Annotated in this window: 48 protein-coding genes and 1 pseudogene (2 of these 49 cut by a window edge); 26 read left to right on the forward strand and 23 right to left on the reverse strand. The window is 69.4% G+C overall.

Features of this window, described 5'->3' with window-relative positions; all coding sequences use genetic code 11:
* The 4 genes in view from JRI60_RS49545 to JRI60_RS49560 are tightly spaced (each overlapping or abutting the next) and all read left to right on the forward strand, a layout consistent with a single transcriptional unit that may run on beyond the window.
* A protein-coding gene (locus JRI60_RS49545) for an alpha/beta hydrolase (protein ID WP_204223130.1) crosses the window boundary here: on the forward strand, window positions 1-89 show its end. 985 nt of this gene lie to the left of the window's left edge; 89 of the gene's 1074 nt are visible here — the last part of the coding sequence; its start codon lies off the left edge, out of view; it ends in the stop codon at window positions 87-89.
* Window positions 86-937 carry an SDR family NAD(P)-dependent oxidoreductase gene (locus JRI60_RS49550; RefSeq protein WP_204223131.1) on the forward strand — a complete coding sequence of 284 codons (852 nt, stop codon included), beginning with the start codon at window positions 86-88 and terminating at the stop codon, window positions 935-937. The genes JRI60_RS49545 and JRI60_RS49550 overlap by 4 nt, the downstream gene beginning before the upstream one ends.
* Window positions 934-1581, forward strand: a complete 648-nt coding sequence (locus tag JRI60_RS49555; protein WP_204223132.1) for a QsdR family transcriptional regulator — start codon at window positions 934-936, stop codon at window positions 1579-1581. Before JRI60_RS49550 ends, JRI60_RS49555 begins: the two co-directional genes overlap by 4 nt.
* Entirely contained in the window at window positions 1578-2414 is an 837-nt protein-coding gene (locus JRI60_RS49560) for a metal-dependent hydrolase (protein ID WP_204223133.1), read from the forward strand. The genes JRI60_RS49555 and JRI60_RS49560 overlap by 4 nt, the downstream gene beginning before the upstream one ends.
* Here JRI60_RS49560 and JRI60_RS49565 read toward each other — a convergent pair.
* From JRI60_RS49565 to JRI60_RS49575, 3 genes are all read right to left on the reverse strand, one after another.
* Window positions 2406-3194 carry a DUF1571 domain-containing protein gene (locus tag JRI60_RS49565; protein WP_204223134.1) on the reverse strand — a complete coding sequence of 263 codons (789 nt, stop codon included), beginning with the start codon at window positions 3192-3194 and terminating at the stop codon, window positions 2406-2408. The two genes, JRI60_RS49560 and JRI60_RS49565, sit on opposite strands and share 9 nt — an antisense overlap.
* Window positions 3195-3258: 64 nt before the next feature.
* Complete coding sequence (locus JRI60_RS49570; RefSeq protein WP_204223135.1) at window positions 3259-4695, reverse strand: OmpP1/FadL family transporter; 1437 nt, start codon at window positions 4693-4695, stop codon at window positions 3259-3261.
* Window positions 4692-8534: a hypothetical protein gene (locus JRI60_RS49575; RefSeq protein ID WP_204223136.1), complete on the reverse strand. Its 3843-nt coding sequence runs from the start codon at window positions 8532-8534 to the stop codon at window positions 4692-4694. The genes JRI60_RS49570 and JRI60_RS49575 overlap by 4 nt, the downstream gene beginning before the upstream one ends.
* Before the next feature lie 241 nt (window positions 8535-8775).
* On the opposite strand from JRI60_RS49575, the gene JRI60_RS49580 reads away from it, so the two are divergent.
* Window positions 8776-9546, forward strand: coding sequence for a MerR family transcriptional regulator (locus tag JRI60_RS49580; RefSeq protein WP_204223137.1), 771 nt, complete (start codon window positions 8776-8778; stop codon window positions 9544-9546).
* A 216-nt stretch (window positions 9547-9762) separates the two neighbouring features.
* Window positions 9763-10827: a cysteine synthase A gene (locus JRI60_RS49585; RefSeq protein ID WP_204223138.1), complete on the forward strand. Its 1065-nt coding sequence runs from the start codon at window positions 9763-9765 to the stop codon at window positions 10825-10827.
* Between the two features lie 83 nt (window positions 10828-10910).
* Here the strand turns inward: JRI60_RS49585 and JRI60_RS54900 are convergent.
* From JRI60_RS54900 to JRI60_RS49600, 4 genes and pseudogenes are all read right to left on the reverse strand, one after another.
* Window positions 10911-10973, reverse strand: a pseudogene (locus JRI60_RS54900) (hypothetical protein); the annotation flags it as partial.
* 331 nt (window positions 10974-11304) lie between these two features.
* Complete coding sequence (locus JRI60_RS49590) at window positions 11305-11958, reverse strand: hypothetical protein (RefSeq protein ID WP_239470195.1); 654 nt, start codon at window positions 11956-11958, stop codon at window positions 11305-11307.
* 16 nt (window positions 11959-11974) lie between these two features.
* A complete protein-coding gene (gene sitA5, locus JRI60_RS49595) occupies window positions 11975-13222 on the reverse strand; it encodes a SitA5 family polymorphic toxin (RefSeq protein WP_239470926.1) in 1248 nt (415 codons plus the stop codon).
* A 414-nt stretch (window positions 13223-13636) separates the two neighbouring features.
* Window positions 13637-14269, reverse strand: a complete 633-nt coding sequence (locus JRI60_RS49600) for a glutathione S-transferase family protein (RefSeq protein WP_204223140.1) — start codon at window positions 14267-14269, stop codon at window positions 13637-13639.
* Window positions 14270-14439: 170 nt separating this feature from the next.
* Between JRI60_RS49600 and JRI60_RS49605 the strand changes: the two genes are divergently transcribed.
* Together JRI60_RS49605 and JRI60_RS49610 are read left to right on the forward strand one after the other, a co-directional pair.
* Window positions 14440-15315 (forward strand): methylated-DNA--[protein]-cysteine S-methyltransferase, encoded by an 876-nt coding sequence (locus JRI60_RS49605; protein ID WP_204223141.1) that lies wholly within the window; start codon window positions 14440-14442, stop codon window positions 15313-15315.
* Window positions 15316-15450: 135 nt separating this feature from the next.
* On the forward strand, window positions 15451-16569 hold the full coding sequence (locus tag JRI60_RS49610) for an aldo/keto reductase (RefSeq protein WP_204223142.1): 1119 nt from the start codon (window positions 15451-15453) through the stop codon (window positions 16567-16569).
* Window positions 16570-16697: 128 nt separating this feature from the next.
* Here the strand turns inward: JRI60_RS49610 and JRI60_RS49615 are convergent, their stop codons facing one another.
* The 5 genes from JRI60_RS49615 to JRI60_RS49635 all read right to left on the reverse strand — a co-directional run bounded on the left by JRI60_RS49615 (window position 16698) and on the right by JRI60_RS49635 (window position 19509).
* Window positions 16698-17126, reverse strand: coding sequence for a DUF1801 domain-containing protein (locus JRI60_RS49615; RefSeq protein WP_204223143.1), 429 nt, complete (start codon window positions 17124-17126; stop codon window positions 16698-16700).
* A 66-nt stretch (window positions 17127-17192) separates the two neighbouring features.
* Window positions 17193-17615: a DoxX family protein gene (locus tag JRI60_RS49620; RefSeq protein ID WP_204223144.1), complete on the reverse strand. Its 423-nt coding sequence runs from the start codon at window positions 17613-17615 to the stop codon at window positions 17193-17195.
* 43 nt (window positions 17616-17658) lie between these two features.
* Window positions 17659-18201, reverse strand: a complete 543-nt coding sequence (locus JRI60_RS49625) for an SRPBCC family protein (RefSeq protein ID WP_204223145.1) — start codon at window positions 18199-18201, stop codon at window positions 17659-17661.
* Window positions 18198-18530: an ArsR/SmtB family transcription factor gene (locus JRI60_RS49630; protein ID WP_204223146.1), complete on the reverse strand. Its 333-nt coding sequence runs from the start codon at window positions 18528-18530 to the stop codon at window positions 18198-18200. The genes JRI60_RS49625 and JRI60_RS49630 overlap by 4 nt, the downstream gene beginning before the upstream one ends.
* Before the next feature lie 340 nt (window positions 18531-18870).
* A complete protein-coding gene (locus tag JRI60_RS49635) occupies window positions 18871-19509 on the reverse strand; it encodes a glutathione binding-like protein (RefSeq protein WP_204223147.1) in 639 nt (212 codons plus the stop codon).
* 104 nt (window positions 19510-19613) lie between these two features.
* Between JRI60_RS49635 and JRI60_RS49640 the strand changes: the two genes are divergently transcribed.
* On the forward strand, window positions 19614-20543 hold the full coding sequence (locus JRI60_RS49640; protein ID WP_204223148.1) for a LysR family transcriptional regulator: 930 nt from the start codon (window positions 19614-19616) through the stop codon (window positions 20541-20543).
* 213 nt (window positions 20544-20756) lie between these two features.
* On the opposite strand, the gene JRI60_RS49650 is transcribed toward JRI60_RS49640, so the two are convergent.
* Entirely contained in the window at window positions 20757-21047 is a 291-nt protein-coding gene (locus JRI60_RS49650) for a hypothetical protein (RefSeq protein WP_204223149.1), read from the reverse strand.
* 103 nt (window positions 21048-21150) lie between these two features.
* Window positions 21151-21531: a hypothetical protein gene (locus tag JRI60_RS54165; protein ID WP_239470196.1), complete on the reverse strand. Its 381-nt coding sequence runs from the start codon at window positions 21529-21531 to the stop codon at window positions 21151-21153.
* A 265-nt stretch (window positions 21532-21796) separates the two neighbouring features.
* On the opposite strand from JRI60_RS54165, the gene sitA5 (JRI60_RS49660) reads away from it, so the two are divergent.
* The 7 genes from sitA5 (JRI60_RS49660) to JRI60_RS49690 all read left to right on the forward strand — a co-directional run bounded on the left by sitA5 (JRI60_RS49660) (window position 21797) and on the right by JRI60_RS49690 (window position 28700).
* A complete protein-coding gene (sitA5, locus tag JRI60_RS49660; protein ID WP_430384353.1) occupies window positions 21797-23224 on the forward strand; it encodes a SitA5 family polymorphic toxin in 1428 nt (475 codons plus the stop codon).
* Window positions 23224-23574: a DUF2019 domain-containing protein gene (locus JRI60_RS49665; protein WP_204223151.1), complete on the forward strand. Its 351-nt coding sequence runs from the start codon at window positions 23224-23226 to the stop codon at window positions 23572-23574. Before sitA5 (JRI60_RS49660) ends, JRI60_RS49665 begins: the two co-directional genes overlap by 1 nt.
* 512 nt (window positions 23575-24086) lie before the next feature.
* Window positions 24087-24623 (forward strand): hypothetical protein, encoded by a 537-nt coding sequence (locus JRI60_RS49670; RefSeq protein ID WP_430384354.1) that lies wholly within the window; start codon window positions 24087-24089, stop codon window positions 24621-24623.
* Between the two features lie 71 nt (window positions 24624-24694).
* Complete coding sequence (locus JRI60_RS49675) at window positions 24695-25564, forward strand: DUF2381 family protein (protein ID WP_239470928.1); 870 nt, start codon at window positions 24695-24697, stop codon at window positions 25562-25564.
* Window positions 25565-25575: 11 nt separating this feature from the next.
* Complete coding sequence (locus tag JRI60_RS49680; RefSeq protein ID WP_204223154.1) at window positions 25576-26070, forward strand: serine/threonine protein kinase; 495 nt, start codon at window positions 25576-25578, stop codon at window positions 26068-26070.
* A gap of 272 nt (window positions 26071-26342) precedes the next feature.
* Window positions 26343-27602, forward strand: coding sequence for a LirA/MavJ family T4SS effector (locus JRI60_RS49685; protein WP_204223155.1), 1260 nt, complete (start codon window positions 26343-26345; stop codon window positions 27600-27602).
* Entirely contained in the window at window positions 27603-28700 is a 1098-nt protein-coding gene (locus JRI60_RS49690; protein ID WP_204223156.1) for an MBL fold metallo-hydrolase, read from the forward strand. It abuts the gene before it with no gap.
* A 21-nt stretch (window positions 28701-28721) separates the two neighbouring features.
* Here the strand turns inward: JRI60_RS49690 and JRI60_RS49695 are convergent, their stop codons facing one another.
* Window positions 28722-31844, reverse strand: coding sequence for a sensor histidine kinase (locus JRI60_RS49695; protein ID WP_204223157.1), 3123 nt, complete (start codon window positions 31842-31844; stop codon window positions 28722-28724).
* A 206-nt stretch (window positions 31845-32050) separates the two neighbouring features.
* Here JRI60_RS49695 and JRI60_RS49700 point away from each other — a divergent pair, with 206 nt between their 5' ends.
* Window positions 32051-32734: a TetR/AcrR family transcriptional regulator gene (locus JRI60_RS49700; RefSeq protein ID WP_204223158.1), complete on the forward strand. Its 684-nt coding sequence runs from the start codon at window positions 32051-32053 to the stop codon at window positions 32732-32734.
* Here the strand turns inward: JRI60_RS49700 and JRI60_RS49705 are convergent.
* The 6 genes from JRI60_RS49705 to JRI60_RS49730 all read right to left on the reverse strand — a co-directional run bounded on the left by JRI60_RS49705 (window position 32722) and on the right by JRI60_RS49730 (window position 40091).
* Window positions 32722-33606 (reverse strand): hypothetical protein, encoded by an 885-nt coding sequence (locus tag JRI60_RS49705; RefSeq protein ID WP_204223159.1) that lies wholly within the window; start codon window positions 33604-33606, stop codon window positions 32722-32724. The two genes, JRI60_RS49700 and JRI60_RS49705, sit on opposite strands and share 13 nt — an antisense overlap.
* Window positions 33607-33755: 149 nt before the next feature.
* Window positions 33756-36887 carry a sensor histidine kinase gene (locus JRI60_RS49710; RefSeq protein WP_204223160.1) on the reverse strand — a complete coding sequence of 1044 codons (3132 nt, stop codon included), beginning with the start codon at window positions 36885-36887 and terminating at the stop codon, window positions 33756-33758.
* 24 nt (window positions 36888-36911) lie between these two features.
* The gene (locus JRI60_RS49715; protein ID WP_204223161.1) at window positions 36912-38024 is read right to left on the reverse strand and encodes an acyltransferase family protein; all 1113 of its coding nucleotides are present in this window, start codon (window positions 38022-38024) and stop codon (window positions 36912-36914) included.
* Window positions 38025-38052: 28 nt separating this feature from the next.
* Entirely contained in the window at window positions 38053-39159 is a 1107-nt protein-coding gene (dnaN, locus tag JRI60_RS49720) for a DNA polymerase III subunit beta (protein WP_204223162.1), read from the reverse strand.
* 111 nt (window positions 39160-39270) lie between these two features.
* Window positions 39271-39846 (reverse strand): hypothetical protein, encoded by a 576-nt coding sequence (locus JRI60_RS49725; RefSeq protein ID WP_204223163.1) that lies wholly within the window; start codon window positions 39844-39846, stop codon window positions 39271-39273.
* Window positions 39843-40091 carry a hypothetical protein gene (locus tag JRI60_RS49730; protein WP_204223164.1) on the reverse strand — a complete coding sequence of 83 codons (249 nt, stop codon included), beginning with the start codon at window positions 40089-40091 and terminating at the stop codon, window positions 39843-39845. The genes JRI60_RS49725 and JRI60_RS49730 overlap by 4 nt, the downstream gene beginning before the upstream one ends.
* A 167-nt stretch (window positions 40092-40258) precedes the next feature.
* Here JRI60_RS49730 and JRI60_RS49735 point away from each other — a divergent pair, with 167 nt between their 5' ends.
* From JRI60_RS49735 to JRI60_RS49750, 4 genes are all read left to right on the forward strand, one after another.
* Window positions 40259-40741, forward strand: a complete 483-nt coding sequence (locus tag JRI60_RS49735; RefSeq protein ID WP_204223165.1) for a DUF6748 domain-containing protein — start codon at window positions 40259-40261, stop codon at window positions 40739-40741.
* 75 nt (window positions 40742-40816) lie between these two features.
* Window positions 40817-43069 (forward strand): invasin domain 3-containing protein, encoded by a 2253-nt coding sequence (locus JRI60_RS49740; protein WP_204223166.1) that lies wholly within the window; start codon window positions 40817-40819, stop codon window positions 43067-43069.
* 15 nt (window positions 43070-43084) lie between these two features.
* Entirely contained in the window at window positions 43085-45382 is a 2298-nt protein-coding gene (locus tag JRI60_RS49745) for a hypothetical protein (protein ID WP_204223167.1), read from the forward strand.
* Window positions 45383-45392: 10 nt separating this feature from the next.
* Window positions 45393-47270: a sensor histidine kinase gene (locus JRI60_RS49750; RefSeq protein ID WP_204223168.1), complete on the forward strand. Its 1878-nt coding sequence runs from the start codon at window positions 45393-45395 to the stop codon at window positions 47268-47270.
* 51 nt (window positions 47271-47321) lie between these two features.
* Here the strand turns inward: JRI60_RS49750 and JRI60_RS49755 are convergent, their stop codons facing one another.
* Complete coding sequence (locus JRI60_RS49755) at window positions 47322-47717, reverse strand: hypothetical protein (RefSeq protein ID WP_204223169.1); 396 nt, start codon at window positions 47715-47717, stop codon at window positions 47322-47324.
* 178 nt (window positions 47718-47895) lie between these two features.
* Here JRI60_RS49755 and JRI60_RS49760 point away from each other — a divergent pair, with 178 nt between their 5' ends.
* Genes JRI60_RS49760 through JRI60_RS49780 form a run of 5 tightly spaced genes read left to right on the forward strand, consistent with a single transcriptional unit; the run spans window position 47896 to window position 56836 of the window.
* Window positions 47896-48567: a cobalamin B12-binding domain-containing protein gene (locus tag JRI60_RS49760; RefSeq protein ID WP_204223170.1), complete on the forward strand. Its 672-nt coding sequence runs from the start codon at window positions 47896-47898 to the stop codon at window positions 48565-48567.
* A 2-nt stretch (window positions 48568-48569) separates the two neighbouring features.
* On the forward strand, window positions 48570-49286 hold the full coding sequence (locus tag JRI60_RS49765) for a hypothetical protein (protein WP_204223171.1): 717 nt from the start codon (window positions 48570-48572) through the stop codon (window positions 49284-49286).
* On the forward strand, window positions 49283-51319 hold the full coding sequence (locus JRI60_RS49770) for a hybrid sensor histidine kinase/response regulator (RefSeq protein ID WP_204223172.1): 2037 nt from the start codon (window positions 49283-49285) through the stop codon (window positions 51317-51319). The genes JRI60_RS49765 and JRI60_RS49770 overlap by 4 nt, the downstream gene beginning before the upstream one ends.
* Before the next feature lies 1 nt (window position 51320).
* Window positions 51321-52850 (forward strand): response regulator, encoded by a 1530-nt coding sequence (locus JRI60_RS49775; RefSeq protein ID WP_204229441.1) that lies wholly within the window; start codon window positions 51321-51323, stop codon window positions 52848-52850.
* Between the two features lie 50 nt (window positions 52851-52900).
* Window positions 52901-56836, forward strand: coding sequence for a protein kinase domain-containing protein (locus tag JRI60_RS49780; protein WP_204223173.1), 3936 nt, complete (start codon window positions 52901-52903; stop codon window positions 56834-56836).
* Window positions 56837-56855: 19 nt separating this feature from the next.
* On the opposite strand, the gene JRI60_RS49785 is transcribed toward JRI60_RS49780, so the two are convergent.
* Window positions 56856-57307: the final stretch of a phospholipase D-like domain-containing protein gene (locus JRI60_RS49785; protein ID WP_204223174.1), read on the reverse strand. 1324 nt of this gene lie beyond the right edge of the window; 452 of the gene's 1776 nt are visible here — the last part of the coding sequence; its start codon lies off the right edge, out of view; its stop codon occupies window positions 56856-56858.

Here is a 57307-nt window from a genome sequence, read left to right on the forward strand (position 1 = left end):
ACATGACCGGGGTGAGCCAGGCCTGCCGCGACGCGGTGGTGGAAATCGCAGCCCTGCTGCGCACCCATTTCGACGGAGTCAGCCCATGAAGTCATTGAAGGGAAGGGTCGCGGCCATCACGGGTGCGGGTTCGGGGATCGGCCGCGAGACAGCGGTGCTGCTCGCCCAGCACGGCTGCCACGTGGCGCTCTCCGACGTGAATGAACAGGGCCTCGCGGAGACGGCGGAGCGATGCCGGAACCACGGCGTCCAGGTGCGCACGGCGCGCTTGGATGTCGCGCAACGTCAGGCGGTACATACCTGGGCCGATGACGTGGCACGCGACCTGGGCGCCGTCCACATCATCATCAACAACGCTGGCGTCGGCCTGGGCGCCACCCTCGAAGACACCCGGTACGAGGACTTCGAGTGGCTCATGAACATCAACTTCTGGGGCGTGGTGCACGGCACCAAGGCCTTCCTGCCGCACCTCAAGGCGGCGGGCGAGGGCCACATCGTCAACATCTCGAGCGTCTTCGGACTCATCGGCTTCCCGACCCAGTCGGCCTACAACGCCGCGAAGTTCGCGGTGAAGGGCTTCACGGAAGCGCTGCGCCAGGAGCTGGAGGTCGAGGACCTCCCCATCGGTGTCACGTGCGTCCACCCCGGTGGAATCCAGACCAACATCGCCCGGAGCGCCCGGATGATCCACCGTCAGGGTTGGGTGGACGAGCGCTCGGCCGCGGACTTCGAGAAGCTCTTCGCCACCACGCCAGCGCGTGCCGCCTCCCACATCGTCGCCGCCATCCTCAAGAACCGGCGGCGCCAGCTCATTGGCCTCGATGCCATCCTCATCGACCTGATGCAGCGGTTGATGCCCACCCTCTACCAGCGCATCCTGGTGGCGGGCGCTCGGCGGAGGCGGCAGAAGATGACGATGCCAGGCTCCACGGCATGAAACGCTCGCGCTCCAAACAGCGGAGTGCCCCCGAGACCCCGCTCACCCGGCGGCTCGAAGCGCCCGCGAAGGCCACGCCCCAGGCGCTGTTCGCCCTCGCGCTGGAGTGGTGGAACAAGGGCGAGCGCTTCGACATCGGGCGCATGGCCCAGGAGCTGGGCGTCAGCCGCGCCACGGTCTTCCGGTGGGTTGGCACCCGCGAGCTGCTCTATGGAGAGGTCATCTCCTCGCAGTTCGAGTTCGCGCTCAACACCGCCCGGAGCGAGGCCCGTGGCGAAGGGCCCGAGTTCATCGCCGACATCACGCAGCGGATGATCCACCTCATCGTGGAGAACGAGCCGCTCCGGCTGTTCGTGCAGCAGGACGCCGAGTACGCGATGCGCATCCTGATGTCGAAGAGCAGCACGGTGGAGCAGCGCAATACGGCATGTGTCCGGGCGGCGTTGGAGGACGGCGTACAGAAGGGCCACATCCGGCCAGCGATGGACCTGGATGCGCTGGCCTACGTCATCATCCGCATCGGCGAGTCGTTCCTGTACCGAGATGCCATCACCGGAGATCCGCCGGACGTCGAGTCCGCGATCACCGCGATCCGAATCCTGCTCACAGCGGAGAAGCGCAACGAAAGGTGGACGATTCCATGATGATGACCGGGGCTCCCAGGAGAGAAACGCCGGAAGTACGCGACTTCCGTTTCGACCTCACGGACGTGCCGAAGTACTGGCACGGCGGCAGGCGGTCGGTGACGCTCTTCTTCGACAACCTGTCGGTGTTCTTCCCAGCGGGCGAGCGCTTCTTCCTGGCCAGTGTGAAGGCGTTCCGGAACCAGGTACCGGACGAGCCGCTGAAGCGTGAGGTGGACGCCTTCTGCGCCCAGGAGGGTCATCACAGCCGGGAACACGTCCGGTACAACCAGATGCTCGTCAGGAATGGCTACCCGGTGGTGGCCATGGAGCAACGGGTGGAGCGGATCCTTCGGCGGGTCACGAAACACGCGCCTCGGCGGCGGCAGCTCGCGGTCACCTGCGCGCTGGAACACTTCACGGCCCTGCTGGCGACCCTCGTCCTGAGGGGTCCTCGGATGCTGGAGAACGCCGACTCACGCATGGCCGAGCTCTGGCGCTGGCATGCCGCCGAGGAGAACGAGCACAAGGCCGTGGCGTTCGACGTCTACCGCGCCATCGGCTCTCCCTGGCTGGAACGCTGTCTCATCATGCTCCTGACAACGGTGATCTTCTCGGCCAAGATCCTCGAGCATCAGGTCCGGCTGATGCACTCGGAGAAGATCCTCTTCTCAGTGCGCGAGTGGTTCGGCCTCGTGCGCTTCCTGTTCATCCAGCCCGGCGGGATGCTCGGGCTCATCGGCCCCTACCTGAGCTACTACCGGCCCGGCTTCCACCCGTGGGAGCACGACACGAGCGAGCTGCTCCAGCGATGGAAGGCCGGGCTCACCGCCCTGCCGGCCCGCTCAAAGTGACGACGGAGAGAAGTCGGCCTTGGAGAACGGCTGCACGTCACTGAAGTCGAAGCGCTCCAGTGGCCCGCGCGCGTCGTCGATCTCCAGCACCACCGGCAGGGCCAGCACCGGCTCCACGCAGATGCGCGCCCGCGTCGCATACAGGTGCTGCCCTCCGGCGGGGGCGTTGAAGGTGATGCAGTAGCGCCCCGCCGCGTCGAAGCCCTCGTCCTTCCGAGCGTATCCGCCCACCGACTCGCCCTTCGCGAAGCAGTCCTCCAGCATGCCGAGGATCGACGTGAAGGAGAAATCCGTGATGGGGTGGTTCGTGTCGCCCCGGGCGAGCCCACCGTTCATGTCGATCCACACCGCGCCAGCAATGCCCAGCACACCCGCCTCGCGGACCCGAAGCTCGTTCTTCTTCACCGAGGAGTCGTAGATGACCTTCCGTCCCTTGGCGGGTCCGGACAGCACCTCCAGCCGCAGGGCCCGAGGCGACTGCCGGACCGCCAGCTGGATGGTTTGCGGCTTGTGCAGCTCGCCGGAGACCCGCTCGCGCTTCACCACGCGCGTCTCATAGGTGCCCAGCTGAGCGGCGGAGGCCTTCCCCGCCTCCAGGAGCGTCCTGGCCGATGTCGCCGCGAACAGCTCCGCCAGCGCCTCGCGCGAGAGCGCCTTCACGTGGGCACGACGTTGCTCCAGCGGAAGTCGAGCGAGGGTCGGAAGGTCCGAGGACGAGGGAGTAGCGGGTGCGGTCATCAGGAGACCCGGCATCAAGAGGGTGAGAAGAACTGGGTTCATGGCGTGTGGACTGCGTATGTCCCCTCTCCCTCTGGGAGAGGGCCAGGGTGAGGGTATTGCCCTTCTAGAGCTGATACCGAAGACCGAAGCCGAGAATGCTCGACTGGACCTGATAGCTGCCCGCGTTCACGGGCGCCGTCGGGAAGTCCTCGCCAGCCATCGGGTTGATGCGTGGCACCGCGGCCTCCGTGGTCGTCACCTCGCGCTGCCCGCCGAACGCTCGCGAGTACACCGCATCCAGGTGCAAGCGCTCCCCCAACCTTAGACCCAGACCCACCGAACCCGTCACCTTGTCCGAGTCCACCGTCAGCGGGGCCAGGTAGGCCGAGGGGATCGCGCTCTGCTCGTAGCTGACGCCCGCCCGCACATCGAGCGCGAACGCGCTGCCCGCTGACAGGGTGTACTCGCCTCCCAGCCGGAACGACTGGCTGTCCTTGAACCGGCGTGGAATCGACATGGCCGGCACGTTGAACGGGCTCGGGATGCCCGCCACATCGTAGATGCGCACGTCCTCCGGCAGGATGTCGATGGACTCGTGCGAGGACCACAGCTCGCGCGCATAGCCCAGCTCCACCCTCAATGCCTCGAAAGGCCGCACCTCCACGCCCGCCCGGAGGATCGCCGGCAGCGTGAGCTTCAGCCGCGCCCCATCGCCCTCCTGCCGCGCCTGCGCGAACACCGCCGCGCTCGGCAATCGCACCCGCACCGTGGCCGGTGCATCCAGCGTGTACCCGAGCTGTCCGCTCAGCCCCACGCGCAGCCACTTCGCCGGACGCACGAGGATGCCGGCGTTGGCGCTCGGCGCCAGCAGGCCCGTGGCCCTCAGCTCCGCCAGCGCGTCGTAGGACGGATCCTCCGGTGCCGAGAGCAGCCGCTCTGGAGGGCTCGTGTTGAACACGGTCTGCGTCACGAAGCTGCCCGTGAGCACGTTCACGCCCGCGCCCACCTGGAGGAACTCGAAAGGCCGGTACGCCGCCGACACCCCGGGAATGACCAGCAGCGAGCCATCCAGCGTGACCAGTGAGTAGCGGGAGGGGGCAGGCGTTCCGTCCTCCAGCGCCAGCGGGTAGCTCATCACCGCCATCTGCGGCGCCAGCACGCCCGCGGCCACCACGAGCTGCTTGCGCTCACCGAAGACCCAGGAGCCCGCCACGGTGGGGATGGGCAGGAACTCGGACGAGCCCCGCACCGAGGGCAGCTCGCTCACCTGCGAGGCGCCCGCGCCGTTCGTCACCTCCACCCGTCGCGTGAAGTCCGTGGAGAAGCGCACCCAGGAGCCGTCGAACAGCACGCTCGAACCCGCGTCCACTAGGCCCGCCGGGTTGTACCAGAGCGCTCCCAGGTCATCCGCGCCCGCGACGAAAGCCCCTCCGCGCCCGAGTGGGCGCACACCACGGTCTCCCACGTACAGGCCGCTGGCGCTCGCGAGCGGCGCGACGAGGAGCGCCCCCAGGAGGACCGCTGGAACCGACAGAGAGGTCATGGACCCGAGCACCTTCACGGCGCACCTCCAGCCTTGTTCGCCACCGCATAGAACCGCTCCAGCCCGTGCTCCGGATCCACCAGGAACGACACCAACTCCCGAGCGATGCGCTGGTAGTCCTCCGCCGAGCGCGCCCCCGCCTGTCCGGGCACCACCCGCTGGACCTCCGACACCGCTTCCGTGAGCATCTCCAGAGGTGTCCGTGGCACCGACTCACCCGGTATCGCCGTGGGCGTCACCAGTCTGGCGAGCACCCCGGTCATCAACTCATGCGGGTCCATCTCCCTCGCGCACACCTGGGTCTTCCCGTCCTCCGCGTACACCTTGCCCGCCACCCGGCGGCCCAGCACCAGCGTCGCGTCCACCAGGTCCTCCGGCTTCAACGCCTTCGCCGCCAGGTGCGCCAGTGGCACGCGATTCTTCCCCTCCGAGGCCAGCAACTGCACCGCGTCCACCGCCGTCCCCAGCACCGCCGGCCAGGACTCCGGAGCGTCTGAATTCAACAGGTAGCCCGTCAGCCCCTCCACCTGCGCCCACAGCGCCGCGTCCCGCCGTGCCGCATCCAGGAAGTCCCACGTCGTCGCGAACACCGGGCCACCCAGCATGTCCTCGGCCTGCTGTGTCACCTCGTCCCGCATCCAGGTGCACCGCGCGTACGGCGGCGTCCACGTCTCCGGGCAGTGCGCGTACAGCTCCGAGCGCAGCAGGTCGATGGCCGGTGGCAGCAACCGCGACGTCAGCGGGTTCACGAACTGCGATGTCTCGCGCTCGCCCCGCACCGCGAGGAACTGGTCCGCCAGCCGCGACGCCGCGTCCTCGAATGCCTCGCGCCGGTCCGGCTCATCGGGGTGCTCGGCCGCGTCACGGTCGAATGCGTCATCCATCGCCGAGAGCGCATCGAGCGCCAGCGACAGCGGCGTCACCTGCTGCCGCGTCACCCCGTCCTGCCGCACGTGCATCGAGTCGCCGCGCCGGTTCGTCAGGCCCACCGCCTGGGCCCGGGCCGGGTCGATGGCCGTCCGCATCAGCTCCGACAGCACCTTCACCCCATCCCGCATCTCGGTGCGCGTGCAGTGCTTCGTCCGCGCATCCACCGCCGTGCAGTGCGGCACCTGGAGGGCCTGGAGCTTCGGCACCACCGACTGGAGGCTTCCGATGGCGTCCCCGCGCAGCAGCTCCGCCAGCAGCGGCTCGAGCCGCTCCGCGCCCGCTCGCGAGCAACGGGAGCGCGGGTCATCCGGATTGCTCGTCAGCTTGCAGTCCTTCGCCGGAGCCTGGTCACTCATCCAGTGCCGGTGCATCACCTCCATCATCTGGATGAATAGGTCCTCCCGGTCACGGCTCGTGAAGGCGAGTAACAGGGGACGAATTGCCTTGAAGAAGCCCTCCGTCTCCAACATCAGCAGCGTGTCCGGGTTACGGACGGGGAACCACTCATCCGCCGCGCAGGAACGCAGGCCCCGGACCTTTCCATCCGGCGCGGCGTCCTCCGCGTCCGGGTCCGGATCGTCGATGACCCGCTCCGGACACACCGAGCTGCCGATGTTCGTCCCCTGCAAATCCTTCAGGAAGCGGTTGGTGATGTAGTTCTTCCCACTGGAGGTGGGGCTGTCGTTCATCTGGTCGAACACGATCATCCGGCCGAGCCACTCGGTCTTTGGCCGGAGCGTCCTGCTGCTGCCCGCATCCCAGAAGCCGTTGATGCCACTGGACTGCTCCATCACGCTCACGGTCGTGGCACCGATGCCGAGGACGCCATCCCGGATGATGGACGGCCGCATGTACAGCCGGGCCTTGCCCACCATGGACTGCAGGTAGAACACCGCCATGTTGTCGACCTTGAAGACCTCGCACTCCTTGTAGGTCCCGCCGAACAACGGCAGATCGAGGTTGCCCGCGAGCGGCACCCCGCGCGCGTGCACCACCGCGCCGGCCTTGTTGCAGAACGTCACTCCGTTCGAGTCGTGCACGATGCGGAGGAAGCGCTGCAACAGGCTCTGGTTCAGCCCGACGTCCGGCTGCGTCCGGTCCACCAGGGTGCGCGGGTTGCCATTGTCCCCCGCGGTCTCGTTCCTCGGCGGTCCGTTGAGCGCGTTCCGGTCGTAGTCGATGCCGTCGCGGTGCTCCATGAAGCTCGCGAACGCCGACCCCAGCCCCTGGGAGTCGGGCTGCGCCAGCGCCTTCACGATGTCCTCCAGCAGCCCCGGCTCGCGGGAGATCTCCACCAGCACGTCCACCAGGTCATCCCGCAGCGTGTTGCCCTCCTTCAGCTCCGCCTCCGGGTGCGCGTCCACCGAGCGCAGGAGGGCCCGCAGCAGTCCCACCAGCCGCGCCAGGTCGCCGGGATGGTCCGTCACCAGCTTGCGCGTCATCACCAGCGTGTCATCCGCGGACGGGTGCCCCAGCAGCTGCGCCCCCGCATGCATCAGGTCCAGCACCGGCGCCTCGTCCGCGTGGAAGGCGTCATACGCCACCGTCACGGGCGGGTACTCGTGCGTGCTCGACTTCGCACCGTCGCGCCCCCCCAGCACCACCGGCAGACCGTCCAGCAACTGCATCACCGTGCTGCGCGGGTGCGTGTCGTCCGAGGTCATCATCGGCCGCACCTCGGAGAGCATCTGCCCCAGCAGCGTGCGCCGGGCATCGACGTAGGCATACAGCGGTGAGCCGCCCGGTCCGGAGAGCGCACGGCCCTCGGCGTCCCGCACCGCCGTGTCCCGCACGCCCGGCACGGGGAAGGGCGAGGGCACCGGCGCGGCGGAGCCCGGGACGAACCGGCCGAGCCCGTCCACATCCGGCAGGCCATCCGCATCCGCGTCCACGAAGGGCAACCCCACCGAGGTCACCGCCGCCACTCCACGCCGGTCACGCCGCGGGGCGAGCACCGGAGACCCGGAGGGCGCGGGTCCCGCCTCGGTGAGCATCAGCGTGGACAGCAACTCCGTCGCCGTGCGCGGGCGCGACAACACGTCCCGCCCCGTGACGTTGTCATGGGTCACCGACAGCGGCGCGCGAGCCTGCTCGGGCTCCACGGTCCGCAGCGCGTGGTGTGCCACCTCCAGCATCGACGTGAACGCGGTGCGCGCGGGCCCGGGAGCGGGGCTGGGAGCCACCACGCGCGTGCTGGCATCCAACAGGTCCCGCATCCCCGCGTATGCGAGCAGCGGCCGCAGGGCCCCGAGCGTCCGCTCCGGAGGCTGGTAGCCCTGGCGCGCCGCGAGCTCGGCCAACGCCTGGGTGGCCTCGGGCGAGCTCGCGAAGGACTCCAGCCACGCGCCCAGCGCCCGCGTCGTGCCCGGCAGCGTGCCGTCGCCATACATCGCCGTCATCCGCCCCAGGAGCGCCGCCAGCTCCGCGTGCAGCCGCGCCCGCTCCGGATTCGCCGGGCCGCACGTCAGCGCCACGTCCGGATTGGACACATCCCTCACCGGCACCTCCACGTCCGGGAAGAGCGCATCCAACGCTGCCACCACGCGCGGACGCTGCCGGGCCAGCTCCGCCAGCCGGGCCAGCGCCTCCGCCCGCTTCGCCTCCTGCGTGGCCAGGCTCACGGGCTCGCCGGCCGCGTTCACCGCGCCATCCACCAACGGTGGCAGCCGCGCCGTGTCCACGCTCGCCGCGTACTGGCCGTCCGGCCCGGGATGGCAGACGCCGTGGACGGCCGCTCCCGAGAGGTCCTCTGGCAGCAACAGCGCCCCCATGCGGTCGCACAGGACGCCGAAGAAGTCCTCACCCAGGGTGACGGGCGGCGGGGGGACGCGGGTGGTGTCGAATTCGCTCGGGCCGCACGCGCCGCACACCAGCAGCAGGGCGCACACGCCTACGGACCACGGCACTCCGGGAGAGAACGGACGCATGGATGTTCGCGAAGCGGAAGGGAAGAAGTCAGGGGTAGGAAGGACCGCGGGGGGCGGCATCAAGTGTCCAGTGACACTTGACGCTCCGTCAAGTTCACGAAGACACGCCGAGCGCACAGGACTCGCGGCGCCCACCGGCTCCGCCCCTCGCACTGTTGCCCGGTCAACGCTTCACCCGGGATGGGCAGGTGTTAGCGTGCGAGGTCCGGCGGTGGTGCCGGTCTCCCATGGAGGTACCGTGATGGCGGCGCGTGGCGAGCGGCGTCGGACCCCGGCGGCCGAGCGGCCAGGACGAACGGCGGTGGATCGCTCCGCCTTTCCGTACCGCATGAAGGACCTGTGCGAGCGCGCGGGCCTGTCGCGGCAGGTGGTGCATTTCTACATCCAGCAGGGCCTCTTGCCGGAGGGACAGAAGACGGGCCGCAACATGGCCTTCTACGGAGAGCAGCACCTGAAGCGGCTCCACCTCATCCGCCAGCTCCAGGAAGAGCGCTTCCTGCCGCTCAAGGCCATCCGCGCCATGCTGGGGGAGCGCGATGACGCCTTCACCCCGAAGCAGCGCGAGCTCATCACCGAGGTGCGCCAGCGATTGGGGCCCTCGATTGGCGTCGTCGGTCAGCCGGACACGGTGAGCGCGGCGGCACTGCTGAAGGAGGCGGGCGTGAGCCGGGCGGAGCTGGAGCGCATGGTGGAGCTGGGCCTGCTGGTCACACGCGAGAAGGGCGGGCGCACGGTGCTGGCGCGCGACGACGCCTTCCTCGTGGAGTTGTGGGGCCAGCTCAAGAAGGCGGGCTTCACCGAGGCCCAGGGCTTCCGGGTGGACGACCTGCTCCTCTACACGAAGGCCATGTACTCGCTGTTCGTGCGCGAGGCGCAGATGCTCAGCGACCGGCTCACCGGACTGCCTCCGGGACAGGCGGCGGAGATGGTGGAACGCGCCCTGCCTCTCATCAACACGCTCCTCGTCCGCTACCACACCGCCCAGGTCCGCAACTTCCTGGCGGCGAACTGACAGGTGCCCATTTCGCGCCCTTTCTATTCACCGAACTTTGCATCCGAACGAGAGACCCTTTGAATTATCGGGGGTTGGCGATCCAAAGCGCCCCTCTTTCTATTCAGCTTTCTATTCATCGCCGTGGCGTCGACCTCGCGGACTCGGAGCCATCCCCCGGTCCGTGGCACACCTTGAGCCCGTGGGGGCTCGGGCATTACGGTTCCGGCTGCCCCCATGCACATCCACGACGACGTCATCTCGGCCATCGGAAACACGCCCCTCATCAAGCTCGAGCGCGCCTCCGCGCTGACCGGCTGCACCATCCTCGGCAAGGCCGAGTTCCTCAACCCGGGCCAGTCCGTGAAGGACCGCGCCGCCCTCTTCATCATCCGCGATGCCGTCTCGCGCGGCCTGCTCCGCCCCGGCGGCACCATCGTCGAGGGCACCGCCGGCAATACCGGCATCGGCCTGGCGCTCGTGGGCAACGCGCTCGGCTACCGCACCGTCATCGTCATCCCCGACACCAACAGCCAGGAGAAGAAGGACACGCTCCGGCTCATGGGCTCCGAGCTCATCGAGGTCCCCGCCGTCCCCTACAAGGACCCCAACAACTACGTGAAGGTGTCCGGCCGCCTCGCCGAGGCCCTCAACGCCCGCGAGCCCCACGGCGCCATCTGGGCCAACCAGTTCGACAACGTCGCCAACCGCCAGGCCCATATCGAGACCACGGGCCCCGAAATCTGGCGGCAGACCGAGGGCCGCGTGGATGGTTTCATCTGCGCCGTGGGCTCCGGCGGCACGCTCGCTGGCGTCGGCATGGCCCTCAAGGAGCGCAATCCGAAGATCGTCATCGGACTCGCAGACCCCATGGGTGCCGCGCTCTACCACTGGTACACCCGTGGCGAGCTCAAGGCCGAGGGCTCCTCCATCACCGAGGGCATCGGTCAGGGCCGCATCACCGCCAACCTCGAGGGCGCCCCCATCGACGAGGCCTTCCAGGTCTCCGACGAAGAGGCCCTCCCCATCCTCTTCGACCTCATCGAGCACGAGGGCCTCTTCCTCGGGGGCTCCAGCGCCGTCAACGTCGCCGGTGCGATCCGCCTCGCCCGGAAGATGGGACCGGGGCACACCGTCGTCACCGTGCTGTGCGACTCCGGCAACCGCTACGCGAGCAAGCTCTTCAACGCGCCCTTCCTCCGCTCCAAGGGGCTGCCCGTCCCCCGCTGGCTGGAGCGTGACCCGGAGGCCCCGTCGGCGAGCGCGCTCCTGCGTGACGTGCTGCTCGCCAAGGCCTCTTGAGCCGTATGGAGCACGGCCTTTTCAAGCGGTGCCAGCCTCAAGGGGAGGAGTTCTGGAAAGCGCTCGTAGGTCCGCAGGAGCGCGTCGAGGTGGGAGGGGTTGTCGAGCTCGAGCGGGGCGTCCGTGCTCATAGAAGCGCCGGTCATCGTGCAAGGCACCCTCCCGCCGATCCTCCGTCTCGAGGGCCCAGGCGGCCACCTGTCCAACATCCAGCAGCGCGTGGTGGAAGTCATCGACTGCCCCTGGTAGCCGAGCCGATCGGCGAGCGGACCGAGGTCTGGCGGATCGGCTGCGCGCCCCCACTGCCCGAAGTTGATGGTGCTCGGCGAGTTCGCGCAGGCCGCCGCCGAGGGGAGGAGCGACGTCGGTCTCGATGAGGTGGGGACCCACATGCCTGCCCAGGCCGCCTCCCCAGAGGAACGTGGCAGGGGACCTGGGCTTATGGGCCACTGCTGCTGGGATAGCGGTTGTTCGGGCTCATGAGAGGTATTCGCCTTCGTAGAGACCCAGTGGATCCCAGACGTAATTCTCGATGGGCACCAGGGTCAGGTGACTCATGGCATGGCGCTCGGCGAAGCGCATGAATCGCTCGGAGACGATGAGCACTCCCCAGAGGCCGCGCGGCCGGAACACATCTTCCCCCTTCCAAGTGCCCTCCTCCAAGGTGAGACCAGCGATGGCGTCAGGAGTGATCTTGCGACACCAGGTGCACTGCTTCATGGGCTTGTTGCTCTTGAAGCGGCTCCGCTCCAAGTCCAATGCCGGGGAGCCGTAGACCGGGGTGACGAAGAGATAGCGAGGTGGTGGAGCCGGATGGGGAGCACGCCGCCCGCGGCGTACACGTACTACCTCGACAGGGTGAAAGCCGCTGAGCCCCGTCAAGCCCTCCGCCTTGAAATCTTCGGCGAAGCGCTCGGTGACCAGGAGATCGCCGCCAGGGCCTTCCATGAAATCTCCAAAATCCTTGCCGTGGAGTTCCAGCTCGACCCGATACGGAGGTAGCCAGCTCAACATCCCAACAGGACCCCCGCATTGAGGACAGCTCAGCGCGGGGCCGATATTCGGCTTGACCGTGCTGTACTCGGTGTCGTGCTGGCCTTTGTTCGACTTCTTCAAGACGAAGAAACGCATGGGAGACGAGGGAACGTCAGAAGCCATCGGGGAACCTCGCGCGCATCGCGGGCCGGTTATAGAGCTGACGCAAGAAGGCCTCGAACTCCTCGGGTGTTGCTTCGTCATACCTCTTGAGCCAGGCGATGACTTCGTCATCCACATCGCGATGCCACTGCTGATAGCCGTTGTGAGAAGCCTTGTCGGCAGCTCGTGTGACGAAGCGTGGATCCCTCGCGGTGTAATGGCCTCGGAGTGTGAGATGCCGCTCAAGCTCGTCAGCGATGCGCTTGGAGATGATGTGGTGGAGCTGCCCTCCCGCGCTGGCCGTCTGGCCTGCGCCCTGGCCCTGTACCGCCATAGCGACCGCCGTGGCGGGCAGGGAGATGACCACGGTGCTCCCGACGACAGCCACCTCGCTCACCTGTCCCACGTTCGCCAGGTGGATACCCACCCGTGAGGCTCCCACCACCGCTGCCTTTGGGAAGTGGGGTAGCATCGACAGCCGTGACGCCAGCCACGCGGCGCCCCCCGTCATGCCCTGGCTCACCGCCACCGTCACCGCGAGGACGAAGACGCGCGCCATCTGCGGTCCCACCCGTTGGGCGAATCGCCGGCCGGCCCGCTCCAACTCCAGGGTGGTGGTGGCCCTGTCGCTGGCCCGCTTCAGCTCCCGGCTCGCATCCACCACCTCCAGGAAGCTCTCCACTCCCAGGTATATCAACATCACCGCGGAGACGATGGCTGCGGCCTTGGTGAAGACGGGCTCGGGGTTGGCCGCCAGGACGGCCCAGGTGATGAGGCCCGTGGAGATGAGGGTGTAGAAGAGCTGGGGAGCCAGGGTGTCCTCCACCGCCCGGGAGATGCTCTCTTTCAAGGGGTCGAGCGACAGGCCCAGCGCCATCCCCAGCTTGTCCCACTCACTCAGGCCCACCACGTCGTCGAGCAGGGAGAGGCAGTCCGCCCTGCGTTGGCCCGCCGCGCAGAGGCCGCCGAAGCTCTTGCCCATCAGGTGCTGCCTTCCACTGTCCGTGTCGTCGCCGGGGTAGGAGGCACGCACCAGCCAGCCCTGCCGGGGCGAGCGAAGGGCCAGGGGCGTATTCAGCACCAACCGCGCCAGTGCGTCCTCGAACACTTCGGCGTCCACCTGCACGGACTTACTCGAGGGATGCGGCCTGTACTCCAGGGGCGCCCCTTCCCCCGTGTCCAGCCGCACCACATGCGGAGTGGCGCATCCGGTGGACAGCGCCAACAGCAAGACCGCGACGGTCAGACGAAGTGCCATGACGCGCCCTCCAGCGCGAGCAAGGCTCCAGTCTATGGAAAGGCCATCCCGGGAACCATATGACTGACCCGGAGAAGGAGTTGGAGCAGTTCCGGCTGGAGGTGGAAAGGCTGCGGGCTTGGCGCAAAGGAGGCCCAGGCCCATTTCCAAATCCGCCGCGCGCGTTCGCGGTGCGCTACCTGGCGTACGCGCAGCAGAAGGGCGAAACGGTGAAGGCGGTAGTGGAGAGGCTGGGGGTGTCGGAGCCGACGTTGCAGGCGTGGCGGCGGGGGCAGACGCCCGGCAGAAAGAAGACACTGAGCAGTGGGCGGGGGCCGCACCACTTTTGCCCGTGGTGGTACAGCCGCCGAAGGAGCACGCGCCCTCACCAGGGGCGACTACCTTCGCGGTAGTGTGGCGGGAAGACGGCGATCCTCAGGCGGCTGTCACGTGCGCGTTGGCGGAGTACGGCGCCAGCGCCCCGATGTGGCCGGGCAGGGCCTTCACGCGCTCCAGCCACGCGGACACGGCGGGGGAGCGCTCCAGGGAGAAACCGCCCTCGGGAGCCACGTGCGCGTACGCATACAGCGCGATGTCCGCGACCGTGGGTCGCTCGCCTACGAGGAACGTGCGCCCGCGAAGGTGCCGCTCCAGGGCCGCGAGCGCCTCATGGCCTCGCTCCACGCGCAGACGGAAGACTTCCGGGTAGCGGGACGCGCGGCCCGTCAGGTGCCAGAAGCGCACCGTGCCCACGTTGGGCTCGATACTGTTCTGCTCGAAGAAGAGCCACTGGTCGACCTGGGCGCGCTCGAAGGCATCCTCCGGCAGGAACCGCGTGCCCCGCGCGAGGTAGAGGAGGATGGCGTTGGACTCCGCCAGGAAGCGGCCCGGCTCGGGCTCGAGCACGGGGATGCGCCCGTCGGGATTCTTTCGCCGCAGGAAGTCCTCCGTGCGGCTCTCGCCGGCGAAGATGTCCACGGGCACCAGTTCATAGGGCCTGCCCAGCCAGGAGAGCAGGAGTCGGACCTTGTAGCCATTGGCGGAGGGGAGATAGTCGTAGAGACGCATCGAAGTTCCAGACGTGGGTAGAACGCGCGGCAGGATGGGGAGACCCGCACCGGGCGAGCCACCCGCTTCTTGCGGCATCTGGCGGCGCGAAGGAGCGCAAGAACCGGGTTGCTCCCGCGCGACCTGGCGGCCATACCGGGTACAGGAGCACCCATCCCAGGAGCCGGAGCATGGCGACCAGCGACTACGCCCGAATCGAGCAGGCCATCCTCTACCTCGACGCCCATGCGCGCGAGCAGCCCTCCCTGGACGACGTCGCCGCGCACGTGGGCCTGAGCCCCTTCCACTTCCAGCGCCTCTTCACCCGCTGGGCGGGCATCAGCCCCAAGCGCTTCCTCCAGGTGCACACGTTCGTTTCGGCCCGCCGCCTGCTGGCCGAGCGGCACAGCGTGCTCGACACCTCCTACGCCGTGGGCCTGTCCGGCGGCGGTCGGCTGCACGAGCTCTTCGTCACCCTCACCGCCATGACACCGGGCGAGTTCAAGCTGGGCGGCGAGGGACTCACCGTGCGCTACGGCATCCACCCGTCGCCTTTCGGGGACTGCCTCATCGCCGTCTGTGAGCGTGGCATCTGCGGCCTGCATTTTCTCTCCGACGAGTCCGCGGAGGAGGCCCTGGTGTCGCTGCGTGCGCAGTGGCCGCGTGCCACCTTCATGGAGTCCCGCGATGCGACCGCCACGTGGGCGGAGCGCATCTTCCCCTCGCGGCCCCCGCGCGAGCCCACGCCGCTGTCAGTGCTGGTGAAGGGCACGCCCTTTCAAGTGCAGGTGTGGCAGGCGCTGCTGCGCATCTCCCCGGGCCACGTGGCCACGTATGAGGACCTTGCCCAAGCCATCGGCAACCCGAAAGCGGTGCGAGCGGTGGGCTCGGCGGTGGGAGACAACCCCGTGGCGTTGCTCATCCCCTGCCACCGCGTGTTGCGCAAGACGGGCGTCTTTGGTGACTACCGCTGGGGCCCCGCGCGCAAGAAGGTGATGCTCGCGTGGGAGTCGCTGCGTTACGGCGCGGAGGTCGAGGCCAGCGAAGCGCCGGGAGTCGTGCCTTAGTTCCTGGCGTTCAGGGCAAGAAGCGGGTCGCCCTCAGGAGTGCTTCCCCCTATCTGTAGCGGCAAGACGGGCCCCTGAGAGGGCCTGTCGACACCGCGAAGGCAAGACACCTTGCCAGGGCTCGAGAGCACCCTCATGTCTACCCATCACATTGATTCCCTGACGCAGTACCACCTGCTTGGCCGCTCGGGGCTCCGGGTGAGCCCGCTGGCGCTGGGCACCATGACGTTCGGTACCGACTTCGGCTGGGGCAACCCGGAGAGCACCGCCCATCAAATCCTGGCGCGCTACCTGGAGGCGGGCGGCAACTTCATCGACACCGCGGATGCGTACACCGCCGGCTCGAGCGAGCGCATCATCGGCGATTTCTTCGCGAAGCATGGCAGGCGAGACCAGGCCGTCATCGCCACCAAGTTCACCATGGGCACCTCGCCGGGAGACCCCAACGCGGGCGGCAACGGGCGCAAGAACATCTACCGCGCGCTCGAAGGCTCGCTGCGCCGCCTCAAGACGGACTACGTGGACCTGTACTGGCTCCACGCCTGGGATGGCCTGACGCCCGTGGAAGAGGTGATGCGGACCCTGACCGACCTCGTGCGCGAGGGCAAGGTCCGGTACATCGGCCTCTCCGACGTGCCGGCCTGGTACTTCGCTCGGGCCCAGACGCTGGCCGAGCGCAACGGCTGGGAGCGGGTCTCGGCGCTGCAACTGGAGTATTCGCTCGCCGAGCGCAACATCGAGCGCGAGCACATTCCCGCGGCACTCGAGCTGGGTGCGGCCGTCGTTCCCTGGAGCCCGCTCGCCGGAGGGCTCCTGTCGGGCAAATACACGCGCGAGGGCTCGCGGTTGAAAGGAGAGGGGCGTGCCCACGCGCTCCTGGCCACCGGTCTGCCCATTGCCGACAAGTTCTTGAAGGACCGACCGTGGGCCATCGTCGAGCAGCTCGTCGCCGTGGCGAAGGAGGTGGGGCACCCGCCCGCGCAGGTGGCGCTCAACTGGGTGGCGACTCGCCCCGCGGTGGCCTCCACCATCATCGGCGCGAGCAGGCTGGAGCAGCTCGAGAGCAACCTGCGTGCACTCGACTTCACGCTGCCGCCGACGCTCTCGGCCAGGCTGGAGGCCGCGAGCCGGCCCGAGCTCGTGCATCCCTATGTGTTCTTCGAGGATCCGGTGTTCACCCGGGGCATGTTCACGGGCAACACCGTGGTGCGCGCGGAGCCGGGCTGGTTCCGCGCCAACACCCGCGGCCCGTGAGGCGCATGGCGTGAGATAGGGGCCCGTCGCCAACGCGAAGCACCGAAGCGCTGGACTCCGAGCAAGCCTTCATCGGCAGGGATTGAGCCTGCCCCACGCAACCGGGGCAAGCCCAATCTGCGATGTCGCTAGTCGGACCGCTTGCTGCTCGCTCGCCGGGGCTTCGGCTTGCTCTTGCCCTCGAGATTGAGCACCACTGCAGCGCGGATGAGATCCTTCAAGGCCGCCTCATCGACCTTGTCGCCTTCGTGGATGTCGATGGCGCGCCTGACATTCCCGTCGAGGCTGGAGTTGAATAGACCTGAAGGGTCCTTCAACGCAGCTCCCTTGGGAAAGGTCATCTTGACGACGTTCTTGTACGTCTCTCCCGTGCAGACGATGCCGCCGTGGGACCAGACGGGAGTCCCCATCCACTTCCACTCTTCGACGATCTCAGGGTCTGCCTCGTGTATGAGCTCGCGCACTTTCGCGAGCATCTTCCCGCGCCAGTCCCCAAGTTCCCTGATCTTCTCGTCAATCAATGCAGAGGCTGATTCCACCGGGACGGGCCTTTTCATGTATGGCTCCAACTCTCGCACCTATCTAGCTGCGCTCAGCGTGAAACGGGCTCAGCATCGCCGCGGTCAGGCGCTCGCCGGCGAGGCCTGCAGGCGGCGCCAGAAGAAGTACGAGAGCCCCCAGAGCACGCCGGTGGCCGCCGCCCAGCCCCACGCCTCCGGGCCATCGCCCACCGAGATGTGGGCGATGAGCGCCGAGGCGAGGTTGATGGCGAAGCCGGCGTAGGCCCACTCCTTGAGCCGCGCCGGCACCGGCGCAAGCATCAGCACCACGCCGAGGAGCTTGGCCCACGAGAGCTCCACCCGGAAGTAGTCGGGGAAGCCGAGGTGGGTGAACGCCTCCGCCACCTGCGGCAGGCTCAGTTGCGCGTAGGCGGTGAAGCCCATCTGCAGGCAGAAGAGCGCGGTGACGAGCCAATAGACGATGGTATTGGCTTTGGGGGTGATCTTGGCGGCGACGAGGGCCGGCTTCTGCAGGGTCGATTCCATGGGGTTCTTCCTCCACACTTCAACGATTCGGGGCGTTGGGCGGCTAACCGGGGGTCTCAGCGCCGAACTGCTTTGCGTACTCGGCGATCAATCGCTGCCAGCCGCCGAACTTCATGGCCTCGGCGCCGACGATGCGTCCAATCGGCTCACCCGTGAGGAGCCCATCAAGGACGTCGAAGCAGATGTGCCAGCCCGCGGCGCCCCACGAGATGAAGCGGCGATCGATGTTGTGCCAGAGCGTGAGGCGCGTGCCGCTGGCGAGCGGTTCGAGCTCCCACCGGAGGTCGTTGCCACCCCAGCTGTACTCGAGCAGCCTCGGCGCCTCGGCCCGCTTCACGGTGCTCTCAGCGACCTGCGGCGTCGGCGTCCCGACCGTCGAGAGCGTCACCGGCCCCACGGCGGCCAGGTTCCGATTGGCGTCGAACGGCGCCCATTCGGACAGGTGCGCAGGATCGGTCAGCGCCTGCCACACCATCGCCGGCGGATGACGGAGATCTCGGACGAGAATGAGCGTCCACTTCTCGCCGTCCTTCTTGACCCCGGCTCCGGCCGCGGGGCCGGGCACATACCTCTCACGGTTTCTCATGGGTTCTTTCCTTTCCCTGGTGCCTGCCCCATCCGATCCAGATGGCGTTCGAGCGCATCAACGTGGGCCGTCCAGAAGCGCCGGAACGGAGCGAGCCAGGCGTCGACCTCCATGAGCGGCTCGGGCCGGATCCGATAGACGCGCCGCTGGGCTTCGACGCGCGACTCCACGAAGCCGGCCTCGCGCAGCACGCGGAGGTGCTTGGACACCGAAGTTTGAGGCATCCGCAGCTGGCGCTCGATCTCGCCGACGGATCGCTCCGACGACGCCAGCAGGCTGAGGATGGCCCGGCGGTTCGGCTCCGCGATGATCGCGAACGAGGATTCCATGCCACGTATATACTCATCGGTTCATATTCCCGTCAAGTCATATTGCCCGCCACGTTGTCTGCGCCGAGCGAAGCCCGGGCATCCTCACGGCGCGCGCGGCGTGGTCCGTGGATGGCCCCGCGCAGCTCTTCGGGGCGCCTTGACCGTGATGTCGACCAGTCATCCATCCCACGAAGCAGCCGAGCTGACTGCCGCCGGAGAGCCCTGAGCAGCCGCTCGTGACCCAGGGCCTCCTCCGGGAGGAAGAGCCACAGCATGTTCACGGGCAACACCGTGGTGCGCGCGGAGCCGGGCTGGTTCCGCGCCAACACCCGCGGCCCGTGACTGGGGTGGCCCTCGTTCAAGCGGTGGCCTTGTGCCGTGCCCGCTCCTCCGCGTAGAGCGCCCGCTCCTCCGCGAACGCCTTCGCCACGCTCGGCCGGTCCCTCAGGCGCGCGGCGTATGCGCTGATCGCCGGCCACTTCTTCAGGTCGACCGGCGTCACCACGGACCAGTTCAGGACCGTGAACAGGTACGCGTCCGCGACGCTGAAGCGGTCGAGAAGGAACTCGCGACCGGTCAGGTGCTTCTCCAGATAGGAGAGGCGGGATGTACCCTTCTCCAGCGCGTAGGCCTTCGCGCCCTCGGGGGCCTTCGCGTCGAGGAGCGGCCCGAAGAGCGCCTTGTGTAGCTCGGTCCCGATGAAGCACAGCCACTCGTGCAACCGGGCGCGCGCCATGCGGTCCGTCGGCGCGAGCTTCGCCCTGGGGAAGAAGTCGGCCACGTACTGAAGGATCGCCGCGTTCTCCGTGAGGATGTCGCCATCATCGGTGCGGAGGGTCGGGACGAGGCCGAGCGGATGGATGTCCCGGAAGTCCTTCCCGTCGCGCGTGAGCTTCGTCTTCGGGTCGACCTCGATGAACGTGGCGTCCGCGCCGGCCTCGTAGAACGCGATTCGGGCCGCCATCGAACAGGCCAGGGGCGAATAATAGAGTTGCATGGCATTTCCTCCAGGGGTGGGTCTCGTTCCGTTCGCCGGAACGAGCGTCACTCTGCTCATCCCGGGGCAATGCGTCCAACGCATCCTTGGCATAGACTCGATGCATGAACGACATTGCTCCCCCTCCGAGCCCCCGCCTCGACGTGCGCGACCTGCGCGTCGTGCTCGCCCTGGCCTCCGCCGGCAGCACGGCGCAGGCCGCGTCCGTGCTGCACCTCACGCAGCCCGCGGTGAGCCGTGCGCTCCTCGCGGCGGAGGACAAGCTCGGCACGCGCCTCTTCGACCGTACGCCTCGCGGGCTCGTCCCCACCGCGGCGGGGCAGCGCCTCGTCACCGGCGCGACGCGCCTTCTGGTGGAGATGGGCGACCTCGAGCATCTCGTGCGCGCGCCGGTGGCTCCGCCCACGCGCCTCCGCCTCGTTTGCGAGTGCTACACCGTGTACCACTGGCTCCCGTCCACGCTCATGAGACTGCGCAAGAGCCTGCCGGAGCTCGAGGTCGCGCTGGCGGTGGAGCACACGTACGCTCCCGTCGCGGCGCTCGAGGCCGGGGAGATAGACGTCGCGCTCGTCACGACGTTGGTGGTCCCACGCGGCAGGCTCGAGGAGCGCCGGATCTTCTCCGATGAGGTCGTGTTCATCATGTCGGCGTCGCATCCGCTCGCGGCGCGCAAGACGCTCACGCCCGCGGACCTGTGCGAGAACACGCTCCTCATCGGGCAGGGCGCGCCGGCGGAGTCGCACTGGTTCATGGCGAGCGTGTTCGGCCGGGCGAGGCCGAGGCTTCGCTTCGAGCGGCTGCCGCTCACGGAGGCGATCCTCGACGTGACACGTGCGGGCATGGGCATCGCGGTGCTCTCCGAGTGGATCGCCAGCCCCCACCTCGGCAAGGGGGAGCTCGTCGCGAAGCGTCTCGCGTCGGGACCTCTTCTGCGGCCCTGGCGCCTCGCGTGGCGGCGGGAGGTCGATGACGCCGCGCTCCGCCTCCTGTCCGCGCTCGAGGCCACGGCGCCCCGAGGGCTTCTGGCTGGCTGAGGAGCAGTCTGGGTCATGGGCTGGAGGCGAGGTACTCGGAGGCTTCGATCAGATTGGCGTCCAGATCCCGAAAATACACCGAGAGGATCGGAAAGGAACTGCTGGTGACGGCCGGCGCGGGCGGTAGCAACAGCGCACGAGCCCGACTGTGGAAGGCGGAGTTACAGCGACTCGCCAATCATCCAAACTGAAAATTTATTTTTGCGCGCCTCCTTACGGCGAAGACAGAGGTAACTGACACACCAGGTCGATACCTCGATAAGAGGGGCTGTAGTAGCGCGACCCATCGGGAAAGGCGTGAGAGTACGACCATGAAACCCCGGGCGTGCAGTGCTCCACCAGGTAGGGAATCCGCCAGGTGATCGGATCATGAACGTTGGACCAGGCCATCCCTTGCTCCACCGCGCCACACCAGCTGCTGGCGCGCATCTCGGGGATGTCGCCCAGTCCCGACCAGGTGTTGGAGAAGTAGACCAGCCGTTGGCCGGAAGGACACTCCGTCAAACTGGTATCGGGATAGACGATTTCACAAATTGTGCCCCAGACCAATCCTGAGCAATGAGCACAGCGCCGCTACGCACAGGAACCGGCGTACATCTCGGTGCTGTCACTCCCCCTGCGTGAAGACGGTGGCGACAAGGTTGAGCAGTCCGAACAGGTCCGCGAGCCGGCCCAAGGCAGGTGCCTTCTCCACCACCAGCGCGACATAGGGCACGGGGTGCATCACGCTGGCACCCCAATCCGGCGAGAGCGGCGCCCTGGACCTGCGCGCCCTGTCCACGTTGCGAGAGGCGGCGGCTGGTACGCCGCCTCTCCAGCGCTCCACCAGCGACAGCCCGATGCCGAAGCCCTCCCTGCCGGACTCGACACGGCCGAAGCCGGCGCCGGTGTCCGAGAGGGTCCACGCCGTGGGCTCGATGTCGATGACGATGCGCCCTTCGCTCGTGTAGGCCAGGGCGTTCTTGACCGCGCAGCCCTCCCGTGCCAACCAGACTGCCCCTGCACCCTCAAGCTGTGGGAGGCAGAGGGGCCCCGCACCGTCCCCTCGGGAACGTCACGTTCCCGCCTGTAGAACAAGGAGGCGAGCGCGAGTGAGTAGTGCCGCCGCCCCGTGCGGCCCGAGGGAAGCGCAACCTAACCAATGGGTTTTCGGCACCTCACCAGACCCGACGGCTTGACCTGGCTATCAGCCGTTTTTTGTAATCGGCGGGTTTGGCTTTCAACTCGGGCGGCTCGCCCGGAGAGGTGCGGAAATGTCTAGGTGTTTTGTCGATACTCGCCCCGTGGGCACTCAGCGGCCCTTGCGCGTGGGGGCGCTGGCCCTGGCGGCGCTGATGCTGGTTACAGCGTGCGCCACAGGGGCCCCCATGGGCGCGGCGCACCGTTCCTCCCCGAGCGTGCCGCACGACCAGCCTGAATCGTGGGCGCTGGAGTCGGAAGCCGAGGGCGGGAGCCAGGAAGAGGCTATCTTTACCAAGCTGCCAACGGACTTCGTGCCGGTGCAGGTGAGCGACGCCGAGTTTTCGGTGGCCATGGCAAACCTTTGGCTTGACATGCCGCTTCGGGTGGCCGCGTCCCGCCCCCCTCTGTATGTCGGGCGTAGGCTGGCGTTGGCTTCCGCGCCCTTGAGCGGCGAAGCGTGGCAATCAGACCTGGCCCGGTCCTATGGGCAATTTTGCGAGCGGTGCGGCACTCCAGGGGATTGCCTGACATTGTTTGAGGACGGGTCGCGCCTCCAAGACGACGACAAGCGCAGCCTTGCGCTTGCCCTGGCGGTAAGGCCAGCCCTGGAAGGCGTAAACGCGGAAGTTCGAGCCATGCTCAACCCTACGCAAATGCTCGCAATGCTTAGCATTAGCATCACGGTTTATATGGCGCTGCTGGTGGCGCCAGTGCCCGAGCCGGTGACAAAGGGCGCGGCCCTGGTGTTTAGCGCCGCCTTGTGGGGTTATCTCGGTTATGAATTCTTCGACCTGCTGCGGGCGTATGCGCAACTTTACGAAAATGCACCCCGGGCCTCTACCTTTGCGGAGTTGCGCGAGATTGGCGAGCGTTTCGGACGTGTCATCGGTCCCAACAGTGTGCGGATTCTCGTAATCGTGGGGACGGCGGCGATAGGTGAAACGGCGGCGCTCGCTTCCAGGGCCCCAAAGCTCCCCGGATTTGCCCAAGCGTCGGAGAGAGTCGCGGCTAGTGCCGGCTTGGTCCTGCTGGAGACGGCAACCGGAGCCGAGCGCGTCATTGTCTCTGTGCCCGAGGGGACGATCCGCATGGTGTTGGCGCCTCATGCCGTGGCCATGGCTGCCCGGGGCGTTGGCGCTGGGAGTCCTGCGCCGAGTCGGGGTAAGTTGCTCCCCAACGGACACAGGGCATGGGGGTCGTACAGTGGTTTCAAGTCGGCCATGGGATCAGCGGGCCCGGGAAAGGAATGGCATCACATCGTGGAGCAGACTCCGGGAAACGTGAATCGATTCGGCGGCGAGGCCCTGCAAAATACCGAGAATGTCATTGCGCTAGACAAAGCGCTGCACGGAAAGGTAAGCGCGTTTTATTCGTCGGTCCAATGGGGTATTACCAAGTCGGGTCTGACGGTCAGGCAGTGGCTTAGTCTTCAATCCTATGAGGCGCAGCGGGAGTTTGGCCTACGTGCCATCGCGAATATCAGCAAGGGAGTTTGGTGATGGAATTGGAGAGCATCGCGGAGGAATTCGCCCGAAACGTGGCTGCGCAGACAGATGCGATCTGGCGTGGCGACCGTAAGGGCGGAAACAAGTATGCGAAGCGATACATTGCCGCTTACAAGAAGTTGCGCGACCACGGCGAGGCGGGGTGGGATGCGCTCGCGACGCTGTTGACGCACTCGCGCATGGATGTTCGAGTCAATGCGGCAATCTGCTTGCTCAGTGATAGACCTGCACAGGCCAAGCCCGTGCTAGAGGAGGCCGCGAAAGGGGAAGGCATGATCCCCTTTGTGGCATCGGAGGCATTGAAACATTGGAACGCGGGCACCTGGAGCTTGGATGTTGATTAGGATTTAAAGGGGCTTGGCCGGTGGAGGCCACTAGGACAGCGCGTCAGCCACGGCGGGCATCTCGGGCCTTGTGGGGGCCGCCAGGGGCCCGGTAGGTAACTTGGGCCGGTGGGGGCCCCCAGGGCTGGGCGGTAGCAGGCCAGGGCATCAGCGCCAGAAGCTGGATTCAGGGGCAGAGGGCTCGCCGCTCTCGCCCGGCGAGGGGCCCAAGGGGACCAACAAAAGGACCAAACCGAACGGACGCGCCTGGACTCGCCGGGACAGATGGGCGCCCCATTTTCAGAGGGAAAACGGGGATGTGCCTCCGGTCCTGAGGGAGGGCGGAGCCGCCCTTCGCGGCTTCGATTCCCGCCGCCTCCACTTCGCTGTAACGCGTCTCACACTACACATCCGGTGCGCTGCCTCGACAAGGTCCGCGGCGATCCACCCGGACGCACGCGCCGCAGGGGATTCTCGACATCCTACGGGAAAAGTAGCATCCTCACCTCGACTTCGGAGGTAACGTGATGGACTTGAGAGTGAGGCAAGAGTTGGAGCGGCTGGGGCTCGAGCTGGACCGGCCCGAGTTGCTCCAGGTGACCATCGAGTTCGGGCCCCAGGGGCAGCCGATACCGCTGGGCGAAGAGGTTCAGGTGATGGACGAGTCATGGACGACGGCCCATGTGAGGCTCGCGCCCATCACCCAGCTCTGGACGACCGCGGAGGTGTCGCCCTTCCTGCTAAGGACGGTCCCGCAGCATGAATCCTTCATGGTCCTGCTGCAGTCGACGGCGCTCATCTACTGCACGTCGATGGGCCAGCCCGAAACGGATGCCGAGTTCGAGCGGATCTACCGCAAGCTCCGCCGGTATCCGGACGCGGAGGACCACCACCCGCTCTTCTCGTACCTGCAAGGGGCGGCGCGCTTGTATCTGTCGCTGAGGGACGTGAGCCGGACCGAGTACGAGGCACTGACCCGCAGGCTCGGCAACCTGGCCGAGCGCTTCTGCTCACACACGGGCAGCACCAACTACCACCGCCAGGTGCTGCATTCCGTGGCCGGGACCTGAGAGCACCCATGCGAACCCCGCGCCCCACCCTGTCTTCTGTCCTGTTCCTGCTCTTCCTCGCCTCCGCGGCGATGGCCGGGGCTCCCGATGCAAGGCGCGAGGTCAGGACACTCCTGCTCACGGACCATCCCGCCGGGGCGACGCACAACATCTACGTGTCCGGTCAGGTGGCCACCGTCCTCCGCTTCGAACAGGACTGCGATCCGGCCAGGACGAAGCTCCTGGGCTGGGAGGGCCGGTTCGAGCCCCCGCTCGTGGGAGGCAGGAAGGTGGTGCTGGAACCGATCCGTGACCTCGGCAAGGACGAACGGATTCCCCTGCTCGTGACGCTCGTGGACGGAACCGAGATTCCGTTCCTCGTGAGCCCACCACGCAGTGAGGAGTGGGGGTGGACGGACCAACAGGTGAACGTGTTCAAGAACCGCGAGAGCTTCAACGCGGTGCTCTCCACCCTTCACGCCGCACTCAAGAGAGAAGAGAGGCTCAAAGAGGAGAACGAGCGGCTCAAGAAGGAAGAGAAGTCGGTCGACCACGCCTGGGCCACGCTCCTCATCAATGGAGAGCAAGAGAAGACGCCCTTCCGGAAGGAGCGAAAGATGGTCCTGAAGAACGAGGACATGGACATCACCATCGAGGCCTATTCGGGGCCAGGAAAGACCGCAGCCGTCATCCACCTGACCAACACGTACAACGAAAGGCCGTGGAAGTTCAGGGATGCTCGGCTGACCTCCCCTCGTACCGCCGACACGACCCGGCCCTTCGCGCTTCGCATGAACCGGACCATGATCGTCCAGGGTCAATCAGGAACAATCGCGGTGGTGGCGGACAAGAGCGCCTTCGAGTCGAAGGAGGGCCTCGTTGACTTGTTCTTGGAGATATACCGCGAGGACGGGATGCAGCAGGTGACCGTCACGCTGGATCATAAGCTCATTCGAAAGTAGGAGTACCCGACATGCCCACGACCCAAGCGTTCTTGTTCGGCACCATCGTCCTGCTCATGACGTCCTCTGGCTGCATCACGACCAGTGGCGGAGTGGCGTTGCGTCCGGATGGAACCCCGGGTCCACAGGAGTGCCCGGAGGAAGCCAAGAAGGCGATGCGCTATATGAAGCTGCACGTCGGGGACTCCGCGTGGGTGGAGCTCGACGCGAACCAGATCAAGTCGAGGCCCATCACGCTCTATGACGGGCCCATCGAGAGCATCCTCAAGGAGGATCTCGGCCCGCTCGAAACAACCACACGGCTGTATGGGCAGGTCTGGACCGCCGGGCCACAGGTCGTCATCCGGTACTACGAGGCCCACCCGCCGGAGAGCGAGAAGATCCCCATCTGCGCGGTGGCCCGGCTCAGCGAGAATCAGCTCCGCAAGCGGCCCGAGTCGAAGCCTGGGACAGCCATTCTCGACTTCTCCGTCGCGGGAGCCGACATCGTCAACGCCTTTCGGTAGTGAAGGTCGCGACCCGGAGGCCGCCGGAGGGGGAGCGACAGAATACGTCCCGGCCCAGGCCCGGCCTGCGGTGGTCGAGCAGCTGCACCTCGGTGCCATCCAGCGTCGCCGTTCCGCAATCCGGACCAAACACGGGTCAGACGAAATCCCCGCACGCGGTGTTCCCGGCCCATTTCATGGAATCCAGCAAAACCCGCCTTCATTGAAAGTCCAAGGAAGTTGCGGCAAACTCCTCCGCCGCCGCAGCGTCCGGCGCTTCGAGGAGAATCGGCATGGCCCAGGTCAAACTGGAAGCAGTGCGGAACCGCTACCCCAAGAAGAAGCGGCTGTTGGATGACTGCATCCAGATCCGGCACATCATGTCGGGTGGCTTCTACGCGGCGTTGAAACAACTCGAGGCCGAGGTCAGCCAGTTCATCCAGCAGAACGGGACGAAGAAGAAGGCCCTGACGACGGTGCTGAAGAACGCCGAGCAGTACTGCGGACTCAATCCCTGCGCGCCCATCTACATGCGGTTCCTGACCGCCGAGGAGTTCGGGCAGTACGGCGGCAAGGGAATGCTCTTCAAGGACGTGGGCGCGGGCTACCTGCACGGCGAGTACACGCACCGCATCCAGTGGTACGTCCTCTTCCACATCATGAGCAACGGCTTCACCCAGGACGTCAAGAACGTGGCGCCCAAAGGGTGGAACCACACGCCCCGCCAGCTGCTCATCGAGATCAACACGGGAGGCATCCAGCTCGTGGCTTCGGACTGGCCCATGAGCGCTCCCGAGGGCAACCAGGGCTTCTGGGATGCCCTGCTCGACCGGGGTCCCGGGCCCATCCCGACCTTCAACCCCTTCGAGGATGGCATCTCCAATCCGGAGATCTTCAGCACCATGCTGATGGACAAGGCCTGGCTCCAGGCCAACCACAACAATCTCCATCAGCAACTGGACGTGATCGACCAGATGCCGAACTACGCGGGGTGTTATGGATTCCTCTCCGCCCTCCACCCCAACCTCAGCAGCATCGTGACCGAGCGCTATGTGAAGCGAGAGACCAGCAATCTCTACGCGAACAGGGGCGCGTACATCACCAAGAAGGTCAGCCAGGCCGATCCGAAGACAGCCTATGTCCCCCTGGGTACGCCAGACGCGAGCCTCGGCGTGCTGAAGGTCCAGGCCGAGGACGTGATGCAGACGCGGCTCGAGGAGGAGCGGCGCAAGGGCCACTGCTTCCTGACCACCGCCTGCGTGCAGGCGCGCGGACTGCCCGATGACTGCGAGGAGCTCCAGGTGCTGCGCGGGTTCCGCGACGGGTATCTGCGCCAGCTCCCCGGGGGCCCCGGGCTCATCCAGGAGTACTACGCCCTCGCGCCCCGCATCGTGGAGCGGATCCACCACCGGGCCGACGCGCGCCACATCTGGGAGGACGTCTACGCGACCGTCCGCACGGCCGTCGAGCACGTCCAGCGCCGCGAGCCCGAGGCCGCCCTGCGCACCTACTCCGCCCTGGTGAAGGGATTGTCGGAGCGTTATCTGGGCTGAATGAAAACGGTCTCCCTGGCCAGACAGCTGCTGCGCCGTGGCCTCACGCTCCTGTCCGTGGTGCTCGTGCTCGCCCTGGGCGGAGTGGGCATCGGCGGCTGCATCTTCTCCGCGCCCACCTGGAAGGGCCCCCGGAGCGACCACTTCGACGGCGAGCGCTTCATCAACCTGGAGCCTCGCGAGCGGCAAAGCGTCTTGAAGTGGCAGCTGAACAAGAAGCAGGGCCCCTGGGCGGACTGGCACGAGGAGCTGCCCGGTCCGCCTCCGCCCCAGCGCGTGGGCCCCGGCGACCTGCGCGTGACGCTCATCAACCACGCCACGGTGCTGCTGCAGCTCGACGGGCTCAACATCCTCACCGACCCCATCTACAGCGAGCGCTGCAGTCCGGTGTCCTTCGCCGGCCCCAAGCGCGTGCGTCCTCCGGGCATCCGCTTCGAGGACCTGCCCCCCATCGACGTGGTGGTGCTCAGCCACAACCACTACGACCACATGGACGTGGCCACCCTGCGCCGGCTCCAGGAGAAGTTCCCCGACGTGCGCCTCTTCGCGGGCCTGGGCAACCGCGCCTTCCTCGAAGGCAAGGGTCTGCGCCACGTCACCGAGGTGGACTGGTGGCAGGAGTTCCCGCTGAGTCCCGAAGTCACCCTGGTGAGCGCGCGCACCCAGCACTTCTCCAACCGGGGCCTGTTCGACCGCGACGGGACGCTGTGGACGGGCTACGTCTTCCGCGGTCCGCACGGCACCACGTACTTCGCGGGAGACACCGGCTGGGGACGGCAGTTCGCCGAGGCCCGCGAGCGCTTCGGCCCCATGCGCCTGGCGGTGCTCCCCATCGGCGCCTACAAGCCCGAATGGTTCATGTCTCCCGTGCACGTGTCACCCCGCGAGGCCCTCCAGGCCAGCGTGGACCTGGGCGCGCGCTACAGCGTCCCCATGCACTTCGGCACCTTCATGCTCGCGGATGACGCGGAGACGGAGCCGGTGGAGGAGCTCAAGCGCGCGCTCGCGGAGCGTGGCCCACAGGCCCCCGAGTGGTGGGTGCTGGGCTTCGGCGAGGGACGCAACGTGCCCCCGGTGGAACGCGCCTCCACCCCTTGAGGGGCGCGAAGGCGCGTGCCCTCAGGCCGCCTTGTCCGCGGACTGGGCGAGCGGCAGCCTCACCCGGAAGCAGGCCCCTCGCGGCACGGAGTCGTCCAGTTCGAACGTGCCCCCGTGGTTCTCCGTGATGAGCTGCCGGCAGATGGCCAGCCCCAGCCCCGTCCCCACCTCCTTCGTGGTGAAGAAGGGCTCGAAGATGCGCGCCCGCAGCTCCGGAGGGATGCCGGGACCATCATCGGACACCACGAGCTCGGCCATGCCGTCCCGCACGCCCGTGCTCACCCGCGCCTCGCCCTGCACCCCCATGGCGTCCAGGGCGTTGCGCAGCAGGTTGAGCACCACCTGGCCCAGCTGCCCCCGGTGGAAGAAGAACCGGGGCACCTCGCCATAGTGGACCACCACCCTCGCGCCCCCTGGCTGTGAGCGCCGGACCAGCTCCACCGTCTCGTTCACCACCTCGTTGAGGTCCCCGGACTCCAGGCGCGGGCGCTCGCCTCGCAGGAAGGCCCGCAGGTCCGCCTGCGTGGAGCGGATGCGCTCGGTGGCGTACCTCATGGCATCCAACGCCTCGGGCGTGTCCTGGAGCGCGTAGTCCAGGTCCAGCTCCCGCCACATCCGATCGAGCTCCTCCACCTCCTCGGGGTGGGTCTCGAGCCGCGCGCGGCAGCGCCTCAGCGCCTCGGACAGCAGCTCGAAGTACTCGCGCACCGGCGGCAGGTTGTTGTGGATGGCCGTGAGCGGGTTGTTGATTTCATGGGACAGCCGGGCCAGCAGCTGCCCCATGGCCGACAGCTTCTCCGCCTGCACCACCTTCTCGCGTGCCTGGTCGAGCTCCGTGGTACGGGCCTCCACCAGCCGCACCAGCTCCGCGTTCCTGCGCTGCAGCCGCAGACCCCTCCAGCGCACCACGCCCGCCACGGCGGCCCCCAGCACCAGCACCCCCAGGCTCCTCGCCCACCAGGACGCCCACCACGGCGGGTGCACCAGGAGGGCCACCCCCGCCACCGGACCCCACTCGCCCCGGCCATTGCGCGCGCGCGCCTCGAAGCGGTAGCTGCCCGGCGCCAGCGCGCTGTAGCGCACCGAGTGGCCCCGGAAGGCGTGCCAGTCCTCCAGCCCCACTAGCCGCACCTGGTGCTCCACCTGGAATTCGTCGACGAAGCCCAGGTCCGCGAACCGGATCTCCAGCGTCGCCTCGTCGTGCCAGGCCTCGAGCCCCTTCACCGGCGGCCGGTCGAACACGCGCTGGCCCAGGGTCGTCTCCAGCAGCGCCACGCGCGGCGGCGCGGCCGGGCCCGTGTACCGCGCTCCCTCGAAGCGCCCGAGCCCGTTCGAGGTCCCCACCCACACCGTCCCGTCGGCTTCCGCCAGGAAGGAGTTGCCGTTGCAGTCATCCCCCGGCAGGCCCCCGCTCGCACTGTGGTGCTCGACCTTCCCACCGTCGTCCAGGACGTCCACCCCGGCGGCCGTCCCCACCCAGAGCCGGCCCGCCGCGTCCTCGCCAATCTGGTAGACGACGCCGTTGTTGAGCCCCATGCCCCGGCTCAGGTGGACCATGTCGGCCAGCTGCCCGTCCCGGTAGGTGAAGCAGCTCAGGCCCAGCGGCTGGAAATAGGACACACACACCCGTCCATCCCGCCGGGCCAGCAGGTAGCGCACATGGTTGTCCCGCAGGCCCTCGGCGGTGCCCAGCCGGCGGAACGCGCCTCCCTCGCGCACGTGCAGCCCGTCACCCGCGGCCCACAACCGGCCCGCCCCATCCCGTGTCACGCCGAAGAAGACGGTCCGCTCGTTGGCGGGCAGCACCGTCTCGAAGGACCACGTCTCGCCCGAGCGCTCCCCGCGCACCAGGCCGGAGGTGCCCACCGTCCACAGGGTGCCGTCGGGCTCCAGCGTCATCCCATAGGTGGAGCGCGCCGGAAAACCGCTCGCCGCGTCGAACGTCCGCAGCCTTCCGCTCCAGGGCTCGTAGCGGTGGAGCCCGCCCGGATTGCCCGAGGCCCACACCACGCCGTCGCCATCCACCGCCACGGCCTTGAGCGCATGGCCGCTCAGCTCCGGGATGGGCACCCACCCCTCGGGCGTGCCGCGCACCAGCCCGCTGTCGGTCCCCACCCACAACGTCCCGTCGGAACCCCGGGCCATTCCCCAGATGAGATTCGAGGGCAGCCCGGTGGTGGTGTCGTGCACCGTCCACAGGCCCCGGCCCAGGGCGCGGTGCATGCCCTGACTGGCGAGCCAGAGCACGCCCGCCTCATCCTCCAGGACGTCCCGCGTCCGCGCGCCCAGCTCCGACAGGTCCAACCGCAGGTAGCCCGCGCGCTCGCCCTCCACTTCGAGGACGCCGCGATAGGTGGGCACCAGCAGCTGCCCCCGGCGCCCCACCCGCAGGCGGCGTCCCGAGCCCCGCGCGCCCTCGAGCAGCGCGGAGCGATCCTCGAAAGGCGCGCCGTCCCGGGGCTGCATGACCAGCCACCTGTCACCGCTCACCCACAGGCGACCGCCCCCATCGCGCGCGAGGGCGAGGATGGGACTGCCACGCCCCACCGCTTCCCGGACCAGCCAGCGCGCCTGCGGGCCACGGCTCAGCAGGCGCGAGCCCGAGGCCACCTGGAGCGCACCCGAGGCATCCACCCAGAGCTGGTGGGCTGGCCCCCCCGGCCACCCGGGCTCCGGGAGGAAGCGGCCCGGCTCAACTTCCATGTACAGCCCCTGCCCGGTCCCCACCCACATGCGCTCGCGGGAGTCCAGGCGGACGCACCACACCGGCAAGGGGACGCCCCGCATCGGCAGGGAGACGAAGCGGCCCGCCTCCCAGCGAACCACGCCGCCCTGCGTCACCAGGAGCAGCCGCCCCTCGGCATCGAGCGTCGCGTCCTCCACCGGCCCCGACGGCAGACCGGCCTCCAGCCCGAAGCGGTCGAACCGCGTGCCGTCGAAGCGGTACACCGCGTCCAGCGCACCGGCCCAGACGAACCCTTCCCCATCCTGGAGGATCCACAGCAGGTCGGGGTTCTCGATGCCCGCCTCCGCGCCGTAGCTCCTGAACCCGACACGCCCCGGAGGCTCCGCGCCTCTCGCACCACTGCCCACCAGGGCCATGAGGCCCACGGCCAGGAGCGCGGTGATCCGATACGACGACATGACTTCCGTACTCCCCGAGACGCGGAACGACGCCGCGTCCCCAGGAGACCAACCTACCATGTGAGTTGGCCACGGGCCCAGGTGGCGGGGAGAATGGCGCCCCTCTGGCCCCTTGCCTGGAAGATGAGGGCTGGGAGAAGAACGAGAGCATGGGATAGTGACCGGTGGCTCCATCCATGCGGCACAAAGACATGAGCGGGGACAGAGTGAAGGCAAGCAAGCCGCGCGCGGGCGGGGCTCCCACGACGGAGCTGCGCGAGCGGATCCGCCGGGAGGCCACCCGCCTCATCGCCCAACGGGGCTTCGGCGCCATCTCCGTCAATGACGTGGCGCAGGCGGTGGGCATCAGCAAGCAGGCGCTCCTCTACCATTACCCCTCGCGCGAGGCCCTGCACGAGGCCATCGTCTCCTCCATCGTCGAGCGCTCCAACCAGCACCTGTTGCTGCTGCTCGGCGCCTTCTCCGGCCACGGGGAGGAGCGGCTGACGCTGGCCATGGGGCAGCTGCGCGAGTTCTTCGACGCCGAGCCGGACGCCGCGCGCGTCATCCTGCGCGAGGTCCTCGACGGAGACCCCACGCAGGTGTCACGCCTGCATCGGAGCATGGAGCCGTGGCTGCGCCTCGTGGTGGACGCGCTGCGCCAGGGGCAGCGGGAGGGGCGCGTCCGCCCGGAGTTGGACCCCGAGGCCGCGGTGGCGCACGTGGGCACGCTGTTGCTCACCTCGTTCGCGCTGCGCAAGGTGGGCTCCTGGCCCGAGGCGGACGACGCGGAGTGGAGAGACCGGTGGCTGAGCGAGGTCGTGCTCATCATCCAGCGCTACCTCTTCACCGAGCCGGGTCCCGAGCGTCCCAAAGCGGGGCGTCCGGCCTCGCGCCGTCAGACGAAGTAGGCGCGGCGCAGCACCTCCGCGGGCAGGTGATGCAGCTCGAAGGTGTCCAGCTTGCGCATCTCGTGCTCGTCCATCCCGAGCGCCCCGTACTCCGGGGTGCTGCCCACCACCCCGCGCAGCACTCCGCCCGTCATGCGGCGCGCCACGGCCAGCCCCTTGGGGCCCACCGCCATCCGGTTGAAGGCGACGTGGCCCACCTCGTCCACCAGGATTTCGATGAGGCGCCGCTCCATGGACTCGCGCACGGCGGGCTGGTCCCGGAAGATCTCCCCCACCCGCTTGAGCATCCACTGGAAGGCGAAGACGCCGACGACCTCCGAGGCCAGCAGCACGGGGTGGAAGAGGACGCCCGGCGCGTAGGCCAGGGTGCCGATCAACATCTTCAGTTGCAGCGGTGGCCGCCACGCGCCCTTCACCTCCACGCCGAAGTGCCGCGTGGCGCCGATGAGGATGCGCGTGTGGTACGTCTCCTCGTAGCCCAGTGTCCGCTCCAGCTGGTGGAAGGTGTCCGGCGAGTCCTGATGGCGCTTGCCGCGCACGCGGTTGACCACCTCCACGCCGTAGGCCTCGCCCGCGTTCGCCTTCACGAACGTCAGCAGCGCCACCAGCGGCGGGGACAGCTCCTTGACCGCGTCGAAGCTCTCGTAGGCCCGGTTGAAGGCCTCGCCATCCACCGGCCCCTCGTACCGCGCATCCCAGGTGGCCGCCTCGCGCATCCACTCCTCGCGCCGGGAGAAGCCCCGGGTGAAGTCCATGGTGCCGTTGCGGCGCTCGAGGAACTCCCGGTAGGAGAGCAGGAGGTCCTCTCGCGGGAAGTCGGCCACCAGGCCATACAAACCAGGGCGTGCGGAAGGAATCAGCGCATCGGTCATGACGCGTCCTCGGAGCGGAAGGGGAAAGGTTACTGACCGGTAGGTAAGTACCCCATTTACGCGTGGCAAGTGACGAATTCATGACTTCGCGGGATTGACCTGGAAATCAATCAACCCAAGGAGTGGGGAGAGGTCGGCCGGTGTACCCGTCAGGCGGCCTCGCGCCCGTCCTGGACGAGCGGCAGCCGTACCCGGAAGCAGGCGCCCCGCGCCACGGAGGCATCCAGCTCGAGCGTGCCCCCGTGGTTCTCCGTGACGAGCTGCCGGCAGATGGCCAGCCCCAACCCCGAGCCCTTCCCCACGTCCTTCGTGGTGAAGAAGGGCTCGAAGATGCGCGCCCGCAGCTCCGGAGGGATGCCCGGGCCATCATCGGACACCACGAGCTCGGCCATGCCATCCCGCACGCCCGTGCTCACCCACACCTCGCCCTGCTCCCCCACGGCATCCAGGGCATTGCGCAGCAGGTTGAGCACCACCTGGCCCAGCTGGCCCTTGTGAAGGAGGAACCGGGGCAGCTCGCCGCACCGCACCTCCAGCCGCGCGCCGGGCGGCAGGGAGCGCCGGAGCAGCTCCACCGTCTCGTTCACCACCTCGTTGAGGTCGCCGGACTCCAGGCGCGGGCGCTCGCCGCGCAGGAAGGCCCCCAGGTCCGCCTGCGTGGAGCGGATGCGCTCGGTGGCGTACCGCATCGCCTCCAGCGCCTCGGGCGTGTCCTGGAGCACGAAGTCGAGCTCCTTCTCCAGCCACAGCCGCTCGAGCTCCCGGGCCCCCTCGGGGTGGGCGGCGAGCAGCTCGCGGCAACACCGCAGCACCTCGGACAGCTGCTCGAAGTACTCGCGCACCGGCGGCAGGTTGTTGTGGATGGCCGTGAGCGGGTTGTTGATTTCGTGCGAGAGCCGCGCCAGCAGCTGCCCCATGGCCGACAGCTTCTCCGCCTGCACCATCTTCTCGCGCGCCCGGTCGAGCTCGGCGGTGCGGGCCTCCACCAGACGCACCAGCTCGGCGTTCCTGCGCTGCAGCCGCAGGCCCCTCCAGCGCACCACGCCCGCAACGACGGCCCCCAGCAGCAGCACCCCCAGGCTCCTCGCCCACCAGGACGCCCACCACGGCGCGTGCACCACCAGGGAGAGCCCGGCCAGGGGCCCCCATTCTCCCCCGCCGCTACGTGCGCGCACCTCCAGGCGGTAGCCGCCCGGTGACAACGCGCTGTAGCGCACCGAGCGCCCCGGGGCGACGTGCCAGTCGTCCAGCCCCACCAGGCGCACCTCGTGCTCCACGTTGCTCTCGTCGATGGAGCCCAGGTCGGCGAACCGGACCTCCAGCGTCGCCTCGTCGTGAGCGGTCTCGAGCCCCTCCGCCGGAGGCCGGGCGAAGGTGCGCGAGCCCAGGGTGGTGTCCAGCAGCACCACGCGCGGGGGCGTGGCGGGGCCCGTGTAGCGGGCCCCCTCGAAACGGCCGAGCCCATTCGAGGTCCCCACCCACACCGTCCCGTCGGCGTCGGCCAGGAAGGAGTTGCCGCTGAAGTCGTCGCCCGGAGCCCCCCCGCTCGCACCGAAGTGCTCGACGCCTCCATCCTCCGCCACGACGTGGATGCCCGCCCCCGTCCCCGCCCAGAGCCGGCCCGCCGCGTCCTCGCCAATCTGGTAGACGACCCCCGTGTGCAGCCCCGTGCTCCGGTCCAGATGGAAGCCCTCCACCAAGCGCCCGTCCTGGTAGCCGAAGCAGCTCAGGCCCAGCGGCTCCGCGTAGGACACGCACACCCGGCCGTCGCGCCGCACCAGGAGGAAGCGCAGGCGGTCATCCCGCAGCCCCTCGGCGGTGCCCAGCCGCCGGAACACACCGCCCTCGCGCACGTGGAGCCCATCCCCCGAGGTCCACACCCGCCCGGCCCCATCCCGATCCACGCCCCAGAAGGCCGGCTGCCGGGTGGAGGTCAGCACCGTCGAGAAGGTCCACGTCTCGCCGGTGCGCACCCCTCTCACCAGACCCATGGAGGTGGCCACCCATAGGGAGCCATCCGCATCCCAGACCAGGTCGAAGGTGTAGTTGGCCCGGAAGCCGTCGGCCTCGCCGAACGTCCGCAGCCGTCCGCTCCAGGGCTCGTAGCGGTGGAGCCCGGCCGGGTTGCCCGCGGTCCACACCGCGCCCTCCCGGTCCACGCTCACCGCCTTGAGGGAGTAGCCCTCCAGCCCGGGGATGGACTTCCACTCTCCCCCCATTCCACGCGCGAGCCCCTTGTCGGTGCCCACCCACAGCGTCCCATCGGGACCGCGGGTCAGTCCCCAGATCATGCTCGACGGGAGCCCGGTGTTGGCGTCGTGCACGGACCACAGGCCACGGCCCAGGGAGCGGGACACGCCCAGGCTGGCGACCCAGAGCGTTCCCTCCTGGTCCTCCAGGACGTCCTGCATCCGCGCCGCCCGCTCCGTGAGGCTCAACCGGAGGAGCCCCGCCTGCTCACCCTCCACCACGAGCAGGCCGCGATAGTTCGGCACCAGGAGCTGTCCCCGATGCCCCACGCGCAGCCTGCGTCCCGCGCCCATCATCCCCCGGATGAGCGAGGAGCGGTCCTCGAAGGGTGCGCCCTCCCGGGGCTGCATGGCCAGCCACCCGTCACCGCCCAGCCACAGGCGGCCCAGCCCATCGCGCACGAGCGCGGAACCGGAGCGCATGAACCCGGGGAGGTCGCGGATCCACCACCGCGCCTGCGCATCGAGCCCCAGCACGCGACCTTCCGAGGCCACCTGGAGCGTGCCCGAGGCATCCATCCAGAGGACACGGGCCGGTCCGCCGGGCCACCCGGGCGCCGGGAGGAAGCGCCCCGGCCCCGCCTCCACATACAGGCCCTGTTCGGTCCCCACCCACATCCGCTTCCCGGGGTCCAGGCGGAGACTCAGGGCCGGAGAGGGGACACCCGGCAGCGGCACGGCGGCGAAGCGGCCCCCGTCCCAGTGGACGACGCCCTCTACCGTCACCAGGAGCAGCCGGCCCTCGGCGTCGAGGGTCATGTCCCTCACGCTCGTCGACGGCAGGCCGGCCTGCAGCCCGAAGCGCTCGAAGCGCGCGCCGTCGAAGCGGTACACGGCGTCCGAGGCACAGGCCCACACGAAGCCTTCGCGATCCTGGACGACCCAGGAGATGTCGTGGTTCTCGAGGCCGGCATCCGTGCCGTAGTTGCGGAACCCGATGCGCCCCGGCGGCTCTCCGCCATGCGCCTCGCGTCCCGCCCACAAGGCGACGAGGCCCGCGGTCACGAACATGGCGATGCGATACGAAGTCATGTCAGCCGTGCGGCCAGCCTACCATCATCCCGAGACGGGCGGCTCCGGCAGAACCGCCGCCGAGGCAACCGCGCGGGCGGCCAGCTCCGGCGTGCCGCCCTTGCGGCGCCAGCGGCCGTAGAGCCTCTTCGCCGGCAGTGCGATGAACAACGACACCGCCAGCACCGACAGCGCCAGGCCCAGCGCGGGCAGCACGTCCTGCGAATGCCCCAACCGGCTGGCGAGGCCCTGGAAGGTGGACCAGCCGTAGGCGATGGGCAGGTGCACGACGTAGACCCAGAGGGAGGCGCGCCCCACCGGGCCCATCATCCCGTCGAGCCGCGAGGGCAGCAGCATGGCCAGCCCGGCCACCACGGACAGCAACCCCACGCGCCATAGCACCAGCGTCGGGTCGCTCACCTTGGGATCTCCCCCCCACAGCGCCATCAGCGCGAGCATCGCCGTGCCCGTGCCCATCAGGCACAGCCAGTGGGGGACGCGCTTCACCCCCGCGAGCGCCAGGCCGGTGAGGCCGCCCACGAAGAAGTAGGAGGCCCACGGGAAGAGCGGGAAGTTGGACGTCCTGGCCACCAGCGCCTGCTCCAGCGCCAGCGGCCACCCGCCCGCCGCCACCGCCGCGCGCAACCCCGGGCTCACCAGGGGGAAGAGCACCGCGAGCCCCAGCAGCGTCACCATCCGCGCCGTCCGGCCGGGCAGCAGCGCCAGCACTCCGGCGCCCAGCAGCAACGCCCCCGCCACCCCGTGCAACGCATCGAAGGCGAGGAAGTGCCTCCACACCCCGGGGTCCCCGGCGAACAGCGCCGGCAATCCCCACCCGGGCCAACGCAACAGGTAGCCCCAGCCAAGCAGCAGCGCCACGCGGGGCACGTACCGGCGCAGCACGCTCGCGCCGTGCGCGCCCGTGCGCTGCACGGTGGTGGCGAAGGCCCACCCCGCCACGAAGAGGAACAGGGGCGCCGTCACGGCCCGCATGGACCAGTAGGCGATCACCCCCACGCCGTCGCGCGCCTGCTCCGAGAGCACCGCGTCCAGCGTGTGGCCCATCACCATGGCGATGACGGCCACGGCGCGCGCACGGTCCAGGCCCGTGTTCCGGGGGCTCGGCGCCGGCGCGCTGGGAGTCTGGGAGGACGACATGACTCGACTACGGGAGAGACCGCCGGGCTCAGACGCGCATCGGCATGACCACGGCCGTGAAGCTGCGATCACCCGGGGCGTGCAGCACGCCGGGGCTGTGCTCGTCACCCAGCTCGAAGGCGACCTCTTCCGTGTCCGTCACGGTCAGCACGTCGATCAGGTAGCGCGCGTTGAAGCCGATGGTGATGGCCGCGCCCCGGTACGCGATGTCCAGCGCGTCCTTGGCCTCGCCCAGGTCCGGGTTGTTGGCGGTGATGAGCAGCTGGTTCTCCGCCAGGCCGATGCGCACCGCGTAGCTCTTGTCGGCGCTCAGCAGCGCGATGCGCTTGAGGCCCTCGAGCAGCCGCGTCTTGGGCACCAGCACCGCCTTCTCCCCCTCCTTGGGGATGACGCGCTGGTACTCGGGGAACTGGCCGTCGATGAGCCGCATCACCATCGTCAGGCCCGTCTTCTTGAAGAGCGCCGAGTTCTCCGCGAACCCCAGGTGGCACTCCGCATCCGGCGCCTCGTCCAGCAGCCGCTTGAGCTCCAGCAAACCCTTGCGCGGGATGATGACGCCGCCCTTGAGCTTGAAGTCGCCCTGCAGCTCGCGCTCGATGAGCGAGAGGCGGTGGCCGTCCGTGGCCACCATGCGCACCTTGCCGCCCGCCTGCGGCTCGAAGTAGACGCCGTTGAGGATGTAGCGCGTCTCGTCCGTGGAGATGGCGAACTGCGTCTTCTTGATCATCTCCAGCAGGGTGTTGCCCGTCACCTGCACCAGCGGCGCGTTCTCCTCGCGCGGCAGCTTCGGGTACTCCTCGGGGGCGGTGCCGACGATCTTGAAGTGCGCCGAGCCGGAGGAGATCTCCACGTAGTTGTTGGCCAGCTTCTTGAGCGTGACCTGGGCGTCCGGCAGGTTCTGGACGATGTCGAAGACGTACTTGGCGCTGAGCGTGACGGCGCCCGTCTTCATGACCTCGGCCGGGTGCTCCGAGACGATGCCGATCTCCAGATCGAACGCCGTGACGGTCACCCCCGACTTGCTCGCGGAGACGAGCACGTTGGCCAGGATGGGCATCGTCGTCTTGCGCTCCACGACGCCCTGGGCGCGGTTGAGGGCTCTCTTCAGCTCGTCAGCGGCGATGCGGAATTCCATCTCGGGGTCCTTGAAGAACCAGGGGGAACAGGAAAGAACGGCGGCCCTCTGGCCGCCCGAGGCGGATGTAGCCCGGGAACCCCAGGTCGTCAACGAACCTGACTTCTCCGGTCATGCCGACTCGTTCAGCGCTCGGGCGAGCAACCCCTCCAGCCCCAGACTCTTCGTCCAGGAATGGATGTAGGACATATCCAGACCTCCCGCCGCCAGGCGAAGGATCTGGATGATGTCCCGCCACTGGGTGCTAGAGGACTCACCACCCTCGCGGAACCAGAGCAGCTTGCGCACCACGGAGTCCTCTGGACTCTTGATGAAGAGCCCCCCGCCCTCCGCCGTGAGCACCACCCGGCGGCGGCGCGAGAACTCGCTCACGTCGAACGCGCCCGTCCCCAGCAGGAAGAGGTCCACCTTGGTCACCGAGGGCAGGTGGAAGATGTTCCAGGAGCCACGCCGGACAATCGCCTCCCGCAGCGACTCCGCATCGACGTCGAAGTCCTCACCCAGGGCCCGCACCAGGGGCTCCAACTGCGGCAGCCGGAGATCCACCACGAAGTCGATGTCGTTGGTCGCCCGGGGCTCTCCTTGAAGCGAGCTCGCCAGGCTCCCCCCCAGGAAGTAGCCCACCTGGGCCTTCTCGAAGGCCTCCGCACACGCCAGGGCGACGCGGATGACGTCGGGGTCGCTCACGGGAGCAGCGCCGGATGGGAGCCAAAGAGACGGCGTGCGACCTCCCGGCCATACAGGCGCACGGTCAGCCGTACCTTCACCTCGGTGGAGTCCGCCTGGGGAAAGCTCTGCCGGATGCCCGCCTCCGCCAATTGCCGCACCGCCTGCGTCAACATCCCCGCCTTGCGCAACCGGTCCGCCGGCGACTGCGCGCGTAGCAACTCGAAATAGCGCTCGCGCCGCCGACGATCCGTATCCCGGTCCATGCCATCCAGAATAGCGATCCCCCCGCGGGCCGCCATGTCGCGCCAACCGCCTACATCCCCGTACCCTGAGCCCACCCACGAATAACCCGGGCTCCGGCTTCGTCGGGAAATGGTATCCATCCCGGGAGGCGGCGAGACTGCCGCGTCCCTTCCTGGAGCCTCGAATCATGACCCTGCGTCAGCCCCTCGTCGCCGCCGCCCTCGCCTTCAGCCTGCTCGTCGGCTGCAGCCGCAACACCCCCGAGTCCCGCCCCGCCGAGTCCGGTGGCACCCCCACCGAGAGGGCCACCCCCTCCACCAACCCCACGGGAGAGCCGCCCCCGAGTGAGCCGCCCTCGGGCGGCACCGCCGCCGCCGCCAACGCGGGCACCCCCGTCGTCTACATCGTGAAGGACAGCGGCGTGCGCTGCATGGCCGCGCCCTGCCCCACCTTCATCGCCACCCGGGCGGACCGGCCCAACGAGGACGGGCTCCAGATCACCGACGTCGACCTCGCCGCGCTCGGCTTCAACGCGGAGCGGAGCGCCAGCCTCATGGAGGCCACCCACACGCCCACCGGCCTCAAGGTCGAGGCCACGGTGGTCACCGTCCCCAAGGCGGGCCCCGCCGGCGACGCCACCGTGCTGCGCGTCACCCGGGTCATCGAGTAAGTAGGCCCTCCCTCCCCACCCGGAAGCGAGTATCCTGACCACCTGTCGTCACCAAGGTCAGAGGATGTTTCCGGGATGACGTGGCGAGTGGACGTCACACCCCAGGTCGATCGCGGGAACCGGTGGCTCCTCGGGCCACTGGTCCTGCTGTGCCTCCTGGGAGCCAACACCTCCCGAGCCGCCCACGCCCCGCGCCTGTCGGCCTCGCCCCGTCAGCTCCTCTCCGGACGCGATACCCGCTCCACCCTCGTCGTGTCCGGCCCCGGGCTGCCCTCCGACATGCGCCTCGCGTGCAGCGCGGGCCGCGTCACCCCGGCGCGGCGCTCCGCCCCGGACTCGCTCCAGGCCTCCTTCGTCCCGCCCCGCGCCGACACCCTCGCCACCTTCCTCTGCGCCGCCGTGTCCCCCTCCTCGGGCGCCCACGCCACCGTGGTGCTCGAGGTGCAGCGCCGCCAGGTGCTCCCGCTCACCGGACTGCCTCCACTCGGCCGCGTGGAGGTGCGCATCGGCGACACCCTCCATGGTCCCGTCCGCGCCAACGCCGCCGGACAGGCCGAGGTGCCCGTCCTCCTCACCCCCACGCACTCGCAGGCCACCGTCTCGACCACCGCGCCCGGCCAGCCCGAGCAGCAGCGCCTCCTGCCCCTCCCCGTCTCCTCCAGGCCCGTGGTGCTCCTCGTCGCCGAGGAGTCCTCCGTCGAGGCGGATGGGGCGCGGGGCGTGCGCGTGTGGGCCTTCTCCATCGACGGGCGCGGGGAGCCGCTGGACACGCCTCCGTCCTTCTCGCGCATCGAGGGCTCGTTCGAGCCGCGGCGCGTGGCCCCGGGCGTCCACGTGGGCACGTTCATTCCCCACCCCCGGGCCACTCCGGGCGAGGCGGTACTGACGGCCCAGGCCGGCAACGGAGAGCCCGCCTCCGTGCGCGTGGAGCTGCGGGCGGGCGTGAAGCCCTCGCTCACCCTGGAGGCCGCGTCACGCGAGCTGCTGGCGGATGGGGCCTCGGGCACCGACATCACCGTGCGCGTCCAGGACGGGCAGGGACGAGGGTTGCCCGGTCAGCCCCTCCGGCTCCAGGCCACGCGCGGAGAGGTGGCGCCCCTGCAGGACCGTGGAGATGGCACCTACCTCGCGCGCTACCGCGCTCCCGTCGGCGGGGGAGAGGAGCAGCTCGTCGCGCGGCTGGACGGCGTGCCTCCGGCCACCCTCGCCCTGACGCTGCGCCCTCCCCCGCGCCTCACCCTGGAGACGAACGCCCGCGAGCTGCCCGCGGACGGCGTGACGCGGCTCGTGCTCCAGCTCACCGCCCGCGACACCAGGGGCGCCCTGGCTCCGGATGGGACGGTGGTCTCCCTCTCCACCACGCTCGGCCTGGTGCCCTCCTCCGTGAGGACGCGCGAGGGCCGGGCCACCGTGGAGCTCGTCTCCGGCCACCAGTCCGGCGAGGCCCTCGTCCAGGCCCGGTGGGAGAACGCGAGCGCCAGCACCTCCGTGCGCCTCGTCCCCGGCGCCCCCGCCCGCCTGCGCGTGCGCACCGAGGAGCGCGAGGTGCGCTGCGATGGCCTCGACAGCGCGCAGGTGCACCTGCTCGTCCAGGACTCCCACGGCAACCCGCTGGACGGCGTGCCCATCACCCTGAGCGCCGCGGGCACCCAGGCCGAGCACGGGTACTTCGAGCGCGTGGCCTCCCTCGGGGGCGGCGAGTTCGTCTCCCGCTTCCACGCGCCCACCCGGTGCGAGGGCGGCCTGGCCACCGTCCTCGCCGCGGCGGGGGAGGCGCGAGGCGATGCCCGGCTCACCCTCGCTTCGCGCACGCCCCGGGCCCTCACCGTGCGACTCGGCGCGCAGAGCAACTTCGCCCGGCTCGTCCAGCCCTCGCTGGAGCTGGAGGGCGACCTGCGCCCCTACGCGCTCGGCGAGCGGCTCGCCGCCAGTGCCTCCCTGCAGGTGGCCTGGGGACGCTTCTCCCTTCAGGGAGAGACCCCACTGCACGAGCCCTTCGACCTGGACGCGAGCGCCCTCACCACCACCGTGTCCGTCGGCGCGCGCTGGCTCCAGCCCCTCACCCATACCCTGTCCGCCTACGCCGGCGCCGGGCTCGACGCGCACTTCGTGCAGATCAACTGGACCCTCTCCCTGGAGGAGGGCAGCCAGCGCCAGCTCTCCGCGGTGCTGGGGGGCCACCTGCGGCTCGGACTGACACACTCGCTCGGCCCTGGAGAGCTCGTGCTCCAGGCCCGCTATGGACTGGCCCGGCTCCCCGAGGAAGGTGCCTTCCGCGGCCCCATCGGAGGACTCTCCGCCTCGCTCGGCTACCGCTACCCCCTCTGAAGAAAGGAGGCTCGCATGCGCTCCCCCGCCCTCTGCCTCATGCTGGTCTGCGTGCTGTCCTGCGCCTCCCGCCAGGACGCGCCCCGCCTCGACAAGGTGTCCCCGGACCAGACGCTGTTCGGCTCGCCCGAGCGCCTGCTGCTCTCCGGCTCGTTCACGACGGACCTCGCGGTGGACCTGGGCTCCGACGCACCGCCCTCGGTGGAGAACCGCTTCGAGGTGCGCATCGGCCCCGAGCTCGCCTACGCCGTGCGCCTGCGCTCCCGCGACACGCTGGAGGCCACCGCGCCCGCCACCCTGCCCCCGGGCCGCCACGACATCACCGTCACCGACGCCCAGGGCCGCTCCTTCACCCTGCCCGAGGCCCTCGAGGTCATCGACCGGGACGTGCACCGCCTCGTCTTCGTCACGTCGATGCGCTCGGCGCACCCCGGCGAGTGGACGGAGCCCATCCGCCTCGAGCTGAGGGACCCCGCGGGCCAGCCCGCCCCCACCTCCACTCAGCGCACGCTGCGCATCTCGAGCGACTCCTACACCGGCCGCTTCGCCCGGCTCGGCGGGGAGGAGGAGGCCCAGCCGGAGCTGGAGGTGACGCTCGCGCCGGGCGAGTGGGGGCTGGATCTCTACTACCAGGACTCCACGCCCGGCTATCACACGCTGGAGTCCAGCAGTCAGGGCCTGCCCTCCATCGCCCAGACGGTGGCGGTGGGGCGGCTGGGCCCGCCAACGGCGGTGCGCTACACCCGCGTGCCCTCCTGGCCGCTGAGGGCCGGAGAGCCGGCGGTGCTCGCCGTGGATGTGCTGGACGACAGCGGTGGCCCGGCCTCGCTCCCGGCCACGGGCATCCTGCTGGAGCTGAGCACCTCCTCGCCCGCGGGAGGCCTGGCCGTCAACCAGGGGGACCCGTACCACCCCGCGCTCTCCTTCATCCTCCAGGGCTCGCGGGGCCGGCTGCCCATCCTCTACCTCGACACGCACAGCTCGGCCGAGGTGTGGCTGACGGCCAAGGCGCTCAACCGCGACACGCTCACCCCGCTCGAGTCGGACCGGGTGAACCTCCGGGTGGAGCCCGGGCCCACCCGCCACTTCGAGGTGCTGCGCGCCGGCACCGGGCCCCTGCAGGCGGGCATCCCCGAGCGCTTCACCGTCCAGGCCCAGGACGACTGGGGCAATCCCACGTCCTTCCAGGGCACGGTGCTGCTGGAGGCCTTCCCCGCCGACCCGGACTTCCATCCCAACAGCGTCGGGCTCGAGGCGGGCAGGGCCTCCTTCACCGCCAGCTTCACCCGGGTGCAGATGGTGTCCGTGATGGCGACGGACCCCAACGCGCCCACCGTGCGTGGCGCCTCCGCGGAGCTCTCCATCCGCCCCGGCATGCCCGTGCGCCTGGCGGTGTCCACCGTGGAGGGCCCCCAGCAGGCCGGCAGGCCCTTCTCCCTCCTGCTCGAGGCGCTGGACCGCTATGGCAACCGCGCGGAGACGCCCCTGTCCGTGACGCTCTCCGCCTCGGGTGTCCCCGAGGGCGCGCTGAGCCCCACCACCAGCGGCGACTTCAGGGGAGCCATCACCCTGCCGGTGACGATCACCTCCGCCCTGGACGAGACCCGCCTCACCCTCACCGAGGGCACGCCCGACGCACCCGGAGCGCTGAGCGCCACCACCGGGAACTTCGCCGTGCTCCCGGGCCCCACGCAGCGCTTCGTGGTGGAGGACACGACCAGTCCCCAGAGGGCGGACAAAGCCTTCGCGGTGCGCATCCGCGCGGTGGACACCTACGGCAACCTCACCCGGGACGTGCACGACCTGCAGCTCGGCGCCGATGGTGTCCACGCGCACCTCTTCTCGCCCACCTCCTTGTCCGGCTTCCAGGGCAGGGCCGACGTGATGGTCACCCTCTGGCAGGCCACTCCCAGCACGCGGGTGCTCGTCAGCAACATCACGAACACCCTCAAGGGACAGCAGGTCGGCGGCTTCGCCGTGTCGCCGAGTGACTTCGCCGGCTACCTGTTCCAGAAACCCGTCTGCATCGCCGACGGGGACCGGTGGAGGCTCACCCTGACCGCCGTGGACAAGTGGAACAACTTCGTCCCCGACTACACGGGAACGGCCCGGCTCACGCTGGCGCCGTTCGGCACCATCAACCCCACCACCACGCGCGCCTTCAGCGCGGGCACCCTCACCGAGTCCAACGTGGTGCTCGAGGGAGTGACGGGCCGCGCGCCCAACTCCTGCCTGCAGCTCACCGCCACCGACACCGTGGACGCCAACAAGTCGACGACGACGTGCCTCAACCTGCAGACGAGCTGCCCATGAGCCCGCGCCCATGAGAATCCGCTCCCGGCTGCTGCTGCTGCTCATCGCCACCGCCGCGGTGCCCACGCTCGCCATGGGACTGCTGGCCTGGCGCGACGCGGAGCGGGCACTCGGGGAGGCCGTCGCCGAACAGTACCGGCGCAGCGCGCGGGCCGAGGCCGAGCACGCCTCCACCTATGTCCTCTCGCTCGCCACGGAGCTCGGGAGCGCCCTGCTGCATCTGGACCCGGAGAAGCTCGGGCCCGCCGAGGCCCAGGAGTTCCTCGCCCGCGTCTTCCTGCGGCGGGACGGCATCGCCCTGGTGGGGCTCTTCGATGGACAGGGGCGGATGACGGCCTCCGTCTTCGTGGACGACCTGGAGGCCTTCGCGCGGCAGGAGCCGCAGTTCCGCCGCCATGACACCGTGGCCGCCGAGGAGGTGGAGGACTTCCGGCGCCGGGCCGCGGAGCTGCTCTCCCGGGTGCCCGCGGGCCGCGCGTACGCCATCTCCGCGCCCTACCTCACCGCCGTGCGCCAGCGGCCCGCGGTGGTGGTGGTGGCGCTCGGACCCCGGGGAGGCGCGGGAGGGCTGGCCGCCGAGCTGGGCCTGAAGGAGCTCGCCCAACGGCTCACCGCCAGTGGGGAGGGGAGCGAGCGCGTCTTCCTGTTGGATGGAGAGGGCCGGCTGCTGCTGAGCGGAGACCCGGAGCGCGAGCGCCGCCGCGAGGCGTTCGCCGCGAGGCTGCCGGGAGCACCGGGCGCCCAGCGGACGGGGCAGGCGGATTACGAGGAGGAGGGCCGCACGTGGCTGGCGGCCTACAGCCCGGTGCCCGAGCTGGACTGGGTGGCGGTGGTGGCCCGTCCGCGCGAGGCGGCGCTCGCGCCGTTGCATGCACTGGCGCGCAACACCTTCGGGGTGCTCGGACTGACGCTGGTGGGCGTGCTGGTGCTGGCCTTGCTGCTGGCCCGGGCCATGGCACGCCCCATCGCCCGGCTGGCCGGGGGCGCGCGGGAGCTCGCCCGGGGCAACCTCGGCCACCGCATCTCCCTGTCGCGCCGGGACGAGCTGGGAGACCTGGCCCGCACCTTCAATGACATGGGCCATGCGCTGGAGGTGGCGCACCGCGAGCTGCTGGGCTTCAACGAGCAACTGCAGAACCAGGTGGAGGAGCGCACCCGGGAGCTGCAGAAGACGCAGGCACAGCTCTCGCGCAGCCAGCGCCTGGCGGCCATGGGAGACCTGGCGGCCGGCATGGCGCACGAGATGAACAACCCGCTCGCCGCCATCCTGGGCAACGTGCAGTTGCTGTTGATGGACCTGCCGGAGGAGGACCCCTCGCGGAGGATGCTCTCCGCCGTGCTCCAGCAGGCCCAGCGCATCGCCAACATCGTCCGCGAGCTGCAATTGCTGGTGGAGCGGCAGCACTTCGGACGCACGCCGCTGGACCTGCACAAGATGCTGCAACGCGTCCTGGATGCGCGGGGCGCGGACCTGTCGGCGGCGGGCGTGCGGGTGACGTGCGAGTTCTACCCCGGGGAGGTGAAGGTGCTCGGAGACCAGCAGGCGCTGAGCGACGTCTTCGGCCGGCTGCTGGGCAATGCGCTCAATGCCTTGAAGGACAGGCCGGAGCGAAACCTCACGCTGGTCACGCAGCGGGTGGACGCGCAGATGGTGAAGGTGGAGATACGGGACACGGGCCGGGGCATTCCCCGCGAGCACCTGGAGCGCATCTTCAATCCCTTCTTCACCACCAAGCAGCAATGGAGCGGAAAGGGCCTGTCGCTGGCGGTGTGCCATCGGGTCATCGAGGACCACGGAGGCACCATCACCCTGCAAAGCGACCAGGGAGTGGGGACGACCGTGACGTTGATGCTCCCCACGGCCCCCATCCCCCCGCCGCTCGTCTGAGCAAGCTCCCTCTCCCTCTGGGAGAGGGCTGGGGTGAGGGTCTACCCGCCGTCACTCCCCGCGCGCCTGTCGCTCGTGAAGCACCTCCACGTAGTCGCGCAACACGCGGAAGGAATCGCTGTCATAGACGAGGGGGCTGGCGGAAGAGACGTGCTCCTCCAGGGCGAACAGGGAGGAGGTCAGGGCGCGCCAGCCCTCGAGCATCTCCGCGTAGCGGTGCTGTTCGAGCAGGGTGCGGAACGCCTTCACGGAGGGGATGTCCGCGTGACGGTTGAAGGAGCCCCAGCTCCAGGCGCGGGAGAAGAGCTCCTCGGTACTGACCAGACGCAGCTGCTCCTTGTGACGCTGGCTGGCCTCCTTCTCCCTGCGCCAGAAGAAGACGGCCAGGGCAATCCACCCGACGAGGAACAACCCTCCCAGCACTCCGAGCAGCGTGCAGACGCGCATGACCTACCGTTCCCCTCCCTTCACGTACATTCCAAACCTCCTCGCCTGGAGTACGAGCGAGCAAGCGAATCACCCTCCCCCACCCCCTGTGTGGATTTGTTCACTTCCCATGAGTCGTCGACTGGATGGCACTACTCAGGAGTCCATGGACCCGAGTACCTTGCCGCGCTCCCCTCTCATGTCCGCGCCCTCATCCCTGATTCACGACACCATCGCCGCGCTCCGGGAGTCCTACCTTTCCGCCCAGCTCAAGGGAAACCGCCGCGAGGCCCTCCGCCTCCTGGTGGATGAAGGCATCCTCCGGGGCATCCCCCTGCCCACGCTGCACCTGGAGATCATCCAGGAGGCCCAACGGGAGATCGGCCGGCTCTGGCAGGAGAACCACATCTCCGTGGCCCAGGAGCACCTGGCCACCGCCATCTCCCAGCTCGCCCTGTCACACCTCTACCGACACCTGCCGAGGGACCCGGCCAATGGGCGCACGGTGATGATCTCCTGCGTGGAGGGAGAGCTGCACGAGCTGGGCGCCCGCGTGGCGAGCGACTTCCTGGAAATGGCGGGCTTCGATGTACGCTTCCTGGGGGCGAATGTCCCCACGGAGCACGTGGTGCGCGAGGTGCGTGCGCAGAAACCCGATTTGCTGGCGCTCTCGGTCACCATGACGTACCACATCCCGGCATTGCGTCAGGCGGTGGCGGCGGTACGCGAGGTAGCGCCGTTGTTGCCTCTGGCCGTAGGGGGGTTGGCCTTCACCTGGGTACCCGGGCTGGAAGCGGAATTGGGAGTCCCCTTCTTCGGTAAGGACGCGCGCGAGCTGGTGGCGGCGGCCTGCAGGATGTTCGAGGTCTAGGCATGCAGTCACTCGCCCGGCAGGTAGAGGCACGAGCCCAGGGGCTCGCCGAGGCATCCGTGTCGGGGCTCTACGAAGACCCCTTCTGGTTCGCGCGGTACGGCGAGGAGCGGGCGCGCCGTTTCGGCGGCGAGGACGCGCTCTTCCACGTGCGCTACCTGGTGCAGGCGCTGGATGCGAAGGACGCGGGGGTGATGGAGCGCTATGCGCGCTGGCTGCAGGGGCTGCTGGTGCCTCGCGGCATGAGCTCGCGCCACATCGCCTGGCACTTCCAGGGGCTGCACGACGCGCTGGTGCGCGAGGGGCTCACGGAGCCGGCCCAGGCGCTGGAGTACATGCGCGCGGCCATCGCGGCGCTGGAGTGGAGCGAGGACTCCGCGCGCGCCGTGCACGCGGCCCTGCCCCGGCTGGTGGCGCACGCGCTGCGCGAGCTGGCGGAGCGGGTGCCCGCGACGCGCGGGCAGGAGGAGCGCCTGCGTGACGAGCTGACGTTGCAGCTGTCGTACCTGATGGACGCGCTCGGGGTGAAGCGGCCCGGGCTCTTCGCGGAGCATGCGCGGTGGTACGCGGGCTTCTGGCCCCAACGGGGCCTGCCCTGCGACTACCGCACGCTGTTGGAGACGCTGGAGGCGGCGCTGGCACACGAGCCCTCCGTGACGGAGACGCCCCGTGTGACGATGGCCAACGGGCTCACCGCCCTGGCAAAGGACCCGTCATGACGACGCCCATCCCCGCGCCCTTGTGGCACTTCTTGAGCCGCGAGGTGGCGTTGGTGTGCGACGCCTCCGGCTCCATCACCTGGGGGGACGAGCGCGCGGTGCGGATGCTGGAGTGCACTCCGGGCCAACCCCTGCGCAAGCTGGCGGCCCAGGGCACCGAGGACAAGGTGGACCGGCTCATCACCCTGGCCCGTGACGAGCGGGTGGAGGGCTGGGAGGTCATCCTGTGCGTGGGGGGCATGCCGCGCACGTTCGCCTTCCGGGGCGCCCCGCATGAGGGGGGCTCGGCGTTGGTGGGCAGCCTGGTGACGGAGGACTATGCCGCGTCGCTCTCGCAGGTGAGCGAGACGATGAGCGAGCTGGCGGCGCTGCACCGCGAGACGGAGCGCCAGCAGCGCGAGCTCAAGCGGCGCGCGGACGAGCTGGCCCTGCTCAACCGGGACCTGGAGGAGTCCAACCGCGGCGTGCGCACGCTGCACGCCGAGCTGGACGAGAAGACGGAGAGCCTGGTGCGCGCCGCGGAGATCAAGAGCCGCGTGGTGGCCAACGTGAGCCACGAGTTCCGCACCCCGCTGCACTCCATCCTCGGCCTGGCGCGGCTGCTGCTCAACCCCGCCAACGGCAGCCTCACCGTGGAGCAGCAGAAGCAGGTGCAGTTCATCCGCACCTCGGGCGAGGCCCTCTTCGAGCTGGTGAACGACCTGTTGGACCTGTCGAAGATGGAGTCCGGCAAGGCGACGCTGCGGCCCCTGCGCTTCAGCGCCTCGGACTTCCTGGGCGCGCTGCGCGGGATGATGCGGCCGCTGGTGCCGGTGGACTCGCCGGTGGAGCTGCGCTTCGAGGAGCCACCTGGAGAGCTGCTGCTGGAGACGGACGAGGCCAAGGTGAGCCAGGTGCTGCGCAACCTGGTGTCCAACGCGCTGAAGTTCACGGAGACGGGCCACGTCACCGTCTCGGCCGAGCTGGCGCCGGACGATCGGGTGTGCTTCCAGGTGCGCGACACGGGCATTGGCATCTCGCCGGAGCTCCACGAGCGCATCTTCGAGGAGTTCACCCAGGTGGAGAGCCCGCTGCAGAAGAAGGTGAAGGGTACGGGCCTGGGGCTGGCGCTGTCGCGGCGGCTGGCGGAGTTCCTCGGCGGCAGCCTCACGGTGCAGAGCACGCCGGGCCGGGGCTCCACCTTCACGCTCCTCATCCCCCGGGTGCACCCGGAGGTGGAGGCGATGGTGAGCCTGGCCGAGCGCAGCCAGCACCTGGAGCCGGGCCGCGCGCCGGTGCTGGTGCTGGAGGACGACCGGCAGACGCTCTTCCTCTACGAGAAGTACCTGGAGCGCTCGGGCTTCCAGGTGCTGCCAGTGCGCACGGTGGACGAGGCACGGCGCACGCTGCAGCGGGTGCGCCCGGCCGCCATCGTCATGGACGTCATGCTGGAAGGAGAGACGAGCTGGGGCTTCCTCTCCGAGCTCAAGGGCAACGAGGCCACGCGCGACATCCCCACCCTGGTGGTGACGCTCATGGACCGCGAGCACAAGGCGCGCGCGCTGGGCGCGGACGAGTTCTGGCTCAAGCCGGTGGTCGAGGAGCAGCTGCTGCGCAAGCTGGCGGCCATGGCGCGCACGGGCCCCGTGCACAAGCTGCTCATCATCGACGACGACGACGTGCACCGCTACCTGCTGCGGCAACTGCTCAAGGACACGCCCTACGTGCTGTCCGAGGCGGCCACCGGGCCCGAGGGCATCCGGCTGGCGCGCGAGCAGCGGCCGGACCTCATCTTCCTGGACTTCGTGCTCCCGGACATGACGGCCTTCGACGTGCTGGACGACTTGAAGGCGGACCCCATCACGCGCGACATCCCCGTCATCCTCCACACCTCGCGGCAGTTGCAGGAGGAGGAGCGGCAGCGGTTGGCGAAGGAGACGGCGATCATCCTGGCCAAACACACGCTGAGCCGCGAGGTCGCCATCAGCCGCATCCGGGACGCCCTCCACAAGACGGGTCTGGGCACCAATCAGGGAGAGGGCCGCCGTGGCTGACATGAGCTTTTCCGCGACCATTCTCAACGTCAACGACGACGAGGCGACCCGCTATCTGTCCACGCGCACGCTGAAGATGGCGGGCTACAAGGTGGTGGAGGCGGCCACGGGCCATGAGGCGCTGCGGCTGGCCCAGGAAGTCCGCCCGGACGTGGTGGTGCTGGACGTGAAGCTGCCGGACATCAGCGGCTACGAGGTGTGCAAGCGCCTGCGGGCCAACCCGGAGACGGCCTCCATCGCGGTGATGCACACCTCGGCCACCTACGTGACGCCGGACAAGAAGGTGCGCGGGCTGGAGGGCGGCGCGGACGCCTACCTCACCGAGCCCTTCGAGGGCGAGGAGCTCGTCGCCACCGTGCGCTCGCTGTTGCGCATGCGGCGCGCGGAGCAGCAGCTGCGCCGGCGCACCGAGTCCCTGGAGGAGGCGGACCGGCGCAAGGACCTGTTCCTGGCCATGCTCGCCCACGAGCTGCGCAACCCCCTGGCCGCCATCACCACCGCCGTGGGCATCCTGGATCGCCGCCCGCCGGTGGACCCCAAGGAGGGGCGGATGATCTCCATCATCCAGCGCCAGACGAACCACCTGGCGCGGCTGGTGGACGACCTGCTGGACGTGAGCCGGATGACGCGCGGCAAGGTGGAACTGCGCCGGACGCGCTTGGACCTGCGGGGCGTGATGGAGCAGGTGCTGACGGTGTTCCGCCCCCTGGCCGACAACCGCAAGCTGACGCTCGAGTCCCACCTGACGGCGGTGCCGCTGTGGATGGAGGCGGACACGACGCGGCTGGAGCAGATCTTCACCAACCTGCTGGACAACGCGACGAAGTACACGGACGCGGGTGGAGCCATCCAGGTGCGGGTGGAGCCGGTGGCGCGCAACGGGCTCGCGGGAGCGGTGGTGCGGGTGAAGGACACGGGCATCGGCATCCGCTCGGACATCCTGCCCTCGGTGTTCGACCTGTTCGCGCAGGCGGACGAGTCGCTGGAGCGCACACGCGGGGGCCTGGGCATCGGCCTGACGCTGGTGCGCAGCCTGGTGGAGCTGCACGGAGGCCAGGTGGAGGCGCACAGCGATGGCCCGGGCCAGGGCAGCGAGTTCACCGTGTGGCTGCCGCTGCTGCCGGAGGCCTCGGAGCAGGAGCCGCGCGACGTGGTGATGCCGGACCTGGTGAAGCGCCGCCGGCACATCCTGCTGGTGGAGGACAACGCGGACGCGCGGCAGGCGCTGCAGGATTTGCTCGAGACCTGGGGCCATCGGGTGGAAGTGGCGGCGGACGGGCTGCGCGGGTTGGAGCTGGCGGTGCAGCGCACGCCGGAGCTGGCGCTGGTGGACATCGGGCTGCCGGGACTGGACGGCTACCGGGTGGCGGAGGAGCTGCGGGCGAAGATGGGCCGGGCCATCCGGCTGGTGGCGCTCACCGGCTACGGCGGGACGGAGGACCAGACGCGGGCGCGCCAGGCGGGCTTCGACCTGCACCTGGTGAAGCCGGTGCGGCCGGACGACCTGGACCGGCTCCTGTCGCAACTGTGAGCATTGCCCCCATGCCCTGGTGGTCCCTAGCTTGAAGGCTGGGGGCTGCCATGTCTGGGAATACCGGCCGCGACGATGAGGGAGCGTCCACGGTCTCCGGCTTCGAGGACTCGGATTTCGGCGACGACCTGATGCGGGTGGTCACCCGGGGGCCGGCCCTGCTTCGCACGCCGGTGTCCGGGCAGTGGCTGGGAGGCCAGGACGGCCGCCGCTTCCAGGTGCTCGAGTCGCTGGGCGGAGGGGGCATGGGCCAGGTGTTCCGCGCATGGGATGCCCAGCTGAGACGCGAGGTGGCGCTCAAGTTCCTGCTCCCTCGCGCGCCCTCGGACGATGAGGAGCAGCTGATCTCCCTGCTGAGGAAGGAAGCGCGGGCCGTCGCGCAGCTGGCCCACGCCAACATCGTCCGCCTCTTCGACGTCTCCGAGTGGCGCGAGGCCGCGTGGGAACCACGAGTCCCCTTCCTCGTCATGGAGTACCTGGAGGGCGAGTCGCTCTCGGCGGTGCTGCGGCGCGAGCAGCGGCTGGCGCCACGGCACGCCCTGGAGTTGCTGGCCGGCATCGCCGCCGGGCTCGCGCACGCCCACGAGCACCACGTCATCCACCGGGACCTCAAGCCGGGCAACGTCTTCGTCACCCGTCAGGGCGAGGTGAAGCTGCTCGACTTCGGCCTGGCGTGGCTGCTGGCGGAGCGGGACGCGCCCGGACTGGACCTGCCCACCGCCGGCACGCCAGCCTACATGGCGCCGGAGCAATGGCGGGGAGGACGGCAGGACGAGCGGACCGACCTCTGGGCCGCGGGCATCGTGCTGTACGAGATGCTCACCGGAGCTCCCCCCTACCCGAGCGACAGCCTGCCGGAGCTGCGCGAGCGGGTGCTCTCCGACGAGCCCGTGCCCCCGGTGCGCGAGCGCCGGCCGGAGCTGCCCCGGGAGCTGGAGCCGCTGGTGTCCACGCTGCTGGCCAAGGCCCCCGAGCGTCGCTATCAGACGGCGCGGGAGCTGGGCGAGGAGCTGCGTGAGCTGGAGGAGCGATGGGGCGCCCGGGGACAGGCACCGCGCCCCCCGGCTCCCGAGCGCCGGCAGGTGACGCTGGTGTCCTTGCGGCTCACCGGGGCCGGGCTGGCGCGGGCGCTGGACACCGAGGACGTCGGCGAGTGGGAGGAGGCCTTCCACCAGCGCTGCGAGGAGCTCGTCCAGCAGCGGGGGGGCTCCATCGCCCTGTACCTCGGTGACGAGGTGCTGGCCTGCTTCGGCTACCCGGTGGCGAGCGAGGAGGACTCGCGGAGCGCGGTCCAGGTGGGGCTCGCCCTGGCTCGGGAAGCGCTGGCCGTGAAGGTGGGCATCCACACGGGCCGGGTGACGTTGGGCGGGCAAGGCCCGGAGGACCGGGGCCGGGCGCTCGCGATGAGGGGCGAGGCACCGAAGGTGGCCTCCTGGCTGGCGGGCCTGGCCGAGCCCCACACCGTGCTCGTCAGCGAGGCCACCTGGTCGCTGGTGCGTGGGACGTTCGAGGCCGAGGCACTCGGAGCCCGCGACTACCAGGGCCTCGCGGGGACGCGGCGCCTGGGCCTGCACCGGGTGCTGCGCGAGCGGCCGGCGACGTTCCGGTTCGAGCGGGTGCTCGCCGCTGGCGGCCTCACGCCGCTGGTGGGACGGGAGGACGAGCTGCGACGGCTCCTCGCGTACTGGAACGAGGCCCGCGGTGGGCGGGGAGCCTCCGTGCTCGTCCTGGGCGAGGCGGGCCTCGGCAAGTCCCGCCTCATCCAGGAGTTGCGCGAGCGGGTCCGCCAGGAGCCGTGCGTCTACTTCCAGTGCCAGTGCTGGCCGCGGTCGAGCACCAGCCCCTTCCATCCGCTCATCGAGCTGTCGCGGCGCCTCCTCCCCCGGGGCGTGGCCCCTCCACCGGGCACGCTGGGGCTGTCACCGGAGCACGCCTCGCTCCTGGCCCACCTCCTCTCCCTGCCCGACCCCACGGGCGCGCCCCCGCTCCAACTCTCGCTGGAGCTCCGCGAGGAGCGCACCTTCGAGGCCGTGGCGGCGCTGCTGTCCCACGTGGCCCGCGAGCGGCCGGTGCTCGGCGTGGTGGAGGACCTGCACTGGGCGGACCCCTCCACGCTGGAGCTGCTCGGCTACCTCCTGGAGCGCCTGGAGCGGGAGCGCGTCCTGCTCGTCCTCAGCGCCCGGCCCGAGCTCCATCCCTCCTGGCCCTCGCGCCCGTGGATGCACCGGCTCGCGCTGGAGCGGCTGCCACCAGAGCTCACCGCCACCCTGGTGCGCGAGTCCGCCCACGGCCGGGAGCTGTCCCCGGAGCAGGTCCAGCAGCTCGTCGCCAGGACGGACGGCATTCCCCTCTTCGTGGAGGAGATGACGCGCATGGTGCTGGAGCACGGGACGCCCGGCGCCATCCCCATCACCCTCGACGAGCTGCTCAGGGCGAGGCTGGACCTGCTGCCCTCCCGACAGAAGGCATTGGCCTGGTCCTGCGCGGCGCTCGGGCGCGGCTTCTCCGTGGAGCTGCTGACCACGCTGACGCGCAGGGACCCGCTGACGCTGCGACGCGACCTGGAGGCGTTGGTGGCCGAGGGGCTGCTGCAACCGCGGGACGATGACACCGGGCCCGGCTACCAGTTCCGTCATGCCCTCCTCCAGGACGCGGCCAGGGAGTCGCAGCCACGGGGCGCGCACCGGCAGCTCCACCAGCGCATCACCCGGGCCCTGCTGGAGCAATCCCCCGAGGTGGTGGATACGCAACCGGAGCGGCTCGCCTACCACTACACCGAAGCCGGCGATTACTCCCGGGCCATTGCCTTCTGGACGCGGGCCGGGCAGCGCGCCAGCCTGCGCTCGCCCAACCAGGAGGCGGCGAGCCACTTCCAGCAGGCACTGCGGCTGCTGCCCCTGCTGCCCGACACCCCCTGGCGACTCCAGGAGGAGTTGCGGCTGCTCATCCTCCTGGGCGTGCCACTGGCCCAGGTGCACGGCTACTACTCGCCCGAGGTGGAGCGGACGTACACCCGGGCACTCGCGCTCCTCCCCCGGGTGGGCGAGGCGCTGCCCCGGCTGCGGCTGTCCTTCTTCGGGCTCTTCTCCTACTTCTTCTCCCGGACGGAGTACGCGCGCGCGCACGAGCTGGCCACGATGCTCGTGACGCTGGGCGAGCGCCACGAGGACCAGGAGCTGCTCGCCCTGGGACACCGCATGATGGCGGCGGACTTCTTCGCCTGGGGCGACATGGCCGCCTCGCTGGAGCAGCTCGCGCGGATGCCGGCGTGCTCGGGCTTCTCACCCGAGGAGCAGCGGGCCATGGCCGAGCGGCAGTGGATCGACCCGTGCGCCACGGGGTTGGCCGTCGCGGCCATGGCGCACGCGGTGCTCGGACACGAGGAGGAGTCCCTGCGCGCCAGCCAGGAGGCGCTGGAGCTGGCGGAACGCATCGGCCACGCGCACACGTCCGCCAGCGTGCTGACGTACATCGCCGAGGCCTGTCAGCTCCGCGGGGACGTGCGGCGTGCCCTGGACTGGTCCTATGCGGCCCTCGCGATCGCGCGTGAGCACGGGTTCCGGGGCTATCAGTCCTGGGCCACGATCATCCGGGGCTGGGCCTGGGGCGCGCAGGGGCATGCCCAGGAGGGGTTGCGGTCCATCCGCGAGGCCCTCACGGGCTGGGACGCCCCGGGTGCCAGGACCAACAAGCTCCACATGGAGTTCGGCGTGATGGCGGAGCTGCACCTGAAGCTGGGGCAACCCCGCGAGGCCCTGGCAATGAGCACCGAGGCGCTGAGGAAGCTCGAGCCGGGGGGCCAGCACTTCTACGACGCCGAGCTGCACCGGCTGCGAGGCGAGGCCCTGCGGGCACTGGGCCATGAGCCGGAGGCCCGCGAGAGCTTCCTCCAGGCCCTCCGGACGGCTCGCCAGCAGGGCGCGCGCACCTTCGAGCGGCGGGCGCTGGAGCGCCTGGGCGAGCACCCACTGGAGCAGCACGTGTAGAGCGGGGCGCCCGGTGCCCCTACGGGCCGGCGTGGCGGGGGTGCTCGCGCTCGCGCTCCAAGGGAGTGGGCTCCGGCCCGGTGCCCGCGAAGAGCTGGCGGGCGAGCGCCTCGTGACTGCCCGGGACGTAGCGCGAGTCCGACCAGGTGTCGTCCGCCCTCAAGGAGATCGGCTTGTCCACGGGCCTCTTGCCGGCCTCGGCCCGCTTCGCGTTCTCCTTCGCGACGGAACCGCGGAAGTGGTAGTGCTCGAACATCCGCATGAACTCCGTGGCGTAGATGTCCGCGACCGCCAGGTCGCCTCGGATGAGGACGCTGTTCTCGTCGTTACGCCGGGTGGAGTTGTTCGAGTAGTTGGCCGAGCCGGTGATGAGGATGGGATCGTCCCCGAGCGGATTCACGGCGATGATCTTCGAGTGGATGTGGATGCCGGAGTGGTGGAAGCTCTCCGAACTCATGAGGAGCCGCTGCT

The sequence above is a fragment of the Archangium violaceum genome (assembly GCF_016887565.1).
GTDB lineage: Bacteria > Myxococcota > Myxococcia > Myxococcales > Myxococcaceae > Archangium > Archangium violaceum_B.

Coding starts and splice junctions, on each gene's coding strand:
- JRI60_RS49620 (WP_204223144.1), bottom strand. CDS start 17,615: ATGGAATCGACCCTGCAGAAGCCGGCCCTCGTCGCCGCCAAGATCACC.
- JRI60_RS49640 (WP_204223148.1), top strand. CDS start 19,614: ATGAACGACATTGCTCCCCCTCCGAGCCCCCGCCTCGACGTGCGCGAC.
- JRI60_RS49585 (WP_204223138.1), top strand. CDS start 9,763: ATGCACATCCACGACGACGTCATCTCGGCCATCGGAAACACGCCCCTC.
- sitA5 (WP_430384353.1), top strand. CDS start 21,797: ATGTCTAGGTGTTTTGTCGATACTCGCCCCGTGGGCACTCAGCGGCCC.
- JRI60_RS49625 (WP_204223145.1), bottom strand. CDS start 18,201: ATGAGAAACCGTGAGAGGTATGTGCCCGGCCCCGCGGCCGGAGCCGGG.
- JRI60_RS49780 (WP_204223173.1), top strand. CDS start 52,901: ATGTCTGGGAATACCGGCCGCGACGATGAGGGAGCGTCCACGGTCTCC.
- JRI60_RS49600 (WP_204223140.1), bottom strand. CDS start 14,269: ATGCGTCTCTACGACTATCTCCCCTCCGCCAATGGCTACAAGGTCCGA.
- JRI60_RS49760 (WP_204223170.1), top strand. CDS start 47,896: ATGTCCGCGCCCTCATCCCTGATTCACGACACCATCGCCGCGCTCCGG.
- sitA5 (WP_239470926.1), bottom strand. CDS start 13,222: ATGGCACTTCGTCTGACCGTCGCGGTCTTGCTGTTGGCGCTGTCCACC.
- JRI60_RS49615 (WP_204223143.1), bottom strand. CDS start 17,126: ATGAAAAGGCCCGTCCCGGTGGAATCAGCCTCTGCATTGATTGACGAG.
- JRI60_RS49635 (WP_204223147.1), bottom strand. CDS start 19,509: ATGCAACTCTATTATTCGCCCCTGGCCTGTTCGATGGCGGCCCGAATC.
- JRI60_RS49575 (WP_204223136.1), bottom strand. CDS start 8,534: ATGCGTCCGTTCTCTCCCGGAGTGCCGTGGTCCGTAGGCGTGTGCGCC.
- JRI60_RS49590 (WP_239470195.1), bottom strand. CDS start 11,958: ATGCGTTTCTTCGTCTTGAAGAAGTCGAACAAAGGCCAGCACGACACC.
- JRI60_RS49690 (WP_204223156.1), top strand. CDS start 27,603: ATGAAAACGGTCTCCCTGGCCAGACAGCTGCTGCGCCGTGGCCTCACG.
- JRI60_RS49580 (WP_204223137.1), top strand. CDS start 8,776: ATGGCGGCGCGTGGCGAGCGGCGTCGGACCCCGGCGGCCGAGCGGCCA.
- JRI60_RS49745 (WP_204223167.1), top strand. CDS start 43,085: ATGCGCTCCCCCGCCCTCTGCCTCATGCTGGTCTGCGTGCTGTCCTGC.
- JRI60_RS49680 (WP_204223154.1), top strand. CDS start 25,576: ATGCCCACGACCCAAGCGTTCTTGTTCGGCACCATCGTCCTGCTCATG.
- JRI60_RS49695 (WP_204223157.1), bottom strand. CDS start 31,844: ATGTCGTCGTATCGGATCACCGCGCTCCTGGCCGTGGGCCTCATGGCC.
- JRI60_RS49630 (WP_204223146.1), bottom strand. CDS start 18,530: ATGGAATCCTCGTTCGCGATCATCGCGGAGCCGAACCGCCGGGCCATC.
- JRI60_RS49775 (WP_204229441.1), top strand. CDS start 51,321: ATGAGCTTTTCCGCGACCATTCTCAACGTCAACGACGACGAGGCGACC.
- JRI60_RS49610 (WP_204223142.1), top strand. CDS start 15,451: ATGTCTACCCATCACATTGATTCCCTGACGCAGTACCACCTGCTTGGC.
- JRI60_RS49565 (WP_204223134.1), bottom strand. CDS start 3,194: ATGAACCCAGTTCTTCTCACCCTCTTGATGCCGGGTCTCCTGATGACC.
- JRI60_RS49770 (WP_204223172.1), top strand. CDS start 49,283: ATGACGACGCCCATCCCCGCGCCCTTGTGGCACTTCTTGAGCCGCGAG.
- JRI60_RS49715 (WP_204223161.1), bottom strand. CDS start 38,024: ATGTCGTCCTCCCAGACTCCCAGCGCGCCGGCGCCGAGCCCCCGGAAC.
- JRI60_RS49765 (WP_204223171.1), top strand. CDS start 48,570: ATGCAGTCACTCGCCCGGCAGGTAGAGGCACGAGCCCAGGGGCTCGCC.
- JRI60_RS49705 (WP_204223159.1), bottom strand. CDS start 33,606: ATGACCGATGCGCTGATTCCTTCCGCACGCCCTGGTTTGTATGGCCTG.
- JRI60_RS49675 (WP_239470928.1), top strand. CDS start 24,695: ATGGCCGGGGCTCCCGATGCAAGGCGCGAGGTCAGGACACTCCTGCTC.
- JRI60_RS49555 (WP_204223132.1), top strand. CDS start 934: ATGAAACGCTCGCGCTCCAAACAGCGGAGTGCCCCCGAGACCCCGCTC.
- JRI60_RS49730 (WP_204223164.1), bottom strand. CDS start 40,091: ATGGACCGGGATACGGATCGTCGGCGGCGCGAGCGCTATTTCGAGTTG.
- JRI60_RS49735 (WP_204223165.1), top strand. CDS start 40,259: ATGACCCTGCGTCAGCCCCTCGTCGCCGCCGCCCTCGCCTTCAGCCTG.
- JRI60_RS49560 (WP_204223133.1), top strand. CDS start 1,578: ATGATGATGACCGGGGCTCCCAGGAGAGAAACGCCGGAAGTACGCGAC.
- JRI60_RS49665 (WP_204223151.1), top strand. CDS start 23,224: ATGGAATTGGAGAGCATCGCGGAGGAATTCGCCCGAAACGTGGCTGCG.
- dnaN (WP_204223162.1), bottom strand. CDS start 39,159: ATGGAATTCCGCATCGCCGCTGACGAGCTGAAGAGAGCCCTCAACCGC.
- JRI60_RS49685 (WP_204223155.1), top strand. CDS start 26,343: ATGGCCCAGGTCAAACTGGAAGCAGTGCGGAACCGCTACCCCAAGAAG.
- JRI60_RS49710 (WP_204223160.1), bottom strand. CDS start 36,887: ATGACTTCGTATCGCATCGCCATGTTCGTGACCGCGGGCCTCGTCGCC.
- JRI60_RS49550 (WP_204223131.1), top strand. CDS start 86: ATGAAGTCATTGAAGGGAAGGGTCGCGGCCATCACGGGTGCGGGTTCG.
- JRI60_RS49605 (WP_204223141.1), top strand. CDS start 14,440: ATGGCGACCAGCGACTACGCCCGAATCGAGCAGGCCATCCTCTACCTC.
- JRI60_RS49740 (WP_204223166.1), top strand. CDS start 40,817: ATGACGTGGCGAGTGGACGTCACACCCCAGGTCGATCGCGGGAACCGG.
- JRI60_RS49755 (WP_204223169.1), bottom strand. CDS start 47,717: ATGCGCGTCTGCACGCTGCTCGGAGTGCTGGGAGGGTTGTTCCTCGTC.
- JRI60_RS49750 (WP_204223168.1), top strand. CDS start 45,393: ATGAGAATCCGCTCCCGGCTGCTGCTGCTGCTCATCGCCACCGCCGCG.